The following is a 45,635-nucleotide window of genomic DNA, read 5'->3' as shown; positions in this document are numbered from 1 at the left end:
CCTGAACGCCTTCCAAACCGCCTTCGAAGGCCGGCTCGACCCGGTCATCCACTGAACAGTTCGCAACCCAGATCAGCCGTTCTCTTTACAGACCCGCGGTGGCAGCCAGCCGCGTCCGCCCGGCTGGTCCTCACCGCTGTCTCGTGGACCGTGAGGCAGCGGTGGGAGCCAGCTGGATCTTCCTGGCTGGTTCACAGCGCTGTTTCGAGGGGCGTGAGGCAGCGCTGGCGGCCGGGTTTTCCCGGCTGGTCCTGACCGCTGTCTCGGGCGCGCCGAGACAGCGGTGGCAGCCAGCCGCGTCCACCCAGCTGGTCGCCACCGCTGTCTCGTGGACCGTGAGGCAGCGGTGGGAGCCAGCTGGATCTTCCTGGCTGGTCCTCACCGCTGTCTCGAGGGGCGTGAGGCAGCGGTGGGAGCCAGCTGGCTCTTCCCGGCTGGTTCTCAGCGCTGTTTCGCGGCTTCTAAGACAGCGGTGGCGGCCAGCCGGGGGAGTGCGGTGGCGTGCACTGGCGGGCGGTCGGTCGTCGGTCCGTGGTGGTGGGGCGGCCGGGTGACCGCTGGGAGTGGGGCAGGTGGCTGGGAGTGGACGGGTGGGGGAGGGACGGTCAGGGCCGGTGGGCCCTGACCGGGGCGGGCGGGAGCGTACCGAGGGGGTCAGATGCGGGCGCCGACGGCGGCGCCGTTGGACGGGACCAGGAAGTTGGAGGAGCGGATGGCGCCGTCGGCGGCGCGGGCGCCGGTGATGGTGGAGGCGTCGGTGCTGGTGAGGGTCCAGGTGCCGCCGATGTTCCAGGAGTTGCCGGAGGCCGTCGAGGAGCCCAGCGCGACCGCGGTCTTGTTGCCGACCGCCAGGTTGGCGGTGAGTCGCGAGGTGGAGCCGCCGTCGACGTCGAAGCCGGTCTTGGCGTTCTTCCAGGCGGTGCTGCGGTTGACGGTGATGGCGCCGGTGTTGCCGTTGTCGGTGAAGCCGTGCGCGGCGTTGCTCCAGGAGAACGTGTTGCCGACCGCGTGTGCGGCGGCCGGGCCGGTGCCGCCGCTGCCGCCCAGCTTGAAGCCGTTGCCGTCGCCGGAGAAGCTCGGGATGTTCCAGCGGTTGTAGCCGTTGCCGTAGGCGACGCTGTTCTGGATGGTGATCGGCGAGGTGAACATCCACGCGTCGAAGCCGTCGTCGACGTTGTTCCACAGGCGGGCGCCGCGGACCACGTTGCCGCTGCCGCCGCCCTCCTTGATGCCGAGGCCGTCGGCGCTCTCGCCGTTCTTGCGCGGGTCCCGGTTGCCGTACGAGTCGAGGTTGAGGATCAGGTTGCCGGCCGAGCTGTTCTGGAGCTGGAACCCGGTCTCGTAGTTGTCCCGGGTGATCAGGCGCTCGAAGGTGTTGTTGTTGCAGTTGGCGCAGTAGACCCCGTACGGCCCGTGGATGATCTCCAGGCCGGCCAGTCTCCAGTACGACGCCTCCATGTGGATAGCGCCGCGCTGGGCGGCCGGGATCGTCGAACCGACCGCTCCGGGGGTGTAGCCGAGCGCCTCACCGTCGATGATCACCTTCTCGGTGCCGTACGCGGTGAGGGTGATCGGCGCCGACGACGTGCCGCTCCTGGTGATCTGGATGTTGGACGCCAGCGCATAGGTGCCGCCGCGTACCGCGATGGTTCCGCCGGCCGTGATCAGGCTTACCGCCTTCTGGATCGTGGCGAGTGGTGCCGCCTGCGTACCCGCGTTGCCGTCGTTGCCGTTGGTCGCCACATACAGCGTGGTGGCGGCTGTTGCGGGCAGCTGGAATACGGCGGACAGGACCACTCCGGTGATCGTCGCGGTGAGCACTTTCCGCAATTTCATGGGGATTCTCCTGGTGGGGGCTAGGGAGGCGCGACAAGGGGGAATGCGCTTTCCCGCCCGGACCGTACGACACGCATCGGGGTAAGTCAATCGGTCATGGTTCGCGGTGGGTGCACTGCAACAATCCTGCAAACGCGAAAGCATTGACGGGCTCGGATGGACGATTTTACTGTCGGCCCAAGGTTTCGCGGAGTTACGCAACCTATTCCCCACTTAAAAGAGGACTCCGCGCGCCCGTCCCCGTTCCCCATCGGGAGTGTGACATGCGAAAAGCGCTATGGCTCGTGGCGGCGGCCGGATCGGCCCTGCTCCTCACCACTCTGATCAGCGGCCCCGCCCGCGCCGAGACCCTCTTAACCGACACCTTCGCCGACGGTGACGCCGACGGCTGGAGCCGTAACGGCGGCGCGTGGTCGGTCGTCACCGACGGCAGCCCCGTCTACCGGCAGAGCACCGCCAGTGGCAACGCCCGCGCCCTGGCCGGTGCCGGCTCCTGGACCGACTACACCGTGCAGGCACGGGTGAAGGCCGGCGGCACCGCCGGGCTGGCCGCCCGTGCCGCGTCCACCAGCCAGTACTACGCGCTGGTGGTGACCGGCGGCGGCGCCGCGCAGTTGCAGCGGGTCTCCGGTGGGACCGCGACGGTCCTGGCCACCGCGGTCGTCGGCACGAGCGCCGACTGGCGGACCCTGGCCCTGGACGTCCGCGGCAGCACCCTCACCGGCCGTGTCAACGGCGCCCAGGTGGTCCAGGCGAGTGACGGCACCTTCGGCTCCGGCCGCATCGGGCTGGTCACCGCGAACAGCGCGGGATCCTTCGACGACGTCGTGGTGGACACCACCGCCCCCGGCCCGGGCCCGTCGTCGCCGTCCACCTCACCCACCCCGCCGCCGCCCGGCGGATGTGCGGTCACCGGTACGGCCACCGGCTTCGCGGCCGGCACCACCGGTGGCGCGGGCGGCCCGACCGTGCAGGTGGACACCGCCGCGGAGCTGCTGTCCTCGATCGCCACGCCCGGCCCGCTGACCATCTGTGTCGTCGGCACGATCACCCTGCCCGCCGGCATGTATGACGTGACAAGTGACAAGTCGATCGTCGGTGTCGGCGCGACGGCCGGGATCACCGGCGGCGGGTTCAACATCGGGCTGCCGGTGTCGGCGGTGACGTCACCGCCGGCGAACGCGGTGCACAACGTGATCATCCAGAACCTGTCGTTCCGCAATGCGAGCGACGACTCGATCAACGTGCAGATGTTCTCGCACCACGTGTGGATCGACCACAACGACCTGGCGCAGGGCTACGACGGGCTGATCGACATCAAGCGCGGCTCGTCGCTGGTGACCGTGTCGTGGAACCACAACCACCACCACACCAAGAACATGCTGCTCGGCCACGACGACTCCAACGGCGCGCAGGACACCGGGCGGCTCAAGGTGACCTACCACCACAACTGGTTCGACCGGACCCCGCAGCGCAATCCGCGGGTGCGCTTCGGCGAGCCGGTGCACGTCTACAACAACTACTACGTCTACAACACCGACACCGGCGTGGCCTGCCAGAACAACGCCGGCTGCGTGGTCGAGGGCAACTACTTCGAGGACGTGGAGGAGCCGGTCACCAACACGTACGCCGGACCCGCCGGGCGCTGTGTGGCCCGCAACAACGTCTTCGTGGGCGAGTCGGGCGCTCCGGACTGCAGCGGAACGGTGCAGGAACCGTCCACCTACTACAGCTACACCCTCGACGACCCGAACGCGGTGAAGTCGATCGTCACCGCCGGCGCGGGCGTGGGGAGGCTCTGAGATGAAGCCCGGTACCGGCCGGATCACCGGGATGGGAGGAATCGTCATGCATCGCAGGACCCTGCTGGCCGCCGCCGCGGGAGCGGTCGTCGCCCCCGCGTTCGCCGGATCACCGGCGGCCGCCGCGCCCGCCGGACCGGACGGATTCGCCACCGTTCCCGGCTACGGCCTGGCCACCACCACCGGCGGCGCGGGCGGCCCGGCCGTCACGGTCACCACCGCCGCCGCCTTCATCGAGGCCATCGCCCGCCCCGGCCCGCTGATCGTGCAGGTCTCCGGCACGATCGCGCTGCCCCGCGGCTCCAGCGACGGCATGTACCCGGTGTCGTCGGACACCACGATCATCGGGCTCGGCTCGACCGCGGCGCTGACCGGCGGCGGCCTGAACATCGGGCTCCCGGTCGACGACGACCTGACCACGCCGCCGTCGAACGCCGTGCACAACGTGATCATCCGCAACCTGCGGATGTCCGGCGCCTCCGACGACCTGATCAACGTGCAGATGTTCAGCCACCACATCTGGATCGACCACAACGACTTCTCCGACGGCGACGACGGCGCGGTCGACATCAAACGCGGCTCCGACCTGGTCACCGTCTCCTGGAACAGGTTCCACGACCACGACAAGACACTGCTGCTCGGCCACGACGACGACAACGGCGCCCAGGACGCCGGCCGGCTGCGCACCACCTACCACCACAACTATTTCGACGGCTCCGACCAGCGGCATCCGCGTGTCCGGTTCGCGCCGCTGGTGCACGTCTACAACAACTACTTCCGCGACAACAGCTACGGCATCGCCTCGACCAACGACGCCGGGCTGTTCGTGGAGGGCAACTACTTCTTCAGCGTCAACAACCCGGGCCGGGTCGACTTCAGCGGCCCGCTCGGGCGGATGGTCCAGCGCGACAACATCCTGGTCGACTGCAACCACGCCATCGAGGTACGCGGCAGCGTCACCGACCCGCGCACCCTCTACGCCTACACCGCGGACCCGGCCTCGGCCGTGCCCACCATCGTGCCGGCCGGCGCCGGCGTCGGAAAGGTGTGACCCCGCCATGAAACGGCTCATCCCCACCGTTCTCGGCCTCGCCCTCGTGGTGACCCTGCCACTGCCCGCCGCCGCGGCGGCCGCCCCGCCCGGGGCTCCGGACGGCTTCGCCTCGGTCGCCGGGCTCGGGCTCGCCGGCACCACCGGCGGCGCGGCCGGCCCGACCGTCACCGTGACCACCGCCGCCGACCTGGCCCGCTACGCCGGCGCGAACACCCCGTACACCATCCTGGTCTCCGGCCGGATCGCGACGGGCAGCATGATCACCGTCGTCGCCAACAAGAGCATCCTCGGCGTCGGGTCGAACGCCGAGATCACCGGCGGCGGCCTCCAACTGGGCACCACGACGCGGCCCGGCAACAACGTGATCATCCGCAACATCAGGTTCACCGACGCCGACGACGACTCGATCAGCGTCACCAACGGCGCCCACCACGTGTGGATCGACCACAACGAATTCGGGCCCGGGTACGACGGCTCGCTCGACATCAAGCGCAAGTCGACCTTCGTCACGGTCTCCTGGAACGTCTTCCGCGGCACCGACAAGACCATGCTGCTCGGCCACTCCGACAACTACCGCGACGACATCGGCTACCTGCGGGTCAGTTACCACCACAACTGGTTCGACGGCTCCAACCAGCGCCACCCGCGGGTCCGCTTCGGCGAGCCGGTGCACGTCTACAACAACTACTACGACAACGTGGGGGCCTACGGCATCGCGTCCACCGAGAACGCCGGAGTCGTGGCCGAGGGCAACTACTTCGAGAACGTCGCCTTCCCGTGCCACTCCACCGGCGGCTACGCCGAGAGCAACCCGGGCCGCCTGGTCCAGCGGGCCAACGTGTTCGTCAACTCCGGACCGTGCGAGGCCGGTGGCACGGTGACCGAGCCGCGCACCTTCTACCCGTACACCCTGGACCCGGCCGCGAACGTGCCGGCGCTGGTCACCGCGGGCGCGGGGGTCGGCCGATGAGAATCGCCCTCGCGGCCGTGCTGGCCGCCGCATCGGTACTGGTGGCGGCGGCGCCCGCCCAGGCGGCGCCCACGGTCGACGGATTCGCGTCGGTCGCCGCGCTCGGCCTGGCCACCACCACCGGCGGGATCGCCGGGCCGACCGTCACCGTGGACACCACCGACGAGCTGCTCGACGCCATCGACACGGTCGGCCACCTGACCATCCAGGTGTCCGGGACCATCGACATCACCAGCAAACAGGGGGTACGCCCGAACAAGACGATCGTCGGCATCGGCGGCAACCCGACGATCCGTGGTGGCGGCTTCGACTTCTACAAGTCGTCCAACGTGATCGTGCGGAACCTGACGTTCGTCGACGCCGAGGACGACGCGATCAATGTCGGTCAGCAGTCGCACCACATCTGGATCCACCACAACACCTTCCGCACGCCGGTGGACGGGTCGATCGACATCGTGCGGGGCGCCGACTACGTGACCGTGTCGTGGAACCACTTCGCGGGCACCGACAAGAGCATGCTGATCGGCCACTCCGACGGCGCCGCCTCCACCGACATCGGCCACCTGAAGGTCAGCATCCACCACAACTGGTTCGACGGATCCCGGCAGCGGCATCCGCGGGTCCGTTTCGGTGAGCCGGTGCACGTCTACAACAACTGGTTCGACGGCAACGAGCTGTACGGGGTGGCGTCCACCATGAACGCCGGCGTGGTGGTCGAGGGCAACCACTTCACCGCGGTGCCGTACCCCTGCTTCTCCACCGGCGGTTACGCCGACAGCGGTCCCGGCCGTCTCGTCCAGCGGTCGAACGTGTTCACCGGCTCCGGCCCGTGCCAGGCTGGCGGGGCCGTCGCCGAACCGCGTACCTACTACTCGTACACGCTCGATCCGGCGTCCTCGGTCCCGTCGCTGGTGCAGGCCGGCGCCGGAGCCGGCAAGGGCTGACGTCCCGCCATCAGTTCCGGTAGCACCGTGTCCCGCAGCGCCTCCAGCGCCCGCACCTCGGTGAGCAGGGCGGCCATGTGCGCGAACGCCGCGCCGGCCCGCTCACCGAACGCGGCCAGGCGCTGCGGGTCCGGTGTGCTGATCCGGAAGTCGGCGGCGTCGGTGGCGCTCACCCGCTGCCGGCCCGACGACCCGGCCATCTTGCGCACGGCATGGCCGCGGAACCGGTCGTCGCGGGCCAGGAAGTACGGGAACTGCGGCGGCACGCCCGGACGGGCCCGGAGCACGATGAACTCGCCCGACCCGGTCGCCGTCTCGTCCGGGGCGAGGAAGTCGACGTAGCCGGTCTTGCCGTTCTCCAGGCACGGGGTGATCCGGGCCAGCAGCGTGTCGCCGTTGCGGAACCGGCTGCCACCACGCGGCGGGCGATGCGACCAGGACCGGATCCCGGCGACATGGGTGGGCAGGGCGGCCATGTCGACGTACGGCGCACCGGCGGGGTCCGGCCGCGCGGTCCGCGGGTTGAAGTCGACCAGATCGGTGACCGGGACGGAAGCGCCACCGGTGCCGGTCAGGGCCTGGAACTCGGCGCGCAGCAGCTCCTCGTACGCCGTCACCACCCGGTCGTTGATCTCGATCTTGTCGTCCAGGGCGGACAGCACGGCGACGATCCGGCGCTGCTCGTCCAGCGGGGGCACCCGCAGCAGTTCGGCGTCGAGGAACCGCCCGAACTGGAAGTTGCTGATCCCGGTCGACTGGTTCTCGTAGTCGCCGGCCCGCCCGGACAGATACATGTCCCGCAGGCCGTAGTAGGCGTACCGGGGGTCGACCACGGTGGGGTCGAACCGGACGAGGCGGCAGAAACTCGCCGGGATCACCGGGACCTCGAACGCCGGCAGCACGTCCGGGCCGACGAACAGCGACCGGCCGGTGGTCTGGCCGCGGGCGGCGCTGCCGCCGGAGATCTCCAGCAGGACGTCGCCGGGCCGCACCCGCCGCGGTGCGATCAGGCTGCGTTTCTCCCAACGGCGCGGGACGGCATCGGTACGCCCGGAGCGCACCGCCGCGAAATCGGTGCCCCGGATCACCGCGACCGGGTCGTGACCGTCGATCTCCCGGTCCGTGCCCCAGCCGCCGCCACGGGCATGGACCACCAGCTCACGGTACGGACGACGGGTCACCGCAGATCCTTCAGCCGCTCGCGGAGCACGTCCTCACGGCGGCGCGACTCGTCCAGGCAGGCCTCCAGCTCCTTGGTGAGCCGGGTGATCCGGTCCGGCAGCGGCTCGGCGGCCGGATCGTGCCCGGATCCGGCCGCGCCCACGTAGCGGCCGGGACTGAGCGCGTGGTCGCGGGCCCGGATCTCGTCGAGGTCCGCCGTGTGGCAGAAGCCGGGCGTGTCCTCGTACCCCTGCCCGGGTCCGCTCTTCGCATTTCGCCACGCGTGGAACGTGCCGGCGACGCGCCCGATGTCGGCGTCGGTCAGGACGCGCTCGGTGCGGCCGGTCATCGTGCCGAGCCCGCGGGCGTCGATGAACAGCACCTGCCCGCGCCGGTCCCGCTTGTCGCGCGACAGGAACCAGACGCACGCCGGGATCGCGGTGGTGCGGAACAGGTTCGGTGGCAGCGCCACCATGCACTCCACCAGGTCGTCCTCGACGATCGAGCGGCGGATCGCACCCTCGCCGGCCAGCCGCGACGACATCGAGCCGTTCGCCAGCACCACACCGGCACTGCCGTGGTCACCGAGTTTCGCGATGATGTGCTGGAGCCAGGCGTAGTTGGCGTTGCCCCGCGGCGGCAGCCCGTACCGCCAGCGCGGATCGTCCTCCCGGCGCGGCCAGTCGCTCATGTTGAACGGCGGGTTCGCCAGCACGAAGTCGGCGCGCAGCCCGGGATGCCGGTCGTCGGCGAGCGTGTCGGCCCAGCGGTCGCCGAGACCGTGCGGGTCGATGCCGTGGATCGCCAGGTTCATCTTCGCCAGCCGCCAGGTCCGCTCGTTGGCCTCCTGACCGGCGAACGTGAGGTCACCGGTGTGCTGCTCCCGGCCCGCCTGCACGAACATCCCACCGGAACCGCAGCACGGGTCGTAGACCCGCCCCCGGGCCGGCCGCAGCACCTCGACGAGCAGTTTCACCACGCTCGCCGGGGTGTAGAACTCGCCGGCCCGCTTGCCCTCGGCGCGGGCGAACCGCTCCAGGAAGTACTCGTACACCTCGCCGAGCACGTCCTGGGCCGGGCGGTCACCGGCACCGGTGAACCGGGCGTCGCCGATCACCGCGACCAGCTCCCGCAGCCGGTCCTGGTCGACGTTGTCGCGGTCGAAGATCCGCGGCAGCACCCCGGACAGTGCCGGGTTCTCCCGCATGATCGCGTCCATCGCGGCGTCCAGCAGGGTGCCCACCCGGCCGCCGGTGTGCCCGGCCAGACGCTCCCAGCGGGCGGTCGCCGGCACCCGGAACACGCTGCCGGCGGTGTCCGAGACGTACTTGAGGAAGACCAGGCCGAGAACGAACTCCTTGTACTGGGCGGCGTCCACCGAGCCGCGCAGCTTGTTCGCCGCCTTCCACAGCACGTCCTGGATCTGCTTGCCAGTGGCCACCGATTCTCCGTCTCCGTCGTGTTCCGGCGCGTTTCGTCGCGGGAGAACCCGTACCGTACGTCGAACCGCGGGGACACTCCGGTACGTACCACCTGGCGGCACGCGGGCGATTTCACCCACCGGAAATCCGCGCCGTGTCAGAATCGGGCCGTAATCGGTGGGAAGACCTGGTCTTCCAGACCGTTCCGGTGACAACGGTCAATGAAATACGCTGGCATTGTCGCTCGCTGCGGCATCGATCGATGGACAGGGAGTGCGCGTGTCCCAGGACCGGGTGAGCCGACATCAGATCGAGACCCCGGACGGCCGCGTCCTCACGTTCGACGTCACCGGGCACCCGGCCGGTTCGCCGGTCTTCCTGCTGCACGGTTCGCCCGGCAGCCGGATCGGTCCACGGCCCCGCGGCAGCGTCCTCTACCGGCTCGGTATCCAGCTGATCAGCTACGACCGGCCCGGCTACGGCGGCTCCACCCGCCATCCCAAACGATCCGTCGCCGACGCCGCCCAGGACATCGCGGCCATCGCCGACAGTCTCGGCCTGGACCGGTTCGCGGTCGTCGGCCGCTCCGGCGGGGGCCCGCACGCACTCGCCGCGGCCGCCCGGCTGCCCCGCCGGGTGAGCCGCACCGCGGTGCTCGTCGGGATCGCCCCGTCCGACGCCGAGGGTCTCGACTGGCTCAACGGGATGACCGACGGCAACGTCCGGGAGTATGAGACGGCCGACAACGACTGGCCCAAACACGTCGAGCGGCTGCGGCTGCTGGCCGACCGGGCCCGCCGCGACCCGGAGTTCATGGTCGACAACATCCGCCGCCAGATGACCGCACCGGACCGTCAGGTCGTCGACGACATCGCGATCCGGCGGCTGCTCACCCAGACGTATGTGGAGGCCTTCGCGCAGGGCCCGTTCGGCTGGATCGACGACGTCGCGGCGTTCCGGTCGGCGTGGGGCTTCCGGCTCGGCGAGATCACCGTCCCGGTGCTGCTGTGGCACGGCGCCGACGACAACTTCTCCCCGGTCAGCCACGCCCGCTGGCTGGCCGAGCAGATCCCGCACGCGGAGATCCAGGTGCAGGCGTCGACGGCGCATTTCGGCGCGGTCGAGGTCCTGCCCGAGGTGCTGCACTGGCTGGTCGCCGGGCGGCCGCTGGCCGCCGCCCGGCACTGATCCCGCCGGCCCCGCCTACTCGGTGCGCAGCGCCGTGGCGGTCTGGGTACGGGCCGCCCAGCCGGCCAGCAGCAGCGCACCCAGCACCGCGATCACCAGCCCACCGAGGCCGAACACCACGAGGGTCGCCGGGTGGTAGGTGTCGAGCACCGACTCCGGCAGCCGGAAGCCCGCCGACCAGCCCATCTCGGCCACGATCGTCCGCTGCAGCAGCAGCCCGGCCGGTGCGCCGAGCGCCCCGCCGATCAACCCGGTGACCACGACCGACGCGATCACCATGGCGATCGTCTGCCGCGGCGCCATCCCGAGCGCCTTGTGGACACCGAGGTCGTGCACCCGCTCCCGGGTCTCCAGGACGACCGTGTTCAGCACGCCCAGAGCGGCGACGGCCACGAGCAGCAGCGACAACAGCGCGGTCAGCCCGTTGATGATCAGGATGGCCTCGGGGGTGCCGCGCTCGGCCATGCCGACGAAAGCACCCAGCGGTGCCAGGGCGACGTCCAGCTCGTCGCTGTAGTGCGTCACGTCGGTGCCGGGGGTCAGGTAGACCCGGAACTCGCGGGGCCGCAGCTGCGGCTGGGCGGCCGTCAGGGTCTCGATCGGGGTGAGGATCTGGAGACCGTCGTGCTCGGTGTTGAAGGCCTCACCGACGATCCGGACGGCCACCGGGACACCGCCGGACGTCAGCGTGACCGTGTCGCCGACCGCGGTGCCGGTGCGGGTCAGGAACGGGGTGGCGACGACCATCTGGCCGGGCCCGGTGTACCAGGTCCCGTTCACCAGCCGGTACGAGTCCGCGCAGTTCCCGCCGCTGGTGGCCAGGGCCTCCAGCTCGCCGGTGAGAGCGGGTGTGCTCACCGGCGCGCGGACCGTGCCGCAATAGCCCCGGGTGCCGGCCTGCGCCGTGATGGCACCCAGCACCGCTGCGGTGTCCATCGACGTCCCGGCCGGGCGCTCGACCCGGTCCCGGCCCTCGCGCTGACCCGCCTCCACCATCACGTCGGCGAGGCCCTCCGCATCCTGGACCCGCTGCAGCGAGGCGGCCAGGCCGACCGAGAACACGACGGCCGCGGTGCCGAACGCGATCGCCGCGACGATCGTCGCCGACCGTACCGGCCGGGCGAACGGATGGGCCAGGCCCAGTGTCACCGGCCGGGGCAGCGGGATCCGCGCGGTCAGCCGGGCCGCCCACCGCCCGCGCCCGGCCGACGGGGTCCGGCCGACGGCGAGGGCGTCCACGGTGCGCAGCCGCCCGGCCCGCGACGCCGCCACCAGGGCGGTCACCGCGACCAGGCCGAGGACCCCGGCGAGCACCGCGGCGTCCACCCACGGCTCCACCCCGGAGTCGCTGGTGCCGTAGACGTCGTTGGTCTGCGACAGCACCGGGGCGGCAATCGCGTTGCCGGCCACCAGCCCGAGCAGCGCACCCACCGAGGCCGGGATCAGCGCCTGCGCCAGATGGGCGCGCACCACCTGGCCGGGGGAGAAGCCGAGCGCCTTGAGAACGCCGATCCGGTGGGTGCCGGTGCTGACCGCCCCGGCGATCACATTGCCGACGATCAGCACCGCCATCGCCAGGCCGATCACCCCGAACGCCATCAGGAACGGCACGAACAGGGCCGCCTCACCGGCCGCCTCCTGCCGGGTGGTCAGCCACGACCGGGACGCGGTCAGCGCACCGGCCGGCAGGGTCGCGGCCACCGCGGCACGCCCGGCGTCGACCTGCGCGCCGGTGCCGGCCGCGGTGAACCGGTACAGCATCTGATAGCCGTCCGGGCGCAGGGCGGCGATCTGCTCGGGGACCACCCACCCGCCGGCGGTCCCGCTGATCGACCGGGCCAGGCCGACGATCGTCAGGGCCGGGGCGCCGGGCAGGTCCTCCAGTGTCCACACCCGGCCGACGGCCCGTGAGCCGCCGGCGAACCGGCCGTCGCTGAACAGCACGATCTCGCCCGGCTTCGTGGCCCACCGGCCGCGGGTCAGGGTGACCGCGTCGACGCCGCCGGACGGCTCGGCCCGCCCGGCCACGAGCAGGGGCCCGATCGGCTCGCGGTCGCCGTCGCCCGGGTCGATCGTCGCGGTCGGGAACGGCCCGGCCGCCCCGGACACCCCGGCCGCCCGCGCCGACGCCGCGAGCTGCTCTGCGGTGACCTTCGTGGCGTCGAAGTGGGCGGTCAGGTGGGCGCCGTGCTGCTGGCCGAACGCCCGGTCGAACGGGGCGGTGGAGGCGACCAGCAGGGTGCCGCCGAGCACCGACGAGGTGACCGCGATCGCCACCACCAGGCCGATCACGACGGTCTGCACCCGGCGGCGGCCGACACCGGACCGGACCACCCGGCCCAGCGCGCTCACCGGGCACCGGCGAGGGTGTCCGCCGCGATCCGGCCGTCGGCGAGCCGCACCGTACGGGTCGCGCAGGCGTTCGCCAGAGCCGTGTCATGGGTGACCAGGATGATCGTCTGCCCGTCCGCGTGCAGGTCGGCGAGCAGGCGCTGCACGTCCTCGCCGGAGGCGGAGTCCAGGGCGCCGGTCGGCTCGTCGGCCAGCAGCAGCGCCGGCCGGTTCATCAGCGCCCGGGCCACCGCGACCCGCTGCCGTTCGCCGCCGGACAGCCGGCCCGGATAGGCGGTCGCGTGCCGGTCCACCCCGAGCGTGCCGAGCAGTTCGGCCGCACGGCGCTCGGCGGCGCCCCGGGACATCCCGGCCAGCTGGGCCGGCAGCATCACGTTGTCGGCGACGGTCAGATCGTCCAGCAGGTTGAAGAACTGGAACACCATGCCGATCGTGGCGCGGCGGTACCGGGCGGACCCGGCCTCGCTCAGCGTGTCCACCCGGACGCCGGCGACCGAGACCGAGCCGGCGCTCGGCGCGTCCAGACCGGCGACCAGATTGAGCAGGGTCGACTTGCCGCTCCCGGACGGGCCGAGGATCGCCACCGCCTCGCCCGCGGCGATCGTCAGCGACACGTCCCGCAGGGCCGGCGGCCCGTCGCCGTACCGGCGGGTCACGTCACGCAGTTCGATCATGGAGTCCTCCTCGGAAGCGGTGAGGGCTCGAACGCTAGGTCCGCCGGCGGGGCGTACGCGTCTGCCCGCGGAGGCATCTTGCGGACCGGCCGTCATACCTGCGATATAGGCGGTGGAGGGATTCGCGGCCGCCCGCCGACGGCGATGACGGGCCGGCGGTCACCCCGGCGGTGTCCTGGGGATCAGAAGCGGGTCAGGTCCAGCCAGCGGTCGAGCAGGACCCGGTCGCCGTGCACCGCGTCCGCGCCGGGGGCCCGACGCCGGTTGAGGATCAGCAGCAGATCCAGGACCGGCGCCGCGCAGACGACGTCGGCCGGCGCCTCGGCGGCCTGCCAGGCCGGGCCGTCCGGGCCGAGCGTGACATGCCAGTGGCCGGCCGTGTCGGTGGCCCGGAACAGCAGCGTCTCACCGGTGCCGGTCAGCTGCCGCAACAGCGCGTTCGGGCTGCCCGGCCCGGCCACGGCGGTGAAGACGAGCAGCAGGTCGGCGATGCCGTCGGCGGCCAGGTCCGCGCCCAGGTCACCGTCCGGCTCCAGGTCGAACCGGTGGATGATCTCGTCGTGCACCATGCGGCGCAGCCAGAACCCGGCGCTCTGGTGTGCCGGCTGGAACGTCCACGCCCGGCTGTCGAAGCCCCGGTCCTCGACGGCGCCGATGAGCAGCCGGGCGCCGCCGGCAAGCCAGCCGCTCCACGCCGCCTGGTCGTCCGGTGCCTCCTGGAGCCGGTAGGGCACCGGCGTGGTGGCGGCCTGCCCGATCACCCCGGCGGCGTACCGGTGGCCGGTGCCGACGTGGGTGACCAGGTCACGCACCGTCCATTCCGGGCAGGCCGGCACCGGGCCGGCCGGTGGGCGGCGGCTGGCCGCGGCGGCGAGCCGGGCCGTCTCCGCCTCGAGTTCGGCCGCGTACCGCCGTGGTTCCAGCCAGGCCATCAGAACGGCTCCCTGCCATCAGAACGGGTGGGGGTCGAGCATGCGGTGCAGGTAGCGGCCTTCGGTCAGGGCGATCACCGCCGGGTGCGAGGCGCCGAGCGCGTGTTCCATCCGGTCGGCGGTGTCGGCGTCCTCGGCGACCGGTTCGCCGGCGGCCTGGCGCATCAGGGCCCGGTTGGCGGCGCAGCGCAGAGTGTCCGGATGTTCCGGCCCCAGCACCTCCCGGTGCCGTTGCAGGGTCGGCTCGATGATGCGCAGCGCGGTGGAGATCTCCCCGGTCTCGGCGTGCAGCACCGCCAGGTTCAGCTCGGCCGCCAGCGTGTACGGATGCCGCGCCCCGAGCACCTCCCGCAGTTCCCCGGCGGCGGTGCGGGCGAACTCCAGCCCCTCGCGCAGCTCACCCTTGGCCCGGTGTGCGGCGGCCAGGTTGTTCAGGCAGACCAGGGTGTGCGGGTGCCGCAGGCCGAGACTCGCGCCGTACGCCAGCCGCACCTCCTCCAGCTCACTGATGGCGCTGCTCACCTCGCCGTTGGCCTGGAGACTGACCGCACGGCTCAGACGGCACGCCAGAGTGTCCGGGTGGGTCGGGCCGACCGCCTCGTTGAGCTGCTCGTACGCCTGCTCCAGCTCGGTCGCGGCGGTCCGCTGGCGCCCCAGGGCACCCAGCGACACCGCCCAGTTGGCCTTGGCACTGAGCGTGCGGTACGACGCCGGTCCGAACACCCGCTCGTGGCGGTGGGCGATCTCCTCCAGCAGTTCGGCGGAGAGCTGGTACTCGCCGGCCTCGCGCAGGTCCCGGCCGAGGTTGGTGCCGGTGCCGAGCGTACGCGGATGATCCTCGCCGTTGATCGTCTTGTTCCGCTCGAAGAGCTCCTCGTCGCGGGCCCGGGCGGCGCGGAAGTCACCGGCCAGCCGCTGGGTGGTGGCCAGGTTGTTCAACGCGGACAGGGTGCGCGACGAGTCCTCACCGAAGTAGTCCATCCACGCGGCGTACGTCTGCTCGTCGCGTTCCTGCGCTTCGCTGTACCGGCCGAGCGCCCGCAGGTCACCGCCGAGCCCGCCGGCGGTCATCAGGGTGTGCGGGTGGGTGGGGCCGAGCAGCGCCGACTGTTCGGCGAGGACCTGCTCGTCGAGGGCGCGGGCCTCCTCGAAGTGGGCCGACTCGCGCAGAATGTTGGCGACGTTGAACCGCAGGTGCAGGATCTGGCGCCGCAGCGATGCCCGGCCGGCCTCGTCGGTCTGGTCGAGGAGCATCTCGTTCCAACGCCGGTCGATCTGCTCGCCGAGCTGGCGGCCCTCGGGCAGGGCGCCGTTGTACCACAGATACCGCACCCGGTCGATCATCAGCTGGCGGACCTGCTCGTCGTCGCACTCGGCCGCGTCGGACATCTCCAGATGCGGCCACAACATCCGGAACCGGGGCCACGACCGGGAGTCGTCGATCTCGTCGCGCGGGCGCAACCCGGCCAGTACCAGGTGGATCTCGTGCCGGGCCTGCCGCAACTCCTGCGGGCTCATCCGGTTGCGGACCACGTGCTGCAGGAGCCGGTGCACCTGGATCTGGCTGCGGGCCCGGTCCAGTTTCAGCAGCGCCAGCCGGTTGATGTGCTGCACCAGCGCGTGCCGGTAGAGCCGGACCGACATCTCCTTGTCGTAGCGGCCCAGCAGGTCGGCCAGTTCGTCGCTGGTGACCAGGTCGAGGGTGATCTCCGGGGCCAGGATCGAGCAGAGCTGCAACAGCCGGTACGCCGCCGGCGAGCGTTCCTGCAGCAGCTCGAGGGACAGGCTCCACACCTGGTCGACGGTGCGGTCCGGGCCCTCCCGTTCGACCCGGCGCAGGTATTCGCCGACCTGCTCGCCGGTCTCGGCGAGCCACGCGCCGGTGGCGGCGACCGCGATCGGCAGGTCGCCGAGGGCCACCGCGATCCGTTCGGCCTGATCGGTACGGATGGTGGCGACCCGAGCCTTGAGGTGGGCGACGCTCTCGTGGCGCTGGAAGACGTCGATCGTCATCGGCTGCGCCCGCTCGCCCCACTCCCGGTTACGCGACGTGATCAGGACGTGGCCGGGACCCTGCGGCAGGAACGGCAGGACCTCCTCGACGTCCTCGGCGTTGTCGAAGACGATCAGCCAGCGGGCGTGCGGCGTGCCCTGCTCCAGCGCGCTGATCACCGACTTGGCGGCGTCCAGGACGCTGGTCTGCGGGGTGGTCAGGCCCAGGGCCTTACCCAGGTCGGACAGGGCGATGTCGATGAACTTGGTCTGCTCGGCGTCGACCCACCACACCACGTCGTAGGAGTTCTTGAACCGGTGGGCGTACTCCAGCGCGACCTGGGTCTTGCCGATGCCGCCCATGCCCTGCAACGCCACCTGGAGCGTCGGCGGCGTGTTGCCGGACACCACGACCGGGCGGCCGCCGCGCAGCCGGGCCCGCAGCTCCCGCAGGTCCTGCTCGCGGCCGGTGAACCGGGCGTTACGGACCAGCGGGTTGAACACCGCCGGCGGGCGGCCCGGGTACCGGACCCCGATCGCCTGCGGATCCATGTCGCCGACGCTGCGCCCGACCAGGCGCAGCACCCGCTCCATCGCCAGTTCCATCGGCTTGCCGCTGATGAACACCGACGCGGCGAGCGGGTAGGCCGGCAGGGGCGAGATGTCGTCGACGTAGACGGCCAGCGCCGGCCGCGCGTCGACCCGGTTGCGGGACACGACGTCGCTCGGCGTACCGGCGGTGGAGTGCGAGACCAGGGTCAGCCGGCGGCCGGTGACCTCGCCGGTCAGGTGGCCGCCCGAGTCGTGCACGCGCAGCCCGGCGGCGGCCAGCAGACCACCGATCCACTCGGCCCAGGCCAGGTCCTCCGGGGCGTACTCCAGCGTCACCTCCTCCTCGGTGACGGGGGCCTGCCGGACGAACCGGTTGACCGTGCGCGCCCGCAGTGCCTCGTCGAGGACCGGCATGGCGGTCACCTCACCGTCGGTGATGTGCGCGGTGAGTCTTTCGTACGCCGCCAGCAGCGACGTCGTCTGACCGGGCGGATCGCCGAACGTCGCGAGGATCTCCTCGTAGGCGTAGAACGCCCGGTACGGCACCTCGACCGCGTTCCAGTAGCGGCTGCGCTCGGCCGGTGACATGCCGTCCGGCAGGCCCGGGAACCGTTGCATCGCCAGGGCCCGCCCGGCGTCGGCCTTGTCCTTCTCGGCCGGGTCGACGCGCATCGGCACCGGCAGCACCCGGATGTCGCGCTGGAGGGTGTTCTGGGCGACCTCGAAGGCCACCTGGGAGGCGCCGACGATGCCCTGCTCGCTGAGGGTGAAGCAGTTGACCAGCACGTCCGGCAGCTGGACGGTGCAGATGGCGGCCACGTCGCTGAGCCCGGTACGGCTGTCGATCAGCGTGTAGTCGTAGTTGGCGCGCATGTCCTGGCGCAGCGCGTCCAGGAACAGGCCGCCGCCGAGCTGCTCGTAGAAGTCGTCCCAGTTCATGCCGGTGAGGTTGGCCGCGTACTTCGAGTTCTGCCGGCCCGCGGAGAGGAAGTCCAGATGCCCGCCCGAGGGGAAGTGGTCCCATTGGACGGAGAACGCGTGCTCGTGGACCCGCGCCAGCTTGCGCCGCCAGTCCGGTTCGAGGGGCTTCTTGAGGGCCTCCCACTCGTAGGCGCGGACCATGTCGATGACACCGCTGGCACCCTCCACCGCCTCGGCCCGGACGAACGGCCCGAAGAACCGGTGCAGACCCGGCGACTCCAGGTCCCAGTCGGTGACCAGCACCCGTTTGCCGTTGGCGGCGAGGATCCAGGCCACATTGGCCAGTGCCATGGTGCGCCCGGTGCCACCCTTGAACGAGTAGAACGTCACCACTTTTCCGGGCCGCTGCTCACTCATCGTCGCTCTTCTCGAATCCGCGTCGTTGCGATGGGTCGTTGATGCCGAGTCGTGGCCGGGCGGGACCCTCCGGCAGCGGGACGGCGCTGCGCCGGATGAAGTGGCGCCGGGCCTCACTCACCACCGACGGCATCAGCTTGGCCAACTGTTCCACATCGAGTGCGCGGTACACGCGGGCCGCGCCGAGCTCGGAGAGCCGTGCCTCCGCCCCGGCCAGCAGGGCCGTGCCGTCACCCGGATACCGCGGATCCTCCCGGTCGGCCACCAGCACCGGGGTGACCCAGCGGTGCAGGTGGCCCCGGAACACGTCGAGCGCGGCCGTACCGCCCGGCTGCCACGGATCGACCAGGATCATGCCGGGGGAACCGTCCAGGATCTTCATCTCGTCGGCCCGGTCCACGATCCGGACGGCGAGACCCTGCTGTTCGGCCCGGGTCGCGGCGAACTCGGCGATCGGGACGTCCGGCGTGCCGCCGTACGGCTGCCAGGTCGGCATGGCGCCGCGGCCGGTGCTGACCGCCACGACGAACGGCGTCTCCCCGGACGGCAGGTCCGGCACGGGAACCCCGTCGAACGGCACGGTCCGGCTCGCGGCCAGCCGCCGGCGTTCGGTCACGTCGACGATCCGCTGGGCGAGCCGGTCGATGACCCGGTGATACAGGTGGCGGTAGGCGCTGAGCCGGCCCAGCGCCCGCAGACCGTTCTCCGCGTACTCGGGGATACCGGCGCCCAGCGGCAGTGCCGCGGTGGCCTCGGTCTCCTGGTCCCGGTCGGTGACCGGCAGCCACAGCACCGGCACGATGTGCGCCCGCGCCGCCGCCGGCCGGCCCGGATAGGCACGCCCGAGCCGTTCCAGGAACACCGCCCGCTCCCGCATCGGCCACGACTTGAGGAAGTAGCCGGGGGAGTAGAGCGGCACGAACACCTCGGCCCGGCCCAACTGCTCGGCGATCGTCGCCTTCGAGGTGGCGCCGGGCGCGAGCAGGTCGTCGACGAACCCGACGGACGCCGGATCGGAGCCGAGCTGCCGGGCCACCGCGGTGGACAGGTCGTCGAAGCAGTTGCGCACCCAGATGTCGGTGTCCCGGTGCCCGGACGACGTACCGGGGGCACTCTTGGCGTACGACAGGAAGAAACGGCAGCGGTCCGGCGGCGGCGGGGTCGGGTTCATGACGGGCCCTCCGTGAAGCTCGTACGCAGGTCCTCGACACCGTCCGGGACGGAGGGCTCGACCCGGTACCGGCCGTGGATGCGCTGGATGTGCATCGCCAGTTTCCAGACGATCGCGTCGTAGATCGCGGTCTGCCCGGTCCGGGCGACGCCGAGCAGCCCGTCGGTCAGATAGCGGGCGGTCCAGTCCTCATCGGGCAGCCCGGTGGGGGTGAACATGCGGACGGCGGCGACCGGCGCCGGCAGATCCTGCTCGAACGGGGTCCACAGCACCGGCACGATCGCGCTCTCGGCGCGCGGCACCGCCCCTCGGCGTGGCACCACCCGGCGGCGGGCGAACACGTCCCACTCGAGCGGGCACCAGCTGCTGTGGAACAGGTACGGGTACGACACCAGGCACACCATCACCTGGCAGGTGCCGGCCGCCTGGAGCACGGTCTTCTGCCACAGGTCACCGCCGCCGCGCCCGAGGTCCAGGAAGCCGGGCTCCCCGCCGACGGGAGAGCCGATCAGCTCGTTGACCAGCTCACTCAGGTCGTCGAAGAGCCGGATGACGTTGCGGTTGGGCTCCCGGGGCGGACCCACCGACCGGGTCCGGTCCGGACGGGAGTAGCTCAGGAAGAACACCGGGGCGCCCGGGTCGTCCGCGGTCCGATCGGTCACGCGCCGTCCTCCTTCCATCGCCGGTTGTCAGTCAACCATCGCACCGCAAAATCGACCGCCCCGCGCAGCGGAGTCAGCAGCGCCTCGGTCCGGCCGATCCGGCCGCGCCGTGACCCACCGGTGCGGTCGAAGGCCGCCCCGAGCGCCGCGAAGTCCCGATCGTCGTGGTCGATGCCGAGGAAGTGCTCGGTGACCCGCTTGCCGTCCCGCTCGACGAAGCACGTGTACTGCTTGCGCCGCGGCCACCGCACCCGCCCCTCCGCCAGGTGCAGCCCGGTGCACCGCTCCCACCCGCAGCCGATCATCAGCTCGTGTGCCCCGGCCCGGTACAGCGCGCCCACCGGCGACCGCTCGCCGAGATGGCAGTCCAGGTCGTGCACCGCCATGAACTCGGCCGCCCGTGGCCCGGACGCCGCGAACGACGTCTGCGGGTGTCCACTGCGGACCGTACCGGGGCGGGACCGGACGTGCTCGGCGAACACGCCCATCCCGGTCGACGGCATCGCCCGCGTGAAGCCGGGCATGGCGTCCAGATAGCGGGCCAGCTCCGCCGGGGCCATCCCGCGGGTCGCCGCCCGGAACGCCGGGCTGGTCGTCGAGTTGTGCGCGGTGTGCGTGGGCACCACGATCGTCGCGTCCGGACCGGTCACCTCGCGCAGCGCCTCCAGCAGCGTCCGCGGGCCGTCGCGCGGCGGGCCGAGCCGGCGCAGCGAGACGTGCACCACCAGGTCACCGGCGGGCAGCCCCAGCGTCCGCAGGTCGGCCACCAGGCCCGCCCGGTCCGGCCTCACCCCGGCCACTCCTCGATCGTCGCGGCCAGCCGGTCCAGGAAGTGCCGGCCCGCGGCGGTCAGCGCACCCGAACCGGACAGGTGACCGATCGCCTCCACGGTCCAGTGCCGGTACATGTCGTAGTGCTTCTCCGCACCGGCCTCGCCCCGGCCGGCCCGGCGCCGCCACATGCCGGCGACCGGCAGGTGCGCGTAGATACCCTGCAGCACCAGCTCGGCCGGCCGCGGATCGGGCCGCCAGCCCACCGTCACCAGCACGTCGGTGTCCGGGTCGACCAGGTCCACCAGATCCAGGATCGCGCCGAGTTTGGTGTGCTGGAACTCGTGCACCAGCATCACCGCCAGCGCCGCCGGGTCGGGGGTGAGGGCGATGCCGAGCGCGCCGTACGCCTGACGGGACGTGGCGCTGCGCAACGTCACCGGGTCGGCGGCCAGCGGGGTGATCGTGGTGAGCCCGCCGGCCAGCCCGGCGGCCTGCTCCGGGGCGTCGCGCAGCACTGACGGCCACGCCGAGCGCAGCGCCTCCGCCCAGGCCCGCCGCTCGCCGCCGGTCAGCGGGCCGGTGGGCGGCCAGCCGTGACAGTCCCGGTACGGGTCGGCGTCCTCCAGCCGCACGGTCAGGTCCCCCACCGTCACCGAGGCGGTCGGCGCCCACCGGGCCTCCCCGGGCGCGGCCCGGACCTGCTGAGGCTCGAGCCGGGCCTCGCCGGGCGCCGGCCGGACCTCGCCAGGCGCGAGCCTGACCTTCTGAGGCGTTAGCGGGATCGACCCGCCCGGCCACCGGGCCGTCCCGTCACCGCGGATCAGCAGGCCCGTCACGCCGGGCGGCACGGTCAGGGTGCCGAGCGTCGGCAGGTGCACCCGGTCGTGGCGCGGTGTCACCGGCACCTCGGCGTCGACGCCGGCGATCACCGCGGCCGCCGCCACCAGGTCGGCGAGCCGGTCCGGGCGGTCGTGCCCGCCGAGGAGACGGACCGCCCACGCCCGCACGAAGGGGTGGGCCAGCACCCGCCGTACCGCCGCCGGGTCCTGCCCGTCGATCTCGCCGAGCAGCGACCAGGCCGCACCGGGCAGCTGATCGGCCGCGGCCACCAGCAGAGACCGGGTGATCGACTCCTGCGCGGCCGTGAGATGGCCGACAGCGGTCGCGTCGCCGCCGCCCGAGGCCAGCTCGTCGAAGACGGGCCGGGGCAGTTCGGACGGGCCGGGCGGCGGATCGCTGTCCATCGCGGTGATGAGTCCCTTCAGGTCGGCACAGTAGACGGACGGGTTGTCGAATCCGGAGCCGGAACGGAACCGGTGCGCGTAGAGGCCGCCACCGCAGCGGGCCACCAGCGGGCAGGCCCGGCAGGTGGCCGAGAGCCCGGCCAGGCCGCTCTGCCGCCGCCGCATCGCGGGCAGGGCGATCAGGTCGTCGGCGGAGGCGGTGAACACGGTCAGGCCGGTCGCCGCCGCCCCGTGGAACGCGGTCTTCATCGAGTCCGGCTGCTCCCACGAGCCGTCCGTCTCGACCACCGCCAGGTCACCGCGGTCGGCGCCGACCGACTCGACGCCGCTGTCCCGGCCCCCGGCGGTGGCGTGCAGCGCGTCGAACAGCCGGATCGGCACCGGGCGCCCGTCGGACAACCAACGGCGATAGATCCGCAACAGCCAGTCCGCGTACGGGGTACCGCCCACCGCGGTGAACGGCGGAGGCTCGTCCCAGGTCGCGTGCGGGAGCAGCAGGTCGATCCGGGGCGGCTCCTGCGCCAGCAGCGCCTGGTAGACGGCGATCGGCTCGTTGCGCACGTCGATGGTGCACAGGATCCCGGCGTACGCGGCCCGGAAACGCGGCGACCGCAGCAGCGCCAGCCCCCGCACCGTCCGCTCGTGACTGCTCGCCCCGTTGCGGTAGCGCCGGTGCAGATCGTTGGCCGCCCGGCCGCCGTCCAGCGACACCCCGGCCCGGACGCCGAACTCCAGCAGCAGCTCCGCCATCGGCTCGTCGAGACGGATCCCGTTCGTCTGCATCCGCAGATCCAGGGCCGTCACCGTGCCCACCACCGACCGTAGAACGGTCAGCAGCTCCCGCAGCCGGGCCCGGCCCAGCAGCAGCGGCTCCCCACCGTGCAGAACCACGCCGACCGACGGCAGCCGGTGCCGCACCGCGTGTTCGGCGATCCGTGCCGCCGTACGCTCCACCACGGCCGCCGACATGGTCGGCGGCCGCTCGCGCCAGGTCTGGTCCGCGTGTTCGTAGACGTAGCAGTGATCGCAGGCCAGATTGCAGAGCTCGTGAACCTTGAGGACGAACTGGCGCACCGGCCGGGCCGGCGGCGCCGTGCGCTCAGATGGCCGACTGGAACGCGGAGACGTCAGAAGGCCGCTCCCGTGCCGCCACCCGGTCCGCCGGCGCGGCTGACCGCATGATCCGATTGACGATCCTCGAGACGTCCCGCGCGGCCCCGCGATCCAGCGGAACGGGCGCGGTCATCTGGCGTGATGTGGGTTCTTCCACGGCGCTTGTCTCCCCGGTGACCGGTGGTGGGCACGGAAGCTCGCCCGATCAGGACGAGCGGCTCCTAGAGCATAGACAGACCTCGACGTAAAGTCACCCGCCTCTCCACGGATGGTGACCGTCGGTCAGAAGCTGTTCGGCAGGCCCTCGATGCCGTCCGGAACCAGTGGCTCGACCCGGTAGTTCGAATGAATGCGCTGAATGTGCATCGCCAGTTTCCAGACGATCGCGTCATAGGCCGCGGCCTGCCCGGTCTGTGCCAGACCCATCAGGCCCTCTTCGCGGTAGAGGGCGATCGCGCTCTCATCCGGTAGCCCGGTCGGTGTGAACATCTGCACGGCCGCGATCGGCGCGGGCACCGGCTCACTGAACGGCGTCCACAGCACCGGAACGATCGCGGTTCGGCCGTGTGGGTCGAGGCCGTCCCGGGACACCACCCGGCGGCGGGAGAAGACACTCCATTCGAGTGCGCACCACGGGCTCCGGAAATACGGGCCGGACACCAGGCTCACCATCACCTGAGAGGTGCCGGCCGCCCGCAGAATGGAGCTCTGCCACCTGTCGCCCCCGTCCAGGATGCGGTCCATGAAGCCGGGGGAGTCGCCGACCGGCGATCCGACCAGCTCGTTCACCAGTTCGTTCAGGTCGTCGAAGAACCGGATCACGGCGCGGTTCGGGTCGCGGGGCGGCCCGACCGTGCGGGAGCGCTCCGGGCGGGCGTAACTCAGGAAGAAGACCGGGGCGGCCGGATCGTCCACGACCGGCGCGGTCTCCGGCGGGCGTGTGGACCGGCGGCGGGGCGGGGGCGCGGGACGTTCGGCGGTCTGGATCCCGCTGCCGTCCAGGGGGAGCGCGGCGGTGTAGAACGGCACGCCGCCCGCGGTGGTGAGGGTCAGCCACAGGTTCGCGGTGGCCGGATCGGCGGAGGCGTCGGTCAGCTCGGCACGGAAATACGTCGGTCCGTAGGTGCCGCCGAACCGGTGCAGCACCACCCCGGCGCTGTCCAGGGCCCGGACCGTGCACGACGGCCGCCCGTCGATCATGCAGCCGACCAGGAACTCCTCCTCGTCGTAGGGCCAGCCGGCGGCGGGGTCGGCGAGCTGGAGATCCACCGAGATGATCCGCGAGGTGGCCGACCCCTCGTCCGGATGCCAGCTGACCACCGGCTGGACCGGCACGTCACGGACCGGGCTCACGACGGCTCTCCCAGGACGAAGACGGCGTCCGGGTGACCGAAGTAGACGTAGCGGGACGCGTACAGGAAGTCCCGGATCGCCTCGCGCTGTTCGGCATCCAGGGTGAGGGTGTCGGCCGGGAGGCCCCGGGCGGACCCCGCGCGGTGCTGCCGCAGGAACTCGGGGATCCGGACGCCGCCCGACCGGGCCAGGACGATCATGCGGCGGGCCAGGGCCGCGGACGACCCGGTCGGCACCTCGCCCATGGTGGCCAGGACGGCGCGGGCGTGGCGGCGCAGGAAGACCTCGGCGAAGTTGCGGTTGGCCCGGTCGCCCATCGCCGGGTCGAAGACGGGGCGGGCCGAGTTGCAGGCGTTCAGCATCACCACCGACCCGGACGCCCGCATGGCCCGCAACCGCAGCGTCTCGAACCGGGACAGGGATATCCCGCCGAGCTTGGCACTGCGCAGATCCGCGCCGTACTCGCCGTGGGCCCGGACATAGACCAGGCCGAAGCGCCGCTCCTCGAGGTCGAGGTCCCGCAGCAGCGCGACGAGCGTCTCCCGGCTGCTGCACGCGGCGACCGAGGAGATGCTCAGCCCGGCCCGGGAGACCAGGTCCCGGTCCTCGTAACAGAGGATCTCACCACCGGATCGCACCTGCTCGTCCCTCGCGCTGAACTGGTGGTGACGCCCGGTGTCGTGGATGGTGGTCCATCGGGTCACCTCGAAGTCGGCGCCGAGCCACAGGTGCTCGTCGCCGAAGGTGAGCCGGAGCAGCTCCCACGGGATGCCGGTGTCGGTGTCGTCCCAGATGATCAGCCGGTGGAAGGCGCCCACGGTGCGGTGCAGTCGCGTCAGCCACTCCCGCAGCGCGTGCTTGGTGCTGGACCAGGCCATGATGAACTCGTAGTACTCCACCGCCGCGTCCAGCGCCGTGTCGTCGCCGGCCTCCAGCGCGCCGTCGATGGTCAGGCCGGGCCGCAGGTGGGCCGACTCGTCGGACTCGTCGGTGCTCCACACCCGGCCGCGGAAGTACCCCTCCAACCGGAACCGGTACCGCCCGGGTACGTCGTCGACCGCGATCACCTTGAGCAGCGCGACGTCCTCGGGCAGTCGCTCACTCAGGTCCGGGGCGGCGGCCGGGACCGCGATCCCGATCTCGTCCCCGGGCGGCGCCGCGGGACGGGCCCCGGCGGTGCGTTCGGCGGCCACCGGCGCGAGCGGGGCCGGTGCGGTAAGGCCTTTCAGTGCTCCGGCCACCCGGTTCGTCGTCATGGGGCACCGTCCGGCCGGGCGACCATGCCCGCCATGGCGTCCGCCAGCGCGAACGGCAGATCCCGGTAGTGGCTCAGCTCCGGCGGGGCCAGCACGACCGTGCGTACCGCCCGCAGTCCGGCGACACCGGCGGCGACCGTGAGGGCGTCGTCGATGCCGGCCCGGCTGACCGATCGCGGCATGACGTTGCGCTGGCTCGCCTCCAGCGGGACGTTGCCCCGTGCGTCCGTGACCACCACGAGCCAGGCCTCGCCGTCACGGACCGGCAGGTTGCGCCGGCGCAGCCGCATCTCCTGGATCGCCAGGTCGAGGCCGTGCGCCAGCGGTGTGGCCCGGGCCGGTGCCCGGTCGAGAGCCGCGTTCAGCAGCGGATCGAGGACCCCGGACAGCCGGCGCCGCTCGGCCTGCAACTCCGAGTCTGCGTCCCGGTGCCCGATCTCGATCAGGCTGACCGCGGCCCGCCGGGTGTAGGCCCAGCCCAGGTACGGCGCGAGAGCGGCCGTGACGTCCCAGTCGCGCCGGCTGGTGTGGTCGAGCAGGAGCACCAGAGCGGCGTCGGGTTGCGGCTGCCGCCGGTTCGACCGCAGGTCCGACACGTGGATCCGCAGCGGCGCACCGGCGCCGTGGCGGACCCGCCGGAACTTGGCCGCCTCCAGGACCGTCGCGAGATAGGCGATGTCGACGGGCCGCCCCGACGGTTCGGCGCCGATGATCGGGCCGCGGGTGGACCGCCGGCCGTCGGCCCGTTGCCACGGCACCCGCAGGCCGGCGAAGTCCGGCATCGCGTCCGGCGAGTCCTCCGGGTACAGCGGCTGCCGCGGTGCGGTGGCCGGGCCGGGGCCGGGTGCCAGGACGCTGGTGGGTACCGGCGGGGTGTCCGGCCGGGCCGGGGTGCGGATCTCGACGTCCCCGGGCCGCGCCGGTGGGGTGGCCGTGTCGTCGCCGGTCGCGGCGGGGTGGGCGGGCGACGCCGGCCGGGCCGGGGCGGCCGCGGGGCGCGTGCTGGTGCCGCGGAAGCCGAGCAGTTCGGCGGCCCGGTGGACGTGGCGCGCTTCGACCGTGGCGGACCGGTCCGAGACGGCGACGGCCCGAGCCGCGCGGGCGAGGGCCAGGTCGCGGCGGTGCGGTGCCGCCGGCCCGCCGACCACGGTGGTGACGAGCGTGGCCGCCTCCGCCGTCATCACCGCCGGCGGGCCGGTCAGCGGCGCCGGGTCGGGCAGCGCGGGCAGCAGGCCGGTGGTGTGCCCGTCCAGGGCGGCCACCAGCTCCGCGGGGGTGCGCGCCGGTGTTCCGAGGTCCGCGGCGGCGACGCGTACCGCAAAACGGTCCAGCAGATGCGGTGACAGCCGCTCCGCGTCGGCCGCCGGGCAGGCGGCCAGCCACCGGGCCCGCGGGCGCCAGGCCGCATGGAGTCCGTGCCGGTCCGCGACCGCACCGTCGGCCCCGATCAGCACGGTGGCCGCCCTGGTCACCGCCAGGTTCGCCCGGGCCAGGTCGGGGATGACGGCGATCAGCGTGGTGCCCGGTGACTCCGCCAACCGGCCGGGTGCGGGGGCCAGGCCGGCGTCCGCGGTCACCCAGAGGGTGTCGTCGCCGTCGTCGGCGCCCAGCGTGACGATCCGGGCCGGCCCGCCGATCGTGGCCGCCAGCCACGAGGCGAGGCCGCCGATCAGGTCCGGGCGCAGATCCAGCAGCAGGATGCCGCCCAGGCGGTGATCGAACGCGGCGCACGTCAGCGTGCCCGCGATGCGGTCGGTGACCGTGTCAGCCCGCAGCACTTGTCGCCCGCGCCACGATCGCGTCGTCCTCGGCCGACCACCGGCGCAGCGTGCCGCTCTCGCTCGTCCCGCGGCGGTGGACCAGGGTCAGCGGTGCCGCCTCGGCCAGGTGGGCGGCGTTCACCTCGGCGGCGCCGGCGATGGCGGCGATCGCCCGTGCCGCCCGCAGCATGGCCAGCTCGCCGCGATGCCCCTCCAGGCTGAACTCGGCGGCGATGGCACCGGCCATGGTGGCGGCCTTCTCCGGGACCACGACCGCGGGCACCCGCTCCCGCGCGGCGTCGAGCCGCCCGCGCCGCTGCCCGTCGGCCGTGTACGCCGCCCGCAACTGATCCGGTGGCCCGGTGAGCAGCCGCTCGAACTCCAGTACGGTCGTCAGGATCTCGGCGCGCTCACCCGCCGACCCGGCCGAGTCCACCCACACCACCAGGCCGAACCGGTCCAGCAGCTGGGGCCGCAGACCGCCCTCCTCCGGGTTCATCGTGCCGACCAGGTTGAACCAGACCGCGACGTTGCGGCGGGAGACGCCGTCGCGCTGAACGGTCAGGATCCCGGTGGCGGCCGCGTCCAGGATGATGTTGACGAGGTGGTCCTCCAGCAGGTTGATCTCGTCGATGTAGAGGACGCCCGTCCGGCCCTCGCCGCCGGCCTCCTCGATCAGGCCGGGCATCCACGTGCTCGTGCCCTGGAGCAGCTTGTCGATGTTCCAGCCGCCGACCACGCGGTCGTCGGTGGCGCCGATCGGCAGGGTGACCGGCAGGTCGCCGAAGACCATCCGGGCGAAGGCCCGCACGGTCGTCGACTTGGCGGTGCCCCGCCGGCCGGTGGCCAGCACACCCCCGACGGAGGGGGAGACGTAGGCGATCTCCAGGGCCTTCTTCAGGCCCTCCTGCGCGACGACCCGGGTGTACGGGAGGACGAACGGCGGTGGCGTCGGCTCGATCATGGTCTCTCCTGGTCCGGCTGCGGCGGGTGCTCGTACGACCCGCGCAACGGCACGCCCTGCCGGAGCAGGTCACACAGCTCCTGGTTGGCGATCCGCTCGGCCGTCTGGTTGCGGGGCAGCGGCAGGTGCAGCGCGGTCCGCAGATCGAAGCGGTGCAGGTCCAGCGCGGCACGCACCCCGGCGCCGTACGCGGCCGCGGCCCGCACCGCCCCGGCGTAGCTCAGCACCGCGATCGTCATCGGCACGGCCGCCAGCAGCGTCCACCAGCCGGACCGCCAGGCGAGCAGGCCGGCCGCCCCCACCGTGGTCAGCGCCATCACCGCACACATCCGGACGGCGCCGTCGAGAGCGTCGCGCAGATCGTCGACCACGCCGCGGATGGTGTCACCGAGCAGCGGATAGAGGTGCGGCCAGACCACGATCGGGTCGAGACCGTACTCCTGCCCGGCGGTGTCGGCGGTAGCGGCCAGCACGTTGCCCAGCCGGGTGGCGCGGACGGCGTCCTCGGCCGGATACCGGGAGCGCAGCCGTGCCGACGCCAGACCGGCCTCGTTGACCAGCCGCTGCTCCCCGGGTTGTCCGGCGGCCTGCGCGGCGGCGGTGATCGCGGCGGTCACCCGGTCCGCCATCCGGCCGCGCAGCGTGACGTGCCGCCGCTGCCGGGCCGAGGCGCCGAGCCGGCCCGGGAACTCGCCTTCCAGGACACGTACCAGCAGGGTCTGCAACGGCTGCAGGATCACCGCGACCAGCACGACGGCGAGGCCGATGAGGACCGCCTCCAGCACGCCGAGGTCCTTGGCGGTCGCCCAGGCGTCGCCGAACCGGACCCGCTGCCCGGGAGCCCCCGCCCAGACCAGGGCGATCAGGAACAGGGCCGCGGCGTACGTCGGCAGGTAGGCGACCCGGAAGAAACGGGGCGAGGCCAGGACGTCCGGTGGGTTGGCGAGGGCGTCGAGACTCAACGTCGCAGCTCCATCCGGCCGTGGGCGCATCGCGGTAGATCACGGGTGTCGTGGTGCATGCGGTGTGCGGTCAGGCCGCACGGCCGGCAGGCGAAGACGAGTAGACGGTAGCGGGTGGAGTCACCCAGCGGCTCCAGACGTTCGCCGGTGCCGGGTTCGGCCGCGGTGCCCTCCGCCGCCCACAGCATGGCCCGGGTGACCACGCCGACCGGGCGGTCGCCGACCGTGACGGTCACCGCCGACGCGAACGACTTCTGGAAGAAGGCCCGCACCCTGCGTTCGGCGGCGCGGAAGGAGCCGGACCCGGCGACGTCCACCGTGTCCGGAGCCGGTGGCGCCGTCTCGTCGACGAGCGTCCTCAACTCGACAATCAGATCGTCCTCGTCCACGGCGTCCACATCACACGACCGCGTCAAGACCGTCAATCCTTTACGCTGCCGGACCGCCCCTTTTACGCTGCCGGGCTCGCTCTACGCTGCCGGGCTCCGGAACGTCCTGAGTGCACGCACCGACGCGTGGACCCGGTCCCGGCCGTCGTGCTTGGCCGTGTAGAGGGCGTCGTCGGCACGCTGCAACAGCTGGGCGATCGACTCGCGGGTGTCCCAGGTGGCCACGCCGATGCTGCACGTCTGCGCGTCCGGCATCGCCGCCCGCATCCGGTCCAGCACCGTGACCGCGTCGTCGGTGGCCGTGCCGGGCAGGGCGAACATGAACTCCTCCCCACCCCAGCGGGCCAGGAAGTCCTCGTCGCGCATGCCGGCCACCAACGCCGCGGCGGCCCGTTGCAGCAGCTCGTCGCCGGCGGCGTGGCCGTACGTGTCGTTGTAGCGTTTGAAGTGGTCGAGGTCGGCGATCGCCACGGTCAGCGGCTCACCGGTCCGCCCGGCCTCGGCGACCATCCGGTCCATCGCCTCCTGCCAGGCCCGCCGGTTCGGCAGCGCGGTCAGCGTGTCGGTGAACGCCATCCGCTCCAGCCGGCGCAACAGCCGCTCGTGCTCCAGCGCCAGTGCCGTCTCGTCGGCGAGCAGGGCCACCGCACGCGTACGGTAGTCGCTCACCGTCTCCACCCGGCGCCGCCAGCCGACCGCCAGGACCGCGGTCACCGCACCGTCCACGATCACCGGCTGCCACAGCATGGACCGGCCGTCGACCATCTTCAGCAGCGCCGCCGACACCCGCGGGTCGGACGCCGGGTCGGCCAGGAAGATCGGCTCACCGCCGGCCCACACCCGGGCGATCATCGAGGTGCCGTCCAGCGGAACCCGGGTGCCGATCACGTCGGCGCCGTCCGCGTCGGTCACCACGACCTCACGGGCCGGGCCGGGCAGGGTACGGCCACCGGGGTCCGCCGAGGCCTCCAGCAGGGTCACGTTGTCGGCGGCGGCCAGGTCGCGGATCGCGGCGATGATCGTGGCACGGGCGTCCTCGCCGGTGCGGATCCGGCGCGCCGCCGCGGCGACCGCGGCCAGCAGCCGGTGCGAGTCGCGGGCCTCCTGCTCGGCCAGGTGCCGGTCGGTGACGTCCTGCATCTGGAGCAGCGTCCACGGGCGGCCGCCGGCCTCGCTGGTGGCGACCGTGGTGTACGCCCAGCGGACGGATCCGTCCGGTCGTACCATCCGCTGCTCGCCCTCGGTGAGGAAAGGCCCGACGTCCGCGCCGAGGACCTCGTCCTCCGGGCGCCCGGCCAGCTCGCAGAAGGCCGGATTGGCGGCCACCACCCGCCCGGTCCCGTCGGCGATCGCCACCCCGGCCGGTGACGCGTTGAACAGCCGCTCGAACCGCTCGGCCACCGTCGTCACCTTCTCGTGTGCCCGCTTGAGCGCCCGCTGCCGGCGGCGCAGCGCCTCGTGCATCAGCGCGCCCAGCATCGCCGCGAACGCCACCTGCACGCTGTAGTAGCCGGTCTCGGGCCCGCGGAGATGCTCCTCCAGGCCCACCGTCAGCGCCCACCCGCCGACACCGGTCAGCGCCGACGCCGCGAAGATCCGCCGGGACGTGACGGCCGCGCCGACGCCGAGCAGCGTCAGCATCAGGGTGGTGCTGTATTGCAGGCTGCCGGTGACGGCCACCTGCGCCACGCTGTCGATGATCGGCAGGAACGCCAGGTACTCGCCCCGGCGGCCGGGCTTGCGGCTCATCGCGGCGATGCCCATGAGCAGCGCGGTCACGCTGTCCAGCACGGTCATCACGGTGCGGGCCGGGCCGGCCAGGATGAGGAAGTTGCTGACGGCGAGCGCCAGATACACCACGGCGAGAGCGCCCCGGATCCACCGGGTCGCGGCGTCGCCACGCCGTCCACCGTTCACGTACGACATGCCCGCGCCACCTCCCCTCGCCCTTGGCGGATCTTTCGGCAGGGGTACGGCCGACCTGAACCTAATTGACGGAAGCGAATGTCGCGTCTAGGTTCCGTGTCCATGCGACGATCAACCCTGCTCGCGGTCCTCACCACGGCGATGCTGCTGGCCGCCGGGTGCGGCACCGATCCGGAACCGTCCGGCACCGAGGTCGACAAGGTCAACACCGGGGTGATCGCGATCGTCGACGTCGCGCCGATCTACCTCGGCAAGGAGAAGGGCTTCTTCACCGAGCAGCGGATCGACCTCACCCTGACCACCGCGCAGGGTGGCGCCGCGATCGTGCCGGCCGTGCTCAACGGGCAGTACCAGTTCGGGTTCAGCAACACCATCTCGCTGCTGCTCGGCGCCTCCAAGGACCTGCCCGTCAAGGTCGTCGCCAACGGCACCAACTCCACCGGCGTCGACGGCCAGGACTTCGGCAGTCTCTTCGTCAAGGCCGACAGCCCGATCAAGAGCGCCAAGGGCCTCGCCGGGCGTACGGTCGCCGCGAACACCCTGAAGAACATCGTCGAGACGAGCGTGCGCGAGTCGGTCCGCAAGGACGGCGGGGACGCGGCCGCCGTCAAGTTCACCGAGCTCGCCTTCCCCGACCAGGTCCCGGCGCTGGAGTCGGGCAGCGTCGACGCGATCTTCGTGGTCGAGCCGTTCCAGCAGGCCGCCGTGGCCGCGGGTGCCCGCCGGATCGCCTCCAGCTACGTCGACGCCGCCCCCGATCTGACCGTCGCCATGTACTTCACCTCCCAGCAACTGCTGGGCAGCGACCCCGACCTGGTCGCCCGCTTCACCACGGCGATGAAGAAGTCCCTGGCGTACGCCGACGCCCACCCCGACGAGGTCCGCAACGTCCTCGCGAGCTACACCAAGATCACGCCCGAGGTGCGGGCCGCGCTGGTGCTCCCGAAATGGCCCGCCGACATCAACACCGCCTCCGTCGAGGCCCTCGCCGGCCTGGCCGTCACCGACGGCCTGCTCACCGCGAAACCCGACCTGACCAAGCTGCTGCCCTGACCAAGCTGCTGCCCTGACCGGGCTGATTCCGACGGCCGCCGCCCTCTCCGGCGGCGGCCGCTCAGTCCTCGTCCGGCCGGCCGGCGGCCGCGGTGAAGACGGCCGCCGTTCGGGCGGCGATCTGCTCGTCGGTGCCGGTCCACAGTGCGTCGAGCCAGGGGCCGGCGAAGAGCCCGACCAGCGTGGGGAGACCGTCGGCGGCGGTGGCGTCGAGCCATTCGCTGATGCAGTGGTCGGCGGTGCCGTGCACCCGGTAGTAACCCGCCGGATGCACCGGCCAGAACCGCTCGCCGAAGCGGAGCACCACCTTCTCCACCCGCCCCATGCCCAGCCGGGACAGCGCGGTGCGGTGCGGCCCGGGCAGCGGAGGCTCGAACACGATGCCGCCGGCCGCCAGCACCCCCAGCGGAACCGTGACGATCACGGCGTCCACCCGCAGCGCACCGCCGTCACCGACCAGCGTCACCCCGCCCGCGTCGACCACGATCCGGTCCACCGGGTGCCGCAGCCGGATGTCCAGGCCCTCGGCCAGATGATCGGTCAGCAGCCGGTAGCCACCGGCGATCCACCGATCACCCTCGCCGACGCCGGGTTCGAACCCGTGGCGGGCGCTCAGCCACGACAGCGGCGCCCCGGAGTCCATGACGATCTCCGCGTCCACGAACCGGCGAACCGCCTCCACATCCCATGCTCCGGGAGCACGCAGCCACTCCTCCAGAACGTCGGCCACCGACGCACCGACCGGCGCGGCCTCCAGCCGGGCCCGCAACTCGACCTCGACGGCCTCCGCCGCCGCGAACCGGTCCGCGATGTCGTCCGTTTCCGGGAATCCGGCCGCGAGGGCCTCCGCCGCCGGGAATCCGGCCTCGACGTCCGTCTCCCGACGCGCGTCCGCGACCACGGTGCCGCCGGTAACCGTCGCGGCCGTGGGGGAGGGGGCCCGGGCAGGTGCCGGGGCCCGCGGGCCGTCGAGGATCAGCGGGTCGCCGAAGTCGGTCGGGACGGTGCGCAGCCCCAGGTCCTCGGCGAGGCGGGCCAGGAGGTTGTCGTCGTACTGTTGTAGCCAGTTGGCGCCCAGGTCGAATCCGGCACCGTCGACGTCGGCAGGTGCGGTGCGCCCGCCGATCCGTTCCCGGGCCTCCCAGATCACCACGTCCACACCGTGGGCGGTCAACGTGCGGGCGGCGGCGAGCCCCGCCATCCCGGCACCGACCACCGCGACGCGGGCATGTCCCCGCCCGATCGCCCATGTCGCGGCGAGAACCCCCTGCTCGTATGCCCCGTGCGTCATCCCGGCCCGGCTCGGGTGGGTGGCCTCGCCCGCGATCCTCAGCCGGTCACCCACCGGCGCACCCAGTGCGGCCCGGTCCGCCGGGGAGCCGTCCCGGCCGATCAGGCTCCACGAGCCGCGCGCCCACGGATCCGCACCCCAGTGCGAGACCGCGAATCCGGTCAGCCGGCCCATTCCGCCACCCGCCTGTCGTCCATACCCCTGATCAACTCGCGCATGGTGACGCCCGCCCACCGCGGCACGCCACCGATTTTCCTCCCCACCGTGACCGGCTCACCCGCCGGCCGCCCGCCGTTTCCCAGCGTGACCGGCTCACCCGCCGGCCGCCCGCCGGCTCCCCACCGTGACCGGCTCACCCGCTGGCCGCCGACCGTGACCGGCTCGCCCGCCGGCCGCCCACCGTCTCACCCCCGAGAGCCGGCGCCGGCATTCCTCTCCGGCCCGAAGCTGTGGATGACGACGGTCGTGGACCGGAGCCGGATGTGACCCGGGATTCCGGTGGGAACTTCTACGGTGCGCCGGACGACCATTCTGCCGTTGTCGCGGGTGAGGGGACGTCTGTCGTGCGGTGGGTGGGACCGGTGGTGCCGGTCGCGGTGGTGGCGTTGGTGGCTGCGCTGATCTTCGGGGGCGGGGTGGACCAGACCGTCCTGCCCGGAATCCCCAGTCCGGGGCCGCTCACCTGGTGGGGGCTGCCGGTCGTCAAGCTGCTCACCGACGTGTTCGGTGTGCTGGTGGTGGGTGTGTCGGTGACCGCGGCGTTCCTGCTGCCCGGCGACGGGCCGAGCGTGTCGGCGCACGGGTGGCGGCTGCTGCGGGCGGGTACCTGGCTCGCGCTGGGGTGGGCGGCGAGCGCGGCCGGGCTGATCCTGCTCACCGTCTCCGACGTGCTGGGTCTGCCGGTCACCGAGCTGGGCGGCACCGTGATCGGCGGGTTCGCGCTGTCGATCTCGCAGGGCCAGGCGCTGCTGGTCCAGGCGGGACTGGCGCTGGTGGTGGCCGTGCTGACCCGGGCCGGGGTGTCCCGGGGGCTCGCGGCCGGGACGGCGCTGATCGCGGTCGTGGCCGTGGTGCCGCCGGCGTTCACCGGGCACGCCGCCGGGGCCGGTAACCATCAGGTCGCGGTCTCCAGTCTCGCGCTGCACGTGGCCGCCGCGGCGCTGTGGGTGGGCGGCGTGGCGGGGCTGTTCGCGGTCCGGCGGGTCAGGGCGTTCCCGGCGACCGCCGCCCGGTACAGCCGGCTCGCTCTCGGCTGCTTCGCCGTCACCGCGATCAGCGGGGCCGTGAACGCCGCGGTGCGCCTCGGCTCGGTCACGATGCTCACCGGATCGCGGTACGGCGTACTCGTACTGCTGAAGGTCCTGCTCCTGATCCTCGTCGGTCTGGCCGGTGCCGCCCACCGCAAGCACGGTCTGCCGGCGCTGGCAGCCGGCCGCCCGCGTGCGTTCCTGCGCCTGGTGGCCGGCGAACTGGTCGTGATGGGCGCGGCGATGGGCCTGGCCGCCGGCCTGTCGCGGACGCCGACTCCACTGGCGGAGGACCCGGCCGGACCGGACCCGTTGATCGAGGTGCTGGGTTTCGCGGCGCCGGAGCCGATCACCGCCGGCCGGTTGCTGGGTGACCCGTTGCCGGATCTGTTCCTGCTGGCCGTTGCCGTCGCCGGGATCGGCGCGTACCTGGCCGGGGTGATGCGGATGCGCCGGGCCGGGCATCGGTGGCCACTCGCCCGGACCGTCTCCTGGACCGCCGGGATGCTGCTGTTCGCGGCGATCACCGGCCTCGGGGTGGCCCGGTACGCCTACGTGCTGTTCAGCGTCCACATGGTGCAGCACATGGTGTTGTCGATGGTGGTGCCGATCCTGCTGGTCGGCGGCGCCCCGGTGACGCTGGCGCTGCGCACGTTGCGCCGCCCGGCCGACCCGCGGGTCCGTGGCGCGCGGGAGTGGCTGCTCGCCGTGGTGCACAGCCGGGCCGCGCGCCTGTTCAGCCACCCGCTGGTCGCTCTCGGCATCTACGTGGGCAGCCTGTACGGCCTCTACTTCGGTGGGCTGCTGGGCACACTGATGCGCTACCACCTCGGGCACCTGGCGATGATCGCCCACTTCGTGCTCGCCGGTTACCTGCTGTTCTGGGTGCTGATCGGCGTCGATCCGGGGCGCCGCCGGGCGCATCCGGCCCTGCTCACGCTGATCCACTTCCTGGCGATGGTGGCGCACGCCTTCTTCGGGTTCGTGCTGCTCCAGTCGAACACGGTGATCGGCCTGGACTGGTACACCGGGGTCTATCCGGCCTGGGCCGGCACGCTGCTCGCCGACCAGCGGCTCGGCGCCGGGCTGGCCTGGGCGTTCGGGGAGATCCCGGCGGCCGTGGTGGTGCTGATCCTGGTCCGGCAGTGGATCCGCAGCGACGAGCGGGAGCAGGCCCGCCTGGACCGGGCGGCCGACCGGGCCGAGGCGGCGGGCGAGGAGGACGACCTCGCCCGCTACAACGCGTTCCTGTCGGCCGGAACGCGGGAACCCTGACCGGCTACCGGACGGCGGCGAAGACGGACCGTTTCACCGCGTACATGGCGGCGTCGGCCTGGGCCATCAACTCGTCCGGGTTGCCCTCGCCGTACGCCGACCAGGCGACACCCAGGCTGGCGTGCGGGACCAGGGTGGTGCCGGCGACCCGGACCCGGGCCGTGCTCAGTGCCGCGAGCAGGTCGGCCCCGATCCGGTCGGCGTGCTCACGGCTGGTCACGTCGCGGCACACGGCCACGAACTCGTCGCCGCCGACCCGGCCCACGATGCCCGCGGCCGGTACCGCGCCGCGCAGGCTGGTGGCCACCTGGCTCAGCAGCAGGTCGCCGGCGGCGTGGCCGTACCGGTCGTTGACCGGTTTGAAGGAATTGAGGTCGAGGAAGATCACCGCGGTGCCGGCGTGCCGGTCGGCGGAGCCGAGCGCGTCGTCCAGGGCGGCCATCGTCGCGGCCCGGTTGTGGCAGCCGGTCAGGGCGTCGAAGGTGGCCTGGCGCCACAGTCGCTCGCGCAGCAGCACCTCCTCGGTGACGTCGGCGAGGCAGATGATCGCGCCGGTCACGGCGCCGGTGCCGTCGGTGAGGGCGCGCAGGTTCGCCCGGATCCGGCGGGTGCCCGCGCCGGGTTCGCGGTGGCCGTACTCGACGTCGGTGTCCGTGCCGGTCAGCACTCCGGCGAGCGCCTCGCCGACCCGGGGGCGGTCGACCGGTTCGGTCAGGTCGAGCAGAGCCTCGGTGAGGTCGCCGCCGATCTGGGCCTTCACCTGCCGGGCGGCACGTTCGTTGAGGAAGGTGATCCGGCCGTCGTGACCGACCTGGAGGATGGCCAGGGGGATCGTCTCGGTGAGCCGGCGCATCAGCTGTTCGGCGGCCCGGACCGCCTCCTGCGCCGCCATCTCGTCGGAGATGTCCAGCATCTCGGCGACCACCCGCGGGTCGTGCGGGTCGGCGAGGTGGTTGTGGTTGGTCACCTCGAACCAGACGGTGTGCCCGTCGCGGTGCAGGTGCCGGAGCCGTACCCGCCGGGCCGAGCCGTTCGGGGTACCGAGCATGTCCATCCACCCGGCGATGGCCCGCTGCTGGTCGTCGGGGTGGACGAGTTCCAGGGTGCGCTGCCCGACGAGTTCGGCGGGATCCCAGCCGAGCAGTGGCAGGATCTCCGGGCCGACCTCGGTGACCACCGACGTCGGGTTCTTGACCATGGTGACCATGCGGGGCCGGACGAGTTCCGGGTGCAGGGTGAGGTCCGCCTCGAGACCCGATCCGGTGATGACGCCGAGGTGGACACCGAACCGGTGGGTGGCGTCGACGAAGTGCATCCGTGCCGGACTGTCCGGTGCGGCCGTCAGGTGGACCGTGCAGCTCGCCGCCCCGTCGGTGACGGCCTCGGACCAGGTCTCGATGACCAGCCGGTGATCGTCGGTGATGATCAGGCCGAGCATCGAGGACGCCCCGTCGATCGGTCGCAGTCCGAGGTCGGCGACCTCCCGGGGCATCGGGACGAACAGCCCGTTGGCCCGATGGCCGCGATGAAGGCGTCCGGGTACTTCGCCACCAGCGCGGCGAGTACGGCATCGCGGTCGTCGGGTCGGATCATCTGCTTGTCGGCCATACGGCTTCTAATCGACGGCCCGGCGGCGACCTGAGAATTTCCCCGGACCCGACCGCGGACGCGGACCCGGACGCCGGGATCGGACCCCGGGAATGAGCAGGTCGGGCACCCGACCCGGTAGGTTGTGACGCTGGCCGAGGGGAGCAGCCTGTGATTACCTCCGAGAGTGCGACAGCCGAGCCGGTCGCGCCGACGCCCGAGCCGGATTCGTGGCGGATAGGGTCGCTGGAGTGGCTGGCCGTGGTGCTGGTGCTTCTGCTGCTGGTGCGCAACCGGCTGGCCGGGTGGCTGTCCGGCCCGGGGCTTCAGACCTGGACGACGGTGTTCGTCTCGGTGATGGTGCAGGCCGTGCCGTTCCTAGTGTTCGGCGTGGTGCTGTCGGCGGTGATCGCGGTGTTCGTCCCACGGAGCTTCTGGGCCCGGGCCCTGCCGAACCATCCCGCGCTGGCCGTGCCCGCCGCGGGCATGGCGGGTGTCATCCTGCCCGGCTGCGAGTGCGGCAGTGTCCCGATCGCCGGCTCCCTGATCCGCCGCGGCGTCACCCCGGCCGCTGCCCTCGCCTTCCTGCTGGCCGCGCCGGCGATCAACCCGATCGTGCTGACCGCCACCGTGATCGCGTTCCCCGGTCAGCCGGAGATGGCGGTCGCCCGCGGCCTGGCCAGCCTGGTCGTCGCCGTGACGATGGGCTGGTTGTGGCTGCGCCTGGGCCGGTCCGAGTGGATCAGGCTGCCGCACCGGCCCGATCTCGACGACACCTCGAAGGCGCGGGCGTTCTGGGCGGCCTGCCGGCACGACGTCATGCACGCGGGCGGGTTCCTGGTCCTCGGCGCGGCCGCCGCGGCCACCATCAACGTCGTCGTCCCGGCGGCCTGGCTGCAGAAACTCGCCGACGACCCGATCATCTCGATCCTGGTGCTGGCGACTCTGGCCGTACTGCTGTCGATCTGCAGTGAGGCGGACGCGTTCGTCGCCGCCTCGCTGACCCAGTTCTCGCTGACGTCGCGCCTGGTCTTCCTGGTCGTCGGCCCGATGGTCGATCTGAAACTGATCTCGATGCAGACCGGTGTCTTCGGGCGCCGGTTCATGGTGCGGTTCGCGCCCACCACCTTCGTCGCGGCCGTCGTGGTCGGCACCGCCTTCGGGACGGTGCTGCTGTGAGCCGGATCACCCAGGCGGTCGTCATGCTGCTGTTCGGCGGCGCGATCATCAAGTCCACCCTCACCGACACGTTCCTGCGGTACGTCAAAGAGGGCCTCCGGCCCTTCCTGCTCGGCGCCGGCCTCCTGCTGGTCGCCGCCGCGATCATGACCATCTGGTACGACCTCCGCGCCGCCCGCCGCACCCGCAGCGCCCACCACGAGCCGGGGCACGACGACGGTCACGGGCACGGCGGCCACGAACCGCGGGTCGGCTGGCTGCTCCTGGCCCCGGTGATGGCTCTGCTCCTGCTCTCACCGCCGGCGCTGGGCTCGTTCGCGGCCGGCCAGTCCGGCAGCGTCGGTCCCGCCGAGGCCTCCGACTACCCGCCGTTGCCGGCCGGCGATCCGGTCGAGGTCGGCCTGCTCGACTACGCGGGCCGGGCGGTCTTCGACGGCGGCCGGAGCCTGGCCGGCCGCACCGTGAAACTGACCGGGTTCATCACCCCCGGCCCGGACGGCAGGCCCATGCTGGCCCGGATGGTGCTGGCCTGCTGCGCCGCCGACGGCCGCCCGATCAAGGTCGGCCTGACCGGCGCCCCGATCGACGCACCACCGGACGCCTGGGTCGACGTGGTCGGCGTCTACAGCCCCGAGGTCGGCACCGACCCGGTCAACCAGGCGCGGCTCGCCTACCTGGAGGTGCGCACGTGGCAGGAGATCGACGAGCCGAAACAGCCGTACGCGTGACTCAGACCGTGCGCAGGTCCAGCGAGTTGCGCACGTAGGAGTTCCGGTCACCGGTCGACCACCACAGCACCCCGCCGCGGTAGGAGATGTCGGCCGCATCCGGGCTGACCAGCACCGTGCTCCGGTCGGTGAGGTCGTGGACGAGCAGCTCCTGATTGCCGCTCAGCTCCGACTGCGGACCGGTCCGGCCGATCACCTGGAACCGGTCCAGCACCGCGACGTCGCTGATCACCGTCCCGACGGTGCCCTCGGCGACCACCCGGCGGGCCGAGCCGTCCGGATGCGAGAGCTCGATGCGGGTGTCGCCCTCGGAGTTCAGCGACACGATCTCGCACCAGGCCGGACTGCACGCGGTCACCGCACGCCGCCCGGTGGGCACGGCGACGTCCACACCGGTGGCGAGGTTGCGCAGGGTGCTCGCGCCGGTGGCGGCGGTCTGCCCGTCGACGGCCCACGGCCAGGCGGACAGACCCCAGTCCCCGGCCTCGCGCTGCACGGTCACCCGGCCCCCGCCGACCGGGACGGACCGGAACTCGGTGCCGTCACCGGCGGCCGCTGCCCAGCGCACGGTGCCGTCCGTGACGGTCAGGTCGTACTGCGAGTCGTACAGCCGCAGGGCTCCGACGTCGTCGGTGAGCATCCGGGCGGACCCGTCCGCGGTCAGGTCGGCGGTCCACAGCTGCGGCCTGCTCTTGACCGTCTCCACCCAGACGAGCGTGTCGCCGGAACGCGCCGGCGCCGAGAACGGTCCCCGGTCGGCCGACGGCACGCGCCGCAGCTCCCGTACGGTCGGGGCCGCCTTTCCGTCCGACTCCAGGACGATCAGGCGCAGGAACCTGTTGTCCGCGCTGCGCACGGTGCCGGCCGAGGTGCGTGCGTCGAAGAACAGCCCCGGGGTGTACGTGCCCCCGTCCGGCAGATGCGACGGGATACTGCCGCGCTGCACGGTCGGCCACGCCGCCCCGACCGACAGCGGCGGCACGGGACCCGACCGCGCGGGCGCCCCGAACAGCAGCGCCGCCCCCGCGACCAGCGTCACGGCCAGCGCGACCAGCGTACGCAGCAGTGGGGCACGCTCAGGCATCCGGCGATCCTAGCTCGGCCCGCCGCCCGCACCCCGCGTCGTGTCCCGCGGTCCCGCGTCCACCCCGCGGGGCGACACGCCCCCGATCGGGGGCGGAGGTTTGAAGAGGCGCACACCGGTCGATACATTCCCCGGCATCCGGGGGAGGAGTGGTGGGATGAGGTCTGCGCCTGTGGAGTACCTCTCCGCGCGTACCGTCGACGAGGTGCTCGCCGCGCTGGCGGATGGGGAGACGTCGGTGCTGGCCGGGGGCCAGAGCCTGATCCCGGTGGTGACCCGGCCGGGCGCGCCGCCGTGCCGGCTGGTCGACATCAACCGGGTCGGCGGGCTCGACACGCTCGCCGAAGCCGACGGGTTCCTGCGGGTGGGACCACTGGTCCGGCACCGGGCGTTCGAGTCGGACACGATCGGCGGGCCGCTCGGTGACCTGTTGCGGGTCGTGGTGCGCCACATCGGGCACCCGCCGATCCGCGCCCGGGGCACGATGCTGGGCAGCCTGGCGTATGCGCATCCCGCGGCCGAGTGGCCGGCCATGGCGGTGACCGTCGGGGCCCGGCTCGTGCTGGACGGTCCGGCCGGGCGGCGGACGGTACCGGCGGACCGCTTCTTCACGGCGCCGTACACCACCGCGCGCCGGCCCGACGAGCTGCTGGTCGAGGCACGGTTGCCGATCCTGCCCGACGGGACCGGCATCGGTTACGCGGAGAACCGGCGCTCGTCGATCTATCCACACGCGGCGGCCATGACGGCGGTCACCGTGACCGGCGGCGTCGTCACGTCGGCGGCGATCTGCCTGGTGAATTCGGGGCCCCACCCGGTGCGGGCCGGCGCGGCCGAGGCCGCCCTGATCGGGACCACGTTCTCCGACGACGCGATCGCATCGGCGGCGGAGGTGGCGGCGGAGAGCGACACCGGGCGGCTCGACGACGACGCGAGCCGGCCGGAGCAGCGGCGGGCCTTCCGGATCCTGGCACGCCGGGCACTCCGGCAGGCCCGCCAGGGGGCGGCCCGGTGCGGGTGACGCTGACCGTGGACGGCACCACCGAGCATCTGGACGTGGAACCCGGCCGTACCCTCGCCGACGCCCTCGGCCACCGGTCCACCTGCCCGGACGGCACCTGCGGCACCTGCGCCGTGCGGGTGGACGGCGACGAGATCCGCGCCTGTCTGATGCTCGCCGTGCAGGCCGGCGGGACGCGGATCACCCGGGTGGCGGTGCCGGCCGGCAGGACGCAGGTCACCCCGGTCGCGGTGCCGGCCGGCGGGACGCGGGTCACCCCGGTCGCCGGGAATGCGGCCGGACGGGACCCACGTTGATCCGACTGTGACTCTTGCCTTCGCCGTCCTCGGGGACTCCATCGCGTACGGGCAGGGCGCCTCCCGGCCGGCCGACACCATCGGTGCACGGCTGGCCGCGGACCTGACCCGCAGTGGCCACGTCGTCGACCTGCGCGTGGTCGCGGTGCCGGGCGCCGACAGCCGCGGCCTCGCCGGTCAGGTCGCCCGCGCCACCGCCACCGCACCGAACCTCGCCCTGGTGATCATCGGCGCGAACGACCTGACCCACCTCGTCCCGCCGCGCCAGGCCGGCACGCTGCTCGGCGGCACCGTCCGTGACCTGCGCGCCGCCGGCGCCGAGGTCGTGGTGGCGCCCGCTCCGGATCTGAGCGTCGTGCCGTGGGTGCCGCCGCAGATGCGGATGCTGGTCAGCGCCGGCAGCCGGGCGGTGCAACAGGAACAGATCCGGGCGGCGACCGCGGCCGGGGCCCGCATCGCCGACATCGGCGGGACCACGTCGGTGGCGTTCGCCGCCGATCCGGCCCTGTTCAGCGCGGACCGCTTCCACCCGTCCAGTGCCGGTTACGCCGTCATCGCCGGCGCGCTCGCCGCCACCGTCCGGGATGCGGCCACCGCGGCCGCGCAACGCGTCAGCCGCTGAACCGCCCGTCCGTCGCGTGGCGGCCGGGCGGCCGAGGCGGGCGCGCAGGCCGTGACCGATCAGGTTCACCGCCACGCGGAGGCGGCGCCGGGTGGGCGCGATGTCGGCCACCGTTTCGAGGATCTCGGCGCCGCGGGCCCGACGGTAGTCACGCGGATAGGCCAGCAGCAGCCGGCGGTGCATCGATGGTCCTGAAGCGTCGCGAGAGCCGGCGTCAGGCAAGGCGGGGCCAGCCGGGAGTCGGCGGCGGCCGCCAGCCCGCGCAGCCGCTCGGACTGCCGGGCGAGCTCGGCACGGCCGTCGGCGCGCAGCCGGTAGTTGCGGCGCAGCAATAAATATTGATCGTCAATATATGGTCAATGGCCCGGCGGCCGGGATGGGACCGCCGCCGGGCCATTGACGGGCCGGGCTACAGGTCGGCCGCGCCGGCTGCGGCGGCCTCCTGCTCGGCTGCCGCGCGGCGTTCGCCGGTCAGCTTCGCGGTGTCGTCGTCGCGGGCGGCCACCGCCCGCCGCTGCGCCGCCGCGGTCCCGGCGCCGGCCGCCTGCGCGGTGATCACCCCGCCGCGGATGCGGTTGTCGGTGCCCACCCGGGCGGCCGGGTTGTTGCTGTTCACGGTGAGGCTTCCGTCGATGATGGTGTCCTCGACGCTGACGCCGCCGGTGGTGTTGGTGATGCTGACGTCCCGGCCGAAGTAGCCGCCGGACGCGCACCCGTCGAGGCCGCCGTTCGGGCCCAGCTGCACCCCGCCGAGGTTGCCGGCGAAGGTGGTCCGGCCACGGACGGCGCTGCCGCAGACCACGCTGCCGGTGGAGCTGTTGAGCACGGACAGGACCCCGTCCACGAACGAGTCGTGCAGGTCGGTGTAGTGGGTGCCGTTGGTGCTGAGCCCACCGGACACCTCGCTGCCCCGGTCCAGGCGTACCTCTCCGGCCTGGGCGTTGACCGAGCCGGTGATCGTGGTGGCCTCGGCGAACAGGAAACCGTCGATGGTGGCGGTGCCCCGGGGGCGTACCGTCACCGATCCGGTCGAGGCGTCCTTGAGGTAGAGGCCGTAACCGCCGGCGGCGAGGATCACCGACCCGGCGATCGTGCTGCCGGAGGCGTCCAGGTAGCCGTTGCCGGCGACCCGGACCTCGCCGTCGACGCGGCCGCCGTCGATGACCAGGTTGGCCCCGGCGGCGACGCTGACGTTGCCGGTGATCACGGTGCCGGTCAGGTCGCAGGACTCGCCGGCGGGGACGAGCAGATCATTGGGTACGGTCACCGCCCCGCCCGTGCCGATGCAGTGGGTGACCAGGGCGGCGCCGGCCGGAGCCCCGGTGAGCGCGACCGTGGCGACCACGGCGGTGAAGGTAGCGGCGATGTACCTCATGCTGGTTCTCCTCTGTCCGATGCCGCCGCGGCGCGGACGATGGTCCCCGCCTGCCGCTGGGTGAGCCTGCCTGCGGTGACCAGTGCGCCGGTGACGCGCTCCACGTGCCGTACGAAGGCGGCGTGGGTGGGGTAGTCGGCACGTTCGGCGATCAGGTCGTTGATGGTGCAGCCGTCGCCGGTGTCGGCGTTGCGGATCCGGGTGTCGTGACCGTCGATGACGACGGTGTCGCGGGTGTCGGAGTCCGGGCAGGCGTCCGATCCCCGGTCGACGACCGTGAAGGCCACCGACTTCTCCGCCGCGGTGTTGCCGGCGTTGTCCGTGGCCCGGTAGCGGACGGTGTGCGCGCCGGTCACCGCCACGGCCACGGGCGCGGTGTACGCCGTCCAGGCCCCCTCGTCGAGCCGGTACTCCACCGTCTTCACCCCGGACCCGCCGCTGTCGGTGGCCGTGACGGTGACGGTGGCCGTACCCAGGTAGTCGCCGTTGACGTTCCGCTCGCCGGTCAGCGCGGCGGTGACCTGCGGCGGTGTGGTGTCCTCGACCGGCGGCGCGACGATCGTGAAGTGCGCCATCTGCTCCGCCGAGGTGTTGCCGGCGTTGTCGGTGGCCCGGTGGTGCAGCATGTGCGCGCCGACGGTGCTCACCACGACCGGCGCGGTGTAGGCGGTCCACGCGCCCCCGTCGAGCTGGTATTCGATCCGCGCCACCCCCGACCCGCCGGTGTCGGTGGCGGTGAGGGTGGTGGTGGCCGTGCCGAGGTAGTTTCCGGCGGCGTCCCGGTTTCCGGCGGTCTGCCCGGTCACCACCGGCGCGGTGGTGTCCTGCGGCTGGCCCGGTACGACCCGGAACGACACCGATCCGGCCGCCGACGTGTTCCCGGCGTTGTCGGTGGCCCGGTACTGCACCGAGTGGTCACCGACGGCGGTGACCGCGACCGGCGCCGCGTACGCCTGCCAGCTGGTGTCGTCGACCTGGTACTCGACGGTGCGTACCCCGGATCCGGTGTCGGTCGCGGCGACCGTCACGGTGGCCGAGCCGAGGTAGGCGCCCTGCGCGTCCCGGCTGCCGGACACCTGCGCGGTGAC

Annotated in this window: 35 protein-coding genes (1 of these 35 cut by a window edge); 12 read left to right on the top strand and 23 right to left on the bottom strand. The window is 72.7% G+C overall.

Annotation, left to right across the window (positions count from 1 at the left end; all coding sequences use genetic code 11):
- Positions 1–654 precede the first annotated feature (654 nt).
- The gene (locus tag BC793_RS52580) at positions 655–1,836 is read right to left on the bottom strand and encodes a right-handed parallel beta-helix repeat-containing protein (protein WP_109602372.1); all 1,182 of its coding nucleotides are present in this window, start codon (positions 1,834–1,836) and stop codon (positions 655–657) included.
- Between the two features lie 263 nt (positions 1,837–2,099).
- Between BC793_RS52580 and BC793_RS42845 the strand changes: the two genes are divergently transcribed.
- Genes BC793_RS42845 through BC793_RS42830 form a run of 4 tightly spaced genes read left to right on the top strand, consistent with a single transcriptional unit; the run spans position 2,100 to position 6,606 of the window.
- On the top strand, positions 2,100–3,638 hold the full coding sequence (locus tag BC793_RS42845; protein WP_109602371.1) for a pectate lyase family protein: 1,539 nt from the start codon (positions 2,100–2,102) through the stop codon (positions 3,636–3,638).
- A gap of 46 nt (positions 3,639–3,684) precedes the next feature.
- Positions 3,685–4,689 (top strand): pectate lyase family protein, encoded by a 1,005-nt coding sequence (locus tag BC793_RS42840; protein WP_239170632.1) that lies wholly within the window; start codon positions 3,685–3,687, stop codon positions 4,687–4,689.
- Positions 4,690–4,696: 7 nt separating this feature from the next.
- A complete protein-coding gene (locus BC793_RS42835) occupies positions 4,697–5,662 on the top strand; it encodes a pectate lyase family protein (RefSeq protein ID WP_109602370.1) in 966 nt (321 codons plus the stop codon).
- Positions 5,659–6,606, top strand: coding sequence for a pectate lyase family protein (locus BC793_RS42830; RefSeq protein WP_109602369.1), 948 nt, complete (start codon positions 5,659–5,661; stop codon positions 6,604–6,606). The genes BC793_RS42835 and BC793_RS42830 overlap by 4 nt, the downstream gene beginning before the upstream one ends.
- Here BC793_RS42830 and BC793_RS42825 read toward each other — a convergent pair.
- Positions 6,531–7,787 carry a restriction endonuclease subunit S gene (locus BC793_RS42825; protein ID WP_109602368.1) on the bottom strand — a complete coding sequence of 419 codons (1,257 nt, stop codon included), beginning with the start codon at positions 7,785–7,787 and terminating at the stop codon, positions 6,531–6,533. The two genes, BC793_RS42830 and BC793_RS42825, sit on opposite strands and share 76 nt — an antisense overlap.
- On the bottom strand, positions 7,784–9,208 hold the full coding sequence (locus BC793_RS42820) for a class I SAM-dependent DNA methyltransferase (RefSeq protein WP_109602367.1): 1,425 nt from the start codon (positions 9,206–9,208) through the stop codon (positions 7,784–7,786). Before BC793_RS42820 ends, BC793_RS42825 begins: the two co-directional genes overlap by 4 nt.
- Positions 9,209–9,467: 259 nt before the next feature.
- On the opposite strand from BC793_RS42820, the gene BC793_RS42815 reads away from it, so the two are divergent.
- Positions 9,468–10,376, top strand: a complete 909-nt coding sequence (locus tag BC793_RS42815; protein ID WP_109602366.1) for an alpha/beta fold hydrolase — start codon at positions 9,468–9,470, stop codon at positions 10,374–10,376.
- A 15-nt stretch (positions 10,377–10,391) separates the two neighbouring features.
- On the opposite strand, the gene BC793_RS42810 is transcribed toward BC793_RS42815, so the two are convergent.
- The 15 genes from BC793_RS42810 to BC793_RS42740 all read right to left on the bottom strand — a co-directional run bounded on the left by BC793_RS42810 (position 10,392) and on the right by BC793_RS42740 (position 31,789).
- Entirely contained in the window at positions 10,392–12,728 is a 2,337-nt protein-coding gene (locus BC793_RS42810) for an FtsX-like permease family protein (protein WP_203896594.1), read from the bottom strand.
- The gene (locus BC793_RS42805; protein ID WP_109602365.1) at positions 12,725–13,402 is read right to left on the bottom strand and encodes an ABC transporter ATP-binding protein; all 678 of its coding nucleotides are present in this window, start codon (positions 13,400–13,402) and stop codon (positions 12,725–12,727) included. The genes BC793_RS42810 and BC793_RS42805 overlap by 4 nt, the downstream gene beginning before the upstream one ends.
- A gap of 182 nt (positions 13,403–13,584) precedes the next feature.
- Complete coding sequence (locus BC793_RS42800) at positions 13,585–14,334, bottom strand: maleylpyruvate isomerase N-terminal domain-containing protein (RefSeq protein WP_109602364.1); 750 nt, start codon at positions 14,332–14,334, stop codon at positions 13,585–13,587.
- Between the two features lie 18 nt (positions 14,335–14,352).
- On the bottom strand, positions 14,353–18,216 hold the full coding sequence (fxsT, locus tag BC793_RS42795) for an FxSxx-COOH system tetratricopeptide repeat protein (protein ID WP_109602363.1): 3,864 nt from the start codon (positions 18,214–18,216) through the stop codon (positions 14,353–14,355).
- Positions 18,209–19,387, bottom strand: coding sequence for a TIR-like protein FxsC (locus BC793_RS42790; RefSeq protein WP_109602362.1), 1,179 nt, complete (start codon positions 19,385–19,387; stop codon positions 18,209–18,211). The genes fxsT and BC793_RS42790 overlap by 8 nt, the downstream gene beginning before the upstream one ends.
- On the bottom strand, positions 19,384–20,049 hold the full coding sequence (locus tag BC793_RS42785; protein ID WP_109602361.1) for a TIR domain-containing protein: 666 nt from the start codon (positions 20,047–20,049) through the stop codon (positions 19,384–19,386). The genes BC793_RS42790 and BC793_RS42785 overlap by 4 nt, the downstream gene beginning before the upstream one ends.
- Positions 20,046–20,849, bottom strand: a complete 804-nt coding sequence (locus tag BC793_RS42780) for an AAC(3) family N-acetyltransferase (protein ID WP_249037415.1) — start codon at positions 20,847–20,849, stop codon at positions 20,046–20,048. The genes BC793_RS42785 and BC793_RS42780 overlap by 4 nt, the downstream gene beginning before the upstream one ends.
- A complete protein-coding gene (locus BC793_RS42775; protein ID WP_109602360.1) occupies positions 20,837–23,140 on the bottom strand; it encodes an FxsB family cyclophane-forming radical SAM/SPASM peptide maturase in 2,304 nt (767 codons plus the stop codon). The genes BC793_RS42780 and BC793_RS42775 overlap by 13 nt, the downstream gene beginning before the upstream one ends.
- Before the next feature lie 321 nt (positions 23,141–23,461).
- Positions 23,462–24,532 carry a TIR-like protein FxsC gene (locus BC793_RS42770; protein ID WP_109602359.1) on the bottom strand — a complete coding sequence of 357 codons (1,071 nt, stop codon included), beginning with the start codon at positions 24,530–24,532 and terminating at the stop codon, positions 23,462–23,464.
- On the bottom strand, positions 24,529–25,788 hold the full coding sequence (locus tag BC793_RS42765) for a CHAT domain-containing protein (protein ID WP_109602358.1): 1,260 nt from the start codon (positions 25,786–25,788) through the stop codon (positions 24,529–24,531). Before BC793_RS42765 ends, BC793_RS42770 begins: the two co-directional genes overlap by 4 nt.
- Positions 25,785–27,566, bottom strand: coding sequence for a vWA domain-containing protein (locus BC793_RS42760; RefSeq protein ID WP_109602357.1), 1,782 nt, complete (start codon positions 27,564–27,566; stop codon positions 25,785–25,787). The genes BC793_RS42765 and BC793_RS42760 overlap by 4 nt, the downstream gene beginning before the upstream one ends.
- The gene (locus BC793_RS42755; protein WP_109602356.1) at positions 27,553–28,512 is read right to left on the bottom strand and encodes an AAA family ATPase; all 960 of its coding nucleotides are present in this window, start codon (positions 28,510–28,512) and stop codon (positions 27,553–27,555) included. Before BC793_RS42755 ends, BC793_RS42760 begins: the two co-directional genes overlap by 14 nt.
- The gene (locus BC793_RS42750; protein WP_109602355.1) at positions 28,509–29,474 is read right to left on the bottom strand and encodes a hypothetical protein; all 966 of its coding nucleotides are present in this window, start codon (positions 29,472–29,474) and stop codon (positions 28,509–28,511) included. Before BC793_RS42750 ends, BC793_RS42755 begins: the two co-directional genes overlap by 4 nt.
- On the bottom strand, positions 29,471–29,890 hold the full coding sequence (locus BC793_RS42745) for a hypothetical protein (RefSeq protein WP_146246724.1): 420 nt from the start codon (positions 29,888–29,890) through the stop codon (positions 29,471–29,473). The genes BC793_RS42750 and BC793_RS42745 overlap by 4 nt, the downstream gene beginning before the upstream one ends.
- 54 nt (positions 29,891–29,944) lie before the next feature.
- Positions 29,945–31,789 (bottom strand): sensor domain-containing diguanylate cyclase, encoded by a 1,845-nt coding sequence (locus BC793_RS42740; protein ID WP_109602353.1) that lies wholly within the window; start codon positions 31,787–31,789, stop codon positions 29,945–29,947.
- A 102-nt stretch (positions 31,790–31,891) separates the two neighbouring features.
- On the opposite strand from BC793_RS42740, the gene BC793_RS42735 reads away from it, so the two are divergent.
- Positions 31,892–32,842, top strand: coding sequence for an ABC transporter substrate-binding protein (locus tag BC793_RS42735; protein ID WP_109602352.1), 951 nt, complete (start codon positions 31,892–31,894; stop codon positions 32,840–32,842).
- Between the two features lie 61 nt (positions 32,843–32,903).
- On the opposite strand, the gene BC793_RS42730 is transcribed toward BC793_RS42735, so the two are convergent.
- Positions 32,904–34,307 (bottom strand): flavin monoamine oxidase family protein, encoded by a 1,404-nt coding sequence (locus tag BC793_RS42730; RefSeq protein ID WP_109602351.1) that lies wholly within the window; start codon positions 34,305–34,307, stop codon positions 32,904–32,906.
- Between the two features lie 389 nt (positions 34,308–34,696).
- On the opposite strand from BC793_RS42730, the gene BC793_RS42720 reads away from it, so the two are divergent.
- Complete coding sequence (locus BC793_RS42720) at positions 34,697–36,655, top strand: bifunctional copper resistance protein CopD/cytochrome c oxidase assembly protein (protein WP_109602349.1); 1,959 nt, start codon at positions 34,697–34,699, stop codon at positions 36,653–36,655.
- 4 nt (positions 36,656–36,659) lie between these two features.
- On the opposite strand, the gene BC793_RS42715 is transcribed toward BC793_RS42720, so the two are convergent.
- The gene (locus BC793_RS42715; RefSeq protein WP_109602348.1) at positions 36,660–38,147 is read right to left on the bottom strand and encodes a sensor domain-containing diguanylate cyclase; all 1,488 of its coding nucleotides are present in this window, start codon (positions 38,145–38,147) and stop codon (positions 36,660–36,662) included.
- A gap of 269 nt (positions 38,148–38,416) precedes the next feature.
- Between BC793_RS42715 and BC793_RS42710 the strand changes: the two genes are divergently transcribed.
- Complete coding sequence (locus tag BC793_RS42710) at positions 38,417–39,421, top strand: permease (RefSeq protein ID WP_239170640.1); 1,005 nt, start codon at positions 38,417–38,419, stop codon at positions 39,419–39,421.
- Complete coding sequence (locus BC793_RS42705) at positions 39,418–40,149, top strand: TIGR03943 family putative permease subunit (protein ID WP_109602346.1); 732 nt, start codon at positions 39,418–39,420, stop codon at positions 40,147–40,149. The genes BC793_RS42710 and BC793_RS42705 overlap by 4 nt, the downstream gene beginning before the upstream one ends.
- A gap of 1 nt (position 40,150) precedes the next feature.
- Here the strand turns inward: BC793_RS42705 and BC793_RS42700 are convergent, their stop codons facing one another.
- Complete coding sequence (locus BC793_RS42700) at positions 40,151–41,233, bottom strand: hypothetical protein (RefSeq protein WP_109602345.1); 1,083 nt, start codon at positions 41,231–41,233, stop codon at positions 40,151–40,153.
- Positions 41,234–41,390: 157 nt separating this feature from the next.
- Here BC793_RS42700 and BC793_RS42695 point away from each other — a divergent pair, with 157 nt between their 5' ends.
- From BC793_RS42695 to BC793_RS42685, 3 genes are read left to right on the top strand one after another with little or no spacing between them, the layout of a single operon-like run.
- Positions 41,391–42,254 (top strand): FAD binding domain-containing protein, encoded by an 864-nt coding sequence (locus BC793_RS42695; RefSeq protein ID WP_109602344.1) that lies wholly within the window; start codon positions 41,391–41,393, stop codon positions 42,252–42,254.
- Complete coding sequence (locus tag BC793_RS42690) at positions 42,245–42,550, top strand: 2Fe-2S iron-sulfur cluster-binding protein (RefSeq protein ID WP_109602343.1); 306 nt, start codon at positions 42,245–42,247, stop codon at positions 42,548–42,550. Before BC793_RS42695 ends, BC793_RS42690 begins: the two co-directional genes overlap by 10 nt.
- A 7-nt stretch (positions 42,551–42,557) precedes the next feature.
- On the top strand, positions 42,558–43,172 hold the full coding sequence (locus tag BC793_RS42685) for a GDSL-type esterase/lipase family protein (RefSeq protein ID WP_109602342.1): 615 nt from the start codon (positions 42,558–42,560) through the stop codon (positions 43,170–43,172).
- Between the two features lie 409 nt (positions 43,173–43,581).
- Here BC793_RS42685 and BC793_RS42675 read toward each other — a convergent pair whose 3' ends face one another.
- Together BC793_RS42675 and BC793_RS42670 are read right to left on the bottom strand one after the other, a co-directional pair.
- Positions 43,582–44,547, bottom strand: a complete 966-nt coding sequence (locus tag BC793_RS42675) for a hypothetical protein (RefSeq protein ID WP_109602341.1) — start codon at positions 44,545–44,547, stop codon at positions 43,582–43,584.
- Positions 44,544–45,635: the 3' portion of an OmpL47-type beta-barrel domain-containing protein gene (locus BC793_RS42670; protein ID WP_109602340.1), read on the bottom strand. Its footprint extends 450 nt past the window's final position; the window shows 1,092 of its 1,542 coding nt (coding positions 451–1,542); its start codon lies off the right edge, out of view — the gene reads right to left on this strand; the stop codon is at positions 44,544–44,546. Before BC793_RS42670 ends, BC793_RS42675 begins: the two co-directional genes overlap by 4 nt.

The organism is Actinoplanes xinjiangensis, assembly GCF_003148685.1.
GTDB classification, from domain to species: domain Bacteria; phylum Actinomycetota; class Actinomycetes; order Mycobacteriales; family Micromonosporaceae; genus Actinoplanes; species Actinoplanes xinjiangensis.
This window is presented reverse-complemented; position numbering and strand designations above follow the sequence as displayed.

Excerpts from the sequence above, each read along its gene's own strand:
- BC793_RS52580 (WP_109602372.1), bottom strand. The coding sequence starts at position 1,836 with ATGAAATTGCGGAAAGTGCTCACCGCGACGATCACCGGAGTGGTCCTG.
- BC793_RS42845 (WP_109602371.1), top strand. The coding sequence starts at position 2,100 with ATGCGAAAAGCGCTATGGCTCGTGGCGGCGGCCGGATCGGCCCTGCTC.
- BC793_RS42840 (WP_239170632.1), top strand. The coding sequence starts at position 3,685 with ATGCATCGCAGGACCCTGCTGGCCGCCGCCGCGGGAGCGGTCGTCGCC.
- BC793_RS42835 (WP_109602370.1), top strand. The coding sequence starts at position 4,697 with ATGAAACGGCTCATCCCCACCGTTCTCGGCCTCGCCCTCGTGGTGACC.
- BC793_RS42830 (WP_109602369.1), top strand. The coding sequence starts at position 5,659 with ATGAGAATCGCCCTCGCGGCCGTGCTGGCCGCCGCATCGGTACTGGTG.
- BC793_RS42805 (WP_109602365.1), bottom strand. The coding sequence starts at position 13,402 with ATGATCGAACTGCGTGACGTGACCCGCCGGTACGGCGACGGGCCGCCG.
- BC793_RS42800 (WP_109602364.1), bottom strand. The coding sequence starts at position 14,334 with ATGGCCTGGCTGGAACCACGGCGGTACGCGGCCGAACTCGAGGCGGAG.
- fxsT (WP_109602363.1), bottom strand. The coding sequence starts at position 18,216 with ATGAGTGAGCAGCGGCCCGGAAAAGTGGTGACGTTCTACTCGTTCAAG.
- BC793_RS42790 (WP_109602362.1), bottom strand. The coding sequence starts at position 19,387 with ATGAACCCGACCCCGCCGCCGCCGGACCGCTGCCGTTTCTTCCTGTCG.
- BC793_RS42765 (WP_109602358.1), bottom strand. The coding sequence starts at position 25,788 with ATGACGACGAACCGGGTGGCCGGAGCACTGAAAGGCCTTACCGCACCG.
- BC793_RS42755 (WP_109602356.1), bottom strand. The coding sequence starts at position 28,512 with ATGATCGAGCCGACGCCACCGCCGTTCGTCCTCCCGTACACCCGGGTC.
- BC793_RS42740 (WP_109602353.1), bottom strand. The coding sequence starts at position 31,789 with ATGTCGTACGTGAACGGTGGACGGCGTGGCGACGCCGCGACCCGGTGG.
- BC793_RS42735 (WP_109602352.1), top strand. The coding sequence starts at position 31,892 with ATGCGACGATCAACCCTGCTCGCGGTCCTCACCACGGCGATGCTGCTG.
- BC793_RS42730 (WP_109602351.1), bottom strand. The coding sequence starts at position 34,307 with ATGGGCCGGCTGACCGGATTCGCGGTCTCGCACTGGGGTGCGGATCCG.
- BC793_RS42715 (WP_109602348.1), bottom strand. The coding sequence starts at position 38,147 with ATGCCCCGGGAGGTCGCCGACCTCGGACTGCGACCGATCGACGGGGCG.
- BC793_RS42700 (WP_109602345.1), bottom strand. The coding sequence starts at position 41,233 with ATGCCTGAGCGTGCCCCACTGCTGCGTACGCTGGTCGCGCTGGCCGTG.
- BC793_RS42695 (WP_109602344.1), top strand. The coding sequence starts at position 41,391 with ATGAGGTCTGCGCCTGTGGAGTACCTCTCCGCGCGTACCGTCGACGAG.
- BC793_RS42675 (WP_109602341.1), bottom strand. The coding sequence starts at position 44,547 with ATGAGGTACATCGCCGCTACCTTCACCGCCGTGGTCGCCACGGTCGCG.